42 protein-coding genes and 1 pseudogene are annotated in these 43,295 nt (G+C 64.0%); 21 read left to right on the top strand and 22 right to left on the bottom strand.

Annotated elements, in window-relative coordinates:
• Positions 1-237: 237 nt before the first annotated feature.
• The 4 genes from rpsA to Q0X85_RS05360 form a co-directional block, all read right to left on the bottom strand.
• The gene (gene rpsA, locus Q0X85_RS05345) at positions 238-2,109 is read right to left on the bottom strand and encodes a 30S ribosomal protein S1 (protein WP_366129371.1); all 1,872 of its coding nucleotides are present in this window, start codon (positions 2,107-2,109) and stop codon (positions 238-240) included.
• 45 nt (positions 2,110-2,154) lie between these two features.
• Positions 2,155-2,583, bottom strand: a complete 429-nt coding sequence (locus Q0X85_RS05350) for a pentapeptide repeat-containing protein (RefSeq protein ID WP_297770010.1) — start codon at positions 2,581-2,583, stop codon at positions 2,155-2,157.
• 61 nt (positions 2,584-2,644) lie between these two features.
• Positions 2,645-3,034 (bottom strand): DUF4168 domain-containing protein, encoded by a 390-nt coding sequence (locus tag Q0X85_RS05355; protein ID WP_297770012.1) that lies wholly within the window; start codon positions 3,032-3,034, stop codon positions 2,645-2,647.
• A 120-nt stretch (positions 3,035-3,154) separates the two neighbouring features.
• The gene (locus Q0X85_RS05360) at positions 3,155-3,763 is read right to left on the bottom strand and encodes a d(CMP) kinase (protein ID WP_297770014.1); all 609 of its coding nucleotides are present in this window, start codon (positions 3,761-3,763) and stop codon (positions 3,155-3,157) included.
• Between the two features lie 99 nt (positions 3,764-3,862).
• Between Q0X85_RS05360 and Q0X85_RS05365 the strand changes: the two genes are divergently transcribed.
• The 3 genes and pseudogenes from Q0X85_RS05365 (at position 3,863) to Q0X85_RS05375 (ending at position 5,529) form a co-directional block, all read left to right on the top strand.
• The gene (locus Q0X85_RS05365; protein WP_297770101.1) at positions 3,863-4,201 is read left to right on the top strand and encodes a DUF952 domain-containing protein; all 339 of its coding nucleotides are present in this window, start codon (positions 3,863-3,865) and stop codon (positions 4,199-4,201) included.
• Positions 4,198-5,256 (top strand): quinone-dependent dihydroorotate dehydrogenase, encoded by a 1,059-nt coding sequence (locus tag Q0X85_RS05370; RefSeq protein WP_297770016.1) that lies wholly within the window; start codon positions 4,198-4,200, stop codon positions 5,254-5,256. Before Q0X85_RS05365 ends, Q0X85_RS05370 begins: the two co-directional genes overlap by 4 nt.
• A pseudogene (locus Q0X85_RS05375) lies at positions 5,253-5,529 on the top strand (ArsC/Spx/MgsR family protein). The gene Q0X85_RS05370 and the pseudogene Q0X85_RS05375 overlap by 4 nt, the downstream one beginning before the upstream one ends.
• A gap of 98 nt (positions 5,530-5,627) precedes the next feature.
• Here Q0X85_RS05375 and Q0X85_RS05380 read toward each other — a convergent pair.
• The 5 genes from Q0X85_RS05380 to Q0X85_RS05400 form a co-directional block, all read right to left on the bottom strand.
• Positions 5,628-6,548, bottom strand: a complete 921-nt coding sequence (locus Q0X85_RS05380) for a DMT family transporter (RefSeq protein WP_297770018.1) — start codon at positions 6,546-6,548, stop codon at positions 5,628-5,630.
• 9 nt (positions 6,549-6,557) lie between these two features.
• On the bottom strand, positions 6,558-7,931 hold the full coding sequence (locus Q0X85_RS05385; RefSeq protein WP_297770020.1) for an L-serine ammonia-lyase: 1,374 nt from the start codon (positions 7,929-7,931) through the stop codon (positions 6,558-6,560).
• Between the two features lie 112 nt (positions 7,932-8,043).
• Entirely contained in the window at positions 8,044-8,742 is a 699-nt protein-coding gene (locus Q0X85_RS05390; RefSeq protein ID WP_297770022.1) for a glutathione S-transferase family protein, read from the bottom strand.
• 52 nt (positions 8,743-8,794) lie between these two features.
• The gene (locus Q0X85_RS05395) at positions 8,795-9,109 is read right to left on the bottom strand and encodes a DUF1244 domain-containing protein (protein WP_297770024.1); all 315 of its coding nucleotides are present in this window, start codon (positions 9,107-9,109) and stop codon (positions 8,795-8,797) included.
• Between the two features lie 59 nt (positions 9,110-9,168).
• A complete protein-coding gene (locus Q0X85_RS05400) occupies positions 9,169-9,930 on the bottom strand; it encodes an N-formylglutamate amidohydrolase (protein WP_297770025.1) in 762 nt (253 codons plus the stop codon).
• 107 nt (positions 9,931-10,037) lie between these two features.
• Between Q0X85_RS05400 and pyk the strand changes: the two genes are divergently transcribed.
• The 4 genes from pyk (at position 10,038) to rplT (ending at position 12,475) form a co-directional block, all read left to right on the top strand.
• A complete protein-coding gene (gene pyk / locus Q0X85_RS05405) occupies positions 10,038-11,483 on the top strand; it encodes a pyruvate kinase (protein WP_297770027.1) in 1,446 nt (481 codons plus the stop codon).
• Between the two features lie 42 nt (positions 11,484-11,525).
• Entirely contained in the window at positions 11,526-11,750 is a 225-nt protein-coding gene (locus Q0X85_RS05410; RefSeq protein ID WP_297770029.1) for a hypothetical protein, read from the top strand.
• A gap of 138 nt (positions 11,751-11,888) precedes the next feature.
• Positions 11,889-12,089, top strand: coding sequence for a 50S ribosomal protein L35 (gene rpmI, locus Q0X85_RS05415; RefSeq protein ID WP_297770031.1), 201 nt, complete (start codon positions 11,889-11,891; stop codon positions 12,087-12,089).
• 20 nt (positions 12,090-12,109) lie between these two features.
• Entirely contained in the window at positions 12,110-12,475 is a 366-nt protein-coding gene (gene rplT / locus Q0X85_RS05420; protein WP_297770033.1) for a 50S ribosomal protein L20, read from the top strand.
• Positions 12,476-12,538: 63 nt separating this feature from the next.
• Here rplT and Q0X85_RS05425 read toward each other — a convergent pair whose 3' ends face one another.
• Together Q0X85_RS05425 and Q0X85_RS05430 are read right to left on the bottom strand one after the other, a co-directional pair.
• The gene (locus Q0X85_RS05425) at positions 12,539-13,753 is read right to left on the bottom strand and encodes a class I SAM-dependent methyltransferase (protein WP_297770036.1); all 1,215 of its coding nucleotides are present in this window, start codon (positions 13,751-13,753) and stop codon (positions 12,539-12,541) included.
• Between the two features lie 52 nt (positions 13,754-13,805).
• Positions 13,806-15,749, bottom strand: coding sequence for an AsmA family protein (locus Q0X85_RS05430; RefSeq protein ID WP_297770037.1), 1,944 nt, complete (start codon positions 15,747-15,749; stop codon positions 13,806-13,808).
• A 109-nt stretch (positions 15,750-15,858) separates the two neighbouring features.
• Between Q0X85_RS05430 and rimO the strand changes: the two genes are divergently transcribed.
• Positions 15,859-17,232 (top strand): 30S ribosomal protein S12 methylthiotransferase RimO, encoded by a 1,374-nt coding sequence (gene rimO, locus Q0X85_RS05435; RefSeq protein WP_297770039.1) that lies wholly within the window; start codon positions 15,859-15,861, stop codon positions 17,230-17,232.
• Here rimO and Q0X85_RS05440 read toward each other — a convergent pair.
• A complete protein-coding gene (locus tag Q0X85_RS05440; protein WP_297770042.1) occupies positions 17,229-17,840 on the bottom strand; it encodes a hypothetical protein in 612 nt (203 codons plus the stop codon). The two genes, rimO and Q0X85_RS05440, sit on opposite strands and share 4 nt — an antisense overlap.
• 289 nt (positions 17,841-18,129) lie before the next feature.
• Between Q0X85_RS05440 and Q0X85_RS05445 the strand changes: the two genes are divergently transcribed.
• Complete coding sequence (locus tag Q0X85_RS05445; protein WP_297770044.1) at positions 18,130-18,516, top strand: DUF393 domain-containing protein; 387 nt, start codon at positions 18,130-18,132, stop codon at positions 18,514-18,516.
• 310 nt (positions 18,517-18,826) lie between these two features.
• Complete coding sequence (locus Q0X85_RS05450) at positions 18,827-19,423, top strand: outer membrane beta-barrel protein (RefSeq protein WP_297770046.1); 597 nt, start codon at positions 18,827-18,829, stop codon at positions 19,421-19,423.
• A gap of 72 nt (positions 19,424-19,495) precedes the next feature.
• Here the strand turns inward: Q0X85_RS05450 and hisG are convergent, their stop codons facing one another.
• The 3 genes from hisG to hisS are packed head-to-tail and all read right to left on the bottom strand — an operon-like array spanning position 19,496 to position 22,817.
• A complete protein-coding gene (gene hisG, locus Q0X85_RS05455) occupies positions 19,496-20,191 on the bottom strand; it encodes an ATP phosphoribosyltransferase (protein ID WP_297770049.1) in 696 nt (231 codons plus the stop codon).
• Positions 20,188-21,273 carry an ATP phosphoribosyltransferase regulatory subunit gene (locus Q0X85_RS05460; protein WP_297770051.1) on the bottom strand — a complete coding sequence of 362 codons (1,086 nt, stop codon included), beginning with the start codon at positions 21,271-21,273 and terminating at the stop codon, positions 20,188-20,190. Before Q0X85_RS05460 ends, hisG begins: the two co-directional genes overlap by 4 nt.
• A complete protein-coding gene (gene hisS / locus Q0X85_RS05465) occupies positions 21,273-22,817 on the bottom strand; it encodes a histidine--tRNA ligase (RefSeq protein ID WP_297770053.1) in 1,545 nt (514 codons plus the stop codon). The genes Q0X85_RS05460 and hisS overlap by 1 nt, the downstream gene beginning before the upstream one ends.
• 121 nt (positions 22,818-22,938) lie before the next feature.
• On the opposite strand from hisS, the gene Q0X85_RS05470 reads away from it, so the two are divergent.
• The gene (locus tag Q0X85_RS05470) at positions 22,939-23,133 is read left to right on the top strand and encodes a SlyX family protein (RefSeq protein ID WP_050662312.1); all 195 of its coding nucleotides are present in this window, start codon (positions 22,939-22,941) and stop codon (positions 23,131-23,133) included.
• A gap of 97 nt (positions 23,134-23,230) precedes the next feature.
• Here Q0X85_RS05470 and dnaE read toward each other — a convergent pair whose 3' ends face one another.
• Positions 23,231-26,731, bottom strand: a complete 3,501-nt coding sequence (dnaE, locus tag Q0X85_RS05475; protein WP_297770060.1) for a DNA polymerase III subunit alpha — start codon at positions 26,729-26,731, stop codon at positions 23,231-23,233.
• A 266-nt stretch (positions 26,732-26,997) separates the two neighbouring features.
• Between dnaE and Q0X85_RS05480 the strand changes: the two genes are divergently transcribed.
• Genes Q0X85_RS05480 through Q0X85_RS05495 form a run of 4 tightly spaced genes read left to right on the top strand, consistent with a single transcriptional unit; the run spans position 26,998 to position 31,661 of the window.
• Complete coding sequence (locus Q0X85_RS05480; RefSeq protein WP_297770062.1) at positions 26,998-28,515, top strand: ABC transporter ATP-binding protein; 1,518 nt, start codon at positions 26,998-27,000, stop codon at positions 28,513-28,515.
• A 48-nt stretch (positions 28,516-28,563) separates the two neighbouring features.
• On the top strand, positions 28,564-29,646 hold the full coding sequence (locus tag Q0X85_RS05485; protein WP_297770065.1) for an ABC transporter permease: 1,083 nt from the start codon (positions 28,564-28,566) through the stop codon (positions 29,644-29,646).
• Complete coding sequence (locus Q0X85_RS05490) at positions 29,646-30,566, top strand: ABC transporter permease (protein WP_297770067.1); 921 nt, start codon at positions 29,646-29,648, stop codon at positions 30,564-30,566. Before Q0X85_RS05485 ends, Q0X85_RS05490 begins: the two co-directional genes overlap by 1 nt.
• Positions 30,567-30,587: 21 nt before the next feature.
• Positions 30,588-31,661, top strand: a complete 1,074-nt coding sequence (locus Q0X85_RS05495; RefSeq protein ID WP_297770069.1) for a BMP family ABC transporter substrate-binding protein — start codon at positions 30,588-30,590, stop codon at positions 31,659-31,661.
• Between the two features lie 300 nt (positions 31,662-31,961).
• On the opposite strand, the gene Q0X85_RS05500 is transcribed toward Q0X85_RS05495, so the two are convergent.
• From Q0X85_RS05500 to Q0X85_RS05510, 3 genes are read right to left on the bottom strand one after another with little or no spacing between them, the layout of a single operon-like run.
• Positions 31,962-32,582 (bottom strand): methyltransferase domain-containing protein, encoded by a 621-nt coding sequence (locus tag Q0X85_RS05500; protein ID WP_297770070.1) that lies wholly within the window; start codon positions 32,580-32,582, stop codon positions 31,962-31,964.
• Between the two features lie 21 nt (positions 32,583-32,603).
• Positions 32,604-33,296, bottom strand: a complete 693-nt coding sequence (locus Q0X85_RS05505) for a phosphatidylcholine/phosphatidylserine synthase (protein ID WP_297770103.1) — start codon at positions 33,294-33,296, stop codon at positions 32,604-32,606.
• 59 nt (positions 33,297-33,355) lie between these two features.
• Positions 33,356-34,018 carry a phosphatidylserine decarboxylase gene (locus tag Q0X85_RS05510; RefSeq protein WP_297770073.1) on the bottom strand — a complete coding sequence of 221 codons (663 nt, stop codon included), beginning with the start codon at positions 34,016-34,018 and terminating at the stop codon, positions 33,356-33,358.
• A gap of 110 nt (positions 34,019-34,128) precedes the next feature.
• Here Q0X85_RS05510 and Q0X85_RS05515 point away from each other — a divergent pair, with 110 nt between their 5' ends.
• The 4 genes from Q0X85_RS05515 (at position 34,129) to Q0X85_RS05530 (ending at position 36,957) form a co-directional block, all read left to right on the top strand.
• The gene (locus Q0X85_RS05515) at positions 34,129-35,064 is read left to right on the top strand and encodes an aldo/keto reductase (protein ID WP_297770075.1); all 936 of its coding nucleotides are present in this window, start codon (positions 34,129-34,131) and stop codon (positions 35,062-35,064) included.
• Between the two features lie 4 nt (positions 35,065-35,068).
• Entirely contained in the window at positions 35,069-35,725 is a 657-nt protein-coding gene (locus tag Q0X85_RS05520) for a DUF938 domain-containing protein (protein ID WP_297770078.1), read from the top strand.
• A 71-nt stretch (positions 35,726-35,796) separates the two neighbouring features.
• Positions 35,797-36,138, top strand: coding sequence for a carboxymuconolactone decarboxylase family protein (locus Q0X85_RS05525; protein ID WP_297770081.1), 342 nt, complete (start codon positions 35,797-35,799; stop codon positions 36,136-36,138).
• 78 nt (positions 36,139-36,216) lie between these two features.
• A complete protein-coding gene (locus tag Q0X85_RS05530; RefSeq protein WP_297770084.1) occupies positions 36,217-36,957 on the top strand; it encodes a GH25 family lysozyme in 741 nt (246 codons plus the stop codon).
• Positions 36,958-36,987: 30 nt separating this feature from the next.
• On the opposite strand, the gene Q0X85_RS05535 is transcribed toward Q0X85_RS05530, so the two are convergent.
• Positions 36,988-39,495, bottom strand: a complete 2,508-nt coding sequence (locus tag Q0X85_RS05535; protein ID WP_297770087.1) for an FAD-dependent oxidoreductase — start codon at positions 39,493-39,495, stop codon at positions 36,988-36,990.
• 192 nt (positions 39,496-39,687) lie between these two features.
• On the opposite strand from Q0X85_RS05535, the gene panB reads away from it, so the two are divergent.
• Positions 39,688-40,512: a 3-methyl-2-oxobutanoate hydroxymethyltransferase gene (panB, locus tag Q0X85_RS05540; RefSeq protein ID WP_297770090.1), complete on the top strand. Its 825-nt coding sequence runs from the start codon at positions 39,688-39,690 to the stop codon at positions 40,510-40,512.
• Positions 40,512-41,360 carry a pantoate--beta-alanine ligase gene (gene panC / locus Q0X85_RS05545; protein WP_297770092.1) on the top strand — a complete coding sequence of 283 codons (849 nt, stop codon included), beginning with the start codon at positions 40,512-40,514 and terminating at the stop codon, positions 41,358-41,360. Before panB ends, panC begins: the two co-directional genes overlap by 1 nt.
• A gap of 82 nt (positions 41,361-41,442) precedes the next feature.
• Here the strand turns inward: panC and Q0X85_RS05550 are convergent, their stop codons facing one another.
• Both Q0X85_RS05550 and Q0X85_RS05555 read right to left on the bottom strand, forming a co-directional pair.
• Positions 41,443-42,723: an acetylornithine deacetylase/succinyl-diaminopimelate desuccinylase family protein gene (locus tag Q0X85_RS05550; protein ID WP_297770095.1), complete on the bottom strand. Its 1,281-nt coding sequence runs from the start codon at positions 42,721-42,723 to the stop codon at positions 41,443-41,445.
• Between the two features lie 91 nt (positions 42,724-42,814).
• Positions 42,815-43,295: nitronate monooxygenase (locus Q0X85_RS05555; RefSeq protein WP_297770098.1), on the bottom strand; the 481-nt coding region annotated here is incomplete at its 5' end.

Raw genomic sequence — 43,295 nt, forward strand, 5'->3', positions numbered from 1 at the left:
CAAGCCATTGAAAACGCGGGAGTGTTTGGCTGGCATAAAGTGCGATCCACAGAGGTTGCTGCGCCCACCCGGCGGTCAGGCACCGCGCGGCTTGTTTCTGACCCCCCAATGTCCGCTCAAGGCCAAATCGCCACGCCGCCGTGACCTTTCAGGAAGCAGCGCAAGCCGCCGCTCGAAACGACAAACGGCCCCGCCAATCTGACGGGGCCGTTCGCATTCCATCACAGCGACAGGCGCTTACTTGTCGCCTTTGAGGGCCGCGCCGAGGATATCGCCGAGCGACGCACCGGAATCGGACGAGCCATACTGTTCGACGGCTTCTTTCTCTTCCGCGATCTCGCGTGCCTTGATCGACAGACCCAGACGGCGGGTCTTGTTGTCGACGTTGGTCACACGTGCATCGACCTTGTCACCGACCGAGAACCGCTCGGGGCGCTGTTCGGCGCGGTCGCGGCTGAGATCAGAGCGGCGAATAAAGGACTTCATGCCCTCGTACTCGACCTCGATGCCGCCATCCTCGATCGCCGTCACTTCGACGGTGATGATCGAGCCGCGCTTCACGCCGCCCACGGCTTCGGCAAACTTGTCGCCGCCGAGCGCCTTGATCGAAAGCGAAATACGCTCTTTATCGGTGTCCACTTCGGAGACAACCGCCTGAACGACATCGCCTTTCTTGTAGTTCTGAATGGCGTCCTCGCCACGCTCGTCCCAGCTCAGATCGCTGAGGTGAACCATGCCGTCGATTTCGCCTTCGAGACCGATGAACAGACCGAATTCGGTGATGTTCTTGACCTCGCCTTCGACCTCGGTGCCCTCGGGGTGGGTTTCGGCAAAGACTTCCCACGGGTTGCGCATGGTCTGCTTGAGGCCAAGGGAAACGCGGCGCTTGGCGCTGTCGATTTCCAGAACCATGACTTCGACTTCCTGGCTGGTCGAGACGATCTTGCCGGGATGCACGTTCTTTTTGGTCCAGGACATTTCCGAGACGTGAACGAGACCTTCGACACCCGGCTCCAGCTCAACAAATGCGCCGTAATCGGTGATGTTGGTGACGCGGCCGGAATGTACCGATTCGAGCGGGTACTTGGCGCCGACCAGATCCCACGGATCGTCCTGCAACTGCTTCATGCCGAGGCTGATGCGGTGGGTTTCCTTGTTGATCTTGATGACCTGAACCTTGACGGTTTCGCCGATCGACAGGATCTCGGAGGGGTGGTTGACGCGGCGCCATGCCATGTCGGTCACGTGCAGCAGGCCGTCGACACCGCCCAGGTCCACAAAGGCCCCGTATTCGGTGATGTTCTTGACGACGCCGTCGACAGTCTGACCTTCGGTCAGGTTGCCAATGACCTCGGCACGCTGTTCGGCGCGGCTCTCTTCGAGAATGGCGCGGCGCGACACGACGATGTTGCCACGGCGGCGATCCATCTTGAGGATCTGGAACGGCTGCTTGAGGCCCATGAGCGGGCCTGCGTCGCGCACCGGGCGCACATCGACCTGAGAGCCGGGCAGGAAGGCCACGGCGCCGCCCAAGTCGACGGTAAAGCCACCCTTGACGCGGCCAAAGATCGCGCCTTCGACACGCTCTTCGTCTGCATAGGCTTTTTCGAGACGGTCCCATGCCTCTTCGCGGCGGGCCATCTCGCGGCTGATCACGGCTTCGCCGCGGGCGTTCTCTGCGGAGCGCAGGAAGACCTCGACCTCGTCGCCGACCGAAATGTCGGGCGTCTCGCCGGGATTTGCGAATTCCTTGAGATCGACGCGGCCTTCCATCTTGTAGCCGACGTCGATGATGGCTTGTCCCGCCTCGATGGCGATGACCTTGCCTTTGACAACTGTGCCCTCGTCGGGCGTGTCCATTTCGAAGCTTTCTTCAAGGAGGGCTTCGAATTCCTCCATCGATGTGTTCTGAGCCATGTGGTCTCTGGTTTCCTTTGAACGGTTTTCTGGCCGCGCGGTTGTCTCCGCCGGTCTTTGGGGGTTTCGTTGGTCAGGCGGGTCACAAAACAAAGAGGGCCGGTGGTGCCGACCCTGCTCGATCTCAATGCTTTGTGGCGGTTTCCGCCTTGTTGACGCGCCGCGTATAGCGGGCGCTGCGGCGTAAATCAAGCCTTTGACGCAGGGGCGGCGCGCAATCGTGCCAACCGGGGCTGCTCAGTTGCAATTGTCGCGCGACAGCGTGCCGTCGGGCATGACCGTGTTGCACAGGATCGCATCCTCAAAACGCGCGCCGGTGATATCGGCCCCCTTGAGGCGGGCGCCTGACAGATCCGCGCCGCGAAAATCCGCATCGCGCATCGAGGCGTCGACGAATGTTGCAGCCTTCAGCGACGCATTGCGAAACGCCGCCCGGTCCAGCCGTGCATCATCGAGTTGTGCGAGAAAAAGGTTGGTTTCGGAGAAATCGCTGTCTTCCATCTTCGCTCCGGTCAGGTTGGCCCCGATCAATGCCTGTCCGGAGAATTCGGCCTTGGTGAGATCGCATCCGGGGCATGAGCCTGTTCCGGCCAACTCGTTCTCATCGGACAGGGCCGGGGTGGCGAGGGTGAGTGCGCTCAGTATGACTGCGAAATGGTGTTTCAATGAATATCCCTCCGGCAATCCGCAGCCGGGGCCATGGTGGCCATGGCCCCGGTTTTGGGTGCTACTGCGATTCGCTGTCCATGGCTTGAACGCGCTTAACGATTCTCTCGTTCAGGGCTTGGTCCTCACTCGCGGCGCGGGCGATCTCGGTATACTTGTCGATCGTCATGCCATCGGTTTCTTCAATCACAGTGGTGATCTCGGCATTGGCCTCTTCGATGATGGCCGCCTGTTGATCCTCGGTCTCGGCACTCTGCATGCGCGGTGTGTATTTTTGGCGAACGCTGGCTACTTCCAGCAACGCTGTCGTGAAAATATCAAGCTCTTCTGCTGAATAGCTCTCGGCACTCTGCGCGGCGGCGCTTTGGGCGGTGATTGCGGCCATTGGCGCTGCGGCGAAGGCCAGGGCGATGGCGGTTGTCGTTGCCTTGAGTGTCGTTCGGACGGGCATGACGCCTCCTTTGGTTCAGGGTTTCGGGCTGAGAGAGAGATCTCGCATCCACGATCCAAAACTTAAGGGCCATTCCGCCATGCACAACCGCATGAGCGAAGTCTTGCCGGAAAAGTGGGACTAACCCTGTGCGGCGTCAACGATTGCAATCGCCTCGGCCACAGCGTCCTGGATGGTCATCGTCGAGGTGTCGAGCAGTTGCGCGTCCTCGGCCGGCTTCAACGGGGCCGCGGCACGGGCACTGTCGCGGGCGTCGCGTTGACGCAGGTCTTCCATCACCTCGTCAACCGTCACCGCGTGGCCGCCGTCGCTCAGTTCCTTGTGCCTGCGGCGCGCGCGCTCGACATCGCTTGCCGTTACAAACAGCTTCACTTCCGCATCCGGGCAGATCACTGTGCCGATATCGCGGCCATCGAGCACCGCGCCCCCTGCGCGCCGGGCAAAGGCGCGTTGGAAATCCAGAAGAGCCTGACGCACCTCCGGTATGGCTGCCACACGGCTGGCGGCCTGGCTCACATCCGGCGTGCGCAGGTCGTCTGCGGCGAGATCCTCGGCGCGCAGGCTTTGCGCCGCCTCGACCGGATCGAGGCCGGTCAGCATCCGCCGCCCGGTGGCGCGGTAGAGCAACCCGGTATCGAGATGAGAAAAGCCGAAATGCGCCGCTAGGGCGCGCCCTATGGTGCCCTTGCCCGCCGCTGCCGGACCGTCGATCGCGATGGTGAATGCCATGCCTGTCCCCGTATCAAATGGAGCATCTTGCTAGCCGATCCTCGAATGTGTCGCAAGCACCGCTTGACGGCGCGGCGCGGGCGCGGCATCACCCGGCCCATGCTGATCTACAAGATATTCCGTGGCCCCGAATGGGCCGATCTGCGCGCCAAGGGCGAAAGTGCCGGTGCGCCGGTCGATCTCGCCGATGGTTATGTGCATTTCTCGACCGCCGATCAGGCCGCCGAGACTGTCGCAAAGCATTTCTCGGGCGAGGACGGGCTGATGCTGTTGGCTATCGAGTCCGAGCGTCTGGGCGAGGCCCTGAAATGGGAGCCGTCGCGCGGTGGCGCGCTGTTTCCGCATCTCTACCGCGAATTGCGCCTGTCGGATGTGGCTTGGGCGCAGCCCTTGCCGTTGGTGGATGGCGTGCATCAGTTCCCGGCAGGTCTGGAATGACCATGCTGGAGCGGCTCGGCCTTGGCCTGCTGCATCGCTGTGACCCCGAAACCGCGCATGGCCTGGCTCTGCGAGCGCTGCGCATGGGGCTGACTCCGACGCCCGGCCCGGTCACGAGCACGCGGCTCAGGACCGATCTGGCGGGGATGTCGCTGCCCAACCCGGTGGGCCTTGCGGCAGGCTTTGACAAGAATGCCGAGGCGCTGGGCCCGCTGAGCCGCGCCGGGTTCGGGTTCATCGAGGTGGGGGCGGTCACGCCGCGCGCGCAGCCCGGCAACCCGCGCCCGCGGCTGTTTCGGCTGAGCGAGGACCGGGGCGTGATCAACCGCTTCGGCTTCAACAACGAAGGCATGGAGGCCGCCGCCGCGCGGCTGGCCAATCGCCCCCGCAACGCGGTGATCGGCCTCAACCTGGGGGCCAACAAGGACAGCGCCGACCGGGCCGAGGATTTTGCCCGGGTGCTGGCGCATTGCGGCGCGCATCTCGATTTCGCGACGGTCAATGTCAGCAGCCCCAACACCGAAAAGCTGCGCGATCTGCAAGGGGCCGAGGCGCTTATGGGTCTCTTGAAAGGGGTGATGGAGGCGCGCGACTGGCTGCCGCGCCCGATCCCGGTGTTCCTCAAGATTGCGCCGGATCTGAGCGATACCGAACTGTCGGAGATCGCCGATGTGGCGCGCGTGAGCGGGGTCAGCGGCATCATCGCCACCAACACCACGCTGGATCGCGACGGGCTGCGCAGTGACGCACGCGATCAGGCGGGCGGGCTGTCTGGCCAGCCGCTGTTCGAGAAATCGACGCGGGTGCTGGCGCGGCTGTCGCAGCTGACAGGCGGCGGGATGCCGCTCATTGGCGTGGGCGGTGTGGGCTCGGCTGAGGAGGCCTATGCCAAGATCCGCGCCGGAGCGCATGCGGTGCAGCTGTATTCGGCGCTGGTTTATGAGGGGCTGTCGCTCGTCTCGGACATCGCCAACGGCCTCGATGCGGCGCTGGAGCATGACGGCTTTGCCAGCGTGGCCGAGGCCGTGGGGACGCGGCGGGAGGACTGGCTGTGATCACCTATTGGCACAATCCGCGCTGTTCCAAATCGCGTGCGGGACTTGCGCTATTGAAAGAGCGCGGGGCCGAGGTGAGCGTGCGGCGCTATCTTGAGGATGCGCCCCGGCGAGGCGCGGTTCAAGGATCTGGGCCTGACACGCGACAGTGCGCCCGACACACTGATCGCGGCGATGGCCGAAAACCCGATCCTGATCGAGCGGCCCATCGGCCTGACCGAGACCGGGGCCGTGATCGGCCGTCCACCCGAAACCCTGCTCAAGCTGCTCTGAAAGATCGTCCAGCCGAGCCGCGAGGGCTGCCCCGGCGCGATCATCGGTTCGCACAAGACACGGCGACTTGGCTCATGTCGGTGCCTACACCGAAATACCTAGACAGGTGGAACGGGGCGGCGTGGCCGGCGTCCGATCTGACGCTCTCGCAGGAACACATAGAGCCCTGATGCAACGATCAGCGCGATGCCCGCGAAACTCATCGCATCGGGCAAGTCTCCGAAAATGTAGAACCCGAGGACCGTCGCGGCCACGATCTCGAGATATTGCAGGGGTGCAAGCAACGAGGCCGGTGCGAGCGACAAGGCGAAGCTCAGGCAGACATGGCTGAGCGTCGCCACGACGCCGAGGCCCACGAGAAACCACAGCACCGGCCCCGTGGGCCAGGCGGGATCGAGCGGCTCGACGCCGCTGCCGTCAAACGCCCAGAGGATCGGCGTGGCGAGGACCAGCGCGGCAAGACCGGTGTAGACCTGCAAGGTAATAGGGTGCATCCGCGTCGCCATGCGACGGGTCAGGATCATGTAGATCGCAAAACATCCTGCGGTGACGACCGGAAGCAGGGCAACCGCCCCGACATCCTGAAAACTCGGCCTGATGATCAAGAGCGCCCCCGCAAAGCCGACACCGCATGCGATATAGCGGCGCGGGCCGACCGGCTCGCCCAGAAGGAGACCGCCGAGAAGTGTCAGGATGAACGGTTCGACAAAGAAGATCGCGATCGCGTCAGCGATGGGCATGAACCTCAGCGCGGTGAAAAAGCAGCCGGTCGCGACAAGCAGCAGCACCGAGCGCACAAGGTGAAGCCCAAGTTCTGCGCGTGCGGGGCGGTGCAGCCAGCCGAACGTGAGCGCGAGCGGCAGCAAGAGCCCTGCCTGAAACAGGAAGCGTGTAGCCGCAACCTGTCCAACGGCGATGTCGCCACCTATGAGTTTGGCAAAACTGTCCTGAAGCGGGGCGAGCACGCAGAACCCCACCATCAAGAGAATGCCCAGTGACGCGCGCGCAGCCTGATCCATCCGGCGGATCTAGCAGTTGGGGATGTTGACCGCCAGCCCGCCGAGGGAGGTTTCCTTGTACTTCTCGCTCATGTCGGCGCCGGTCTGGCGCATCGTCTCGATACAGGCGTCGAGCGGCACGAGGTGGGTGCCATCGCCGCGCAGCGCCAGGGACGCCGCCGAGACGGCCTTGATCGCGCCCAGCCCGTTGCGCTCGATGCAGGGCACCTGCACGAGGCCGCGCACCGGATCGCAGGTCATGCCGAGGTGATGTTCGAGCGCGATCTCGGCCGCGTTCTCGATCTGCGCCGGCGTGCCGCCCAGTACCGCACAGAGCCCCGCCGCGCCCATCGCCGAGGCGCTGCCGACCTCGGCCTGACAGCCCGCCTCGGCGCCCGAGATGGAGGCGTTGAACTTGACCAGCCCGCCGATGGCCGCCGCCGTGAGCAGGAATTCCTCGATCTGGCCCTCATGCGCGCCGGGCACATGCTCCAGCCAATACTTGATCACCGCAGGCACCACGCCTGCCGCGCCATTGGTGGGCGCGGTCACTACCTGACCGCCGGCGGCGTTCTCTTCGTTGACGGCCATGGCGTAGGCGCTCATCCAGTCGTTGATTTTGTGCGGCGCGCTCAGGTTGGTGCCTCGCTCGGCGATCAGGGCATCGCGAATACCTTTGGCGCGGCGCTTGACGCCGAGACCGCCGGGCAGGGTGCCGTCGGTGGTCAGCCCGCGCTCGATACAGTCGTCCATCACCTGCCAGATCCGCGCCACGCCCGAGCGCAGGTTTTCCGGCCCGCCACGCGAGACTTCATTGGCGCGCTTCATCGCGGCGATGCTCTTGCCCGAGCGTTCGGACATGTCGAGCATTTCGACCGCGCTCTTGAACGGGTAGGGGACCGGATCGCCTTCGTCGGTATCGCGGCCCGCCGCCAGCTCACCCTCGGTCATGACGAAGCCGCCGCCGATGGAATAATAGGTCTCTTGCAGGATCACGTCGCCCTGCGCGTCTGTCGCCATCAGGATCATGCCATTCGCATGGCCCGGAAGATTGGGACCGAAGTCGAAGATCAGGTCTTCCTTTGGGTGGAACTTCAGCTCCGGCAGGTCTGGCGGCGTCACGCGGTGGGTCTCGCGAATTTGGGCCAGCACCTCTTCGGCGGCCTCGGCATCGTAGGTTTCGGGGCGAAACCCGGCGAGGCCGAGGATGGTCGCGCGGTCGCTTGCGTGCCCGACGCCGGTAAAGGCCAGCGAGCCGTGCAAAGACCCCCGCAGACCCGCGTATTGAAACGGCTCTGCGCGCAGCCGGTCGAGAAATCGTGCTGCGGCCACCATCGGCCCCATCGTGTGCGACGAGGACGGCCCGATGCCGACCTTGAACATATCGAAGACGGATAGAAACATGTGGCGCGCTCCATTGGGCCGCGGGTGGGTCGCAGGCGTTATCCCCGCATCCTCTTACAGCTACTTGTCCGAAAGCGACCGTTCAAGGGCGGCGCGCTGACATGTGACCGGATCAGAGCGCCGCGCCCTCGGGCGGATCGGCGGGCAGGGGGGCGGAAAAGGGCGCAGGTCCGAGCCCCTCGGCGCGAGCGGCGGCCTGCGCGCTGTCGCGTGTTTCCAGGCTCTGCGCCATGCTCTGCAAGCGCGGCCAGCGGGCAAGCCGGAACCAGCCGGTTTCCCCGGCCGGGTAGAGCGCCAGCCAGCGCAGCGCCGGGCCGAGATAGAGGCCGAGCATTGTAGGAGTGGCGCCGCTGAAGAGGTCGGGATGCGCATTTGCCGCCGCCTCCAGCGTGTCGAGATGGCGTGCGGCCTCACCCTGCATATGAGTGCGCAGCCGGGCCTGATCTGCGGTATCCGCACCTGCATATTGATCGATATAGAAGATCATCCGCATCGCCGGGTGCAGGGTATTGGACAGGAAAAACAGCCATTTGAGCAGCGCCCCGCGTGCGGGATCATCCGGGGCGGGGGCGAGCGCGCCGTGTCGGTCGGCCAGCCACAAAAGGATCGCGCCGGTCTCGAAGATCGGGCCATCGGGCGTTTCCAGCACCGGGATCAGCCCCGCCGGGTTGAGCGCCAGATAGGCGGGCGATTTCTGCGCCCGCGCGCGGCGGTCGACCAGCACGGTCGCGTAGGGCACACCCAGTTCCTCCAGCGCGAGGCGGATGATGAGCGAGGCGTTGTCGGGCGCGTAATGCAGGCGATAGGTCATGGCGCGACCCTAGCGGGGCCTGCGCGCGCGCCTTGCTGGAAAGCGACGCCGCTCAGCCCTTTTCGCCCACATTTTCGGCGAAGGCGGCGTCGAACGCGGCTTTCTTTTCGGCGTCGGCGTCGATCTGGTAGCGCGCCTTCCATTCGTCATAGGGCATGCCGTAAAATGTCTCGCGGGCTTCGGCCTTGGACATGTCGATGCCGCGCGCGTTGGCCGCCTCCTGATACCAACGGCTCAGGCAGTTGCGGCAAAAGCCTGCAAGGTTCATCAGGTCGATATTCTGTACATCGGTGCGCTTTTCCATCAGGTGCGCGCGCAGCGTGCGGAAGGCGGCGGCCTCGAGTTCGATCCGGGTCTGGTCGTCCATGGTCTTTCTCCTCTGTTTGACGCCAAGATGAGGCGCGGCGCGGCGTGGTGCAAGGCCCCTCAGACGCCGGCCTGTTCGGCCACCTCTTGTAGGATCGGTGCCAGCCGGGCCGCCCATCGGGCCTGTTGCTCGGGTGTTTCGATCAGGTCATTTCTCAGTTCAATGAGCACATTGGGCCGTTCATACGCGATGGCATGGCGCGCGATGGCGTCCCCCGGCAGATGGCCGCCATAGGGCTCATTCTCTCCGACGCAAAGATCGTTTTCCTGTCGCAGACGTGCCAGGAGGGGCTTGGCGAGACGCATGTCCGCGGCATAAAGCAGGCCGATATGCCAAGGGCGTGGCGGCCTGCCGCGCAGTTGCCGCGTGAAGCTGTGGACCGAGACGATCACCGTGTCGTCGCGCCGCGCCGCCAATTCCGCCAGTGCGGTGTGATAGGGACGATAGAGCCGGTTGAGGCGGCGTTCGATTTCGTCCGGATCGGCGCTGCGGTTGGCGGGAATGACGGTGCCGTCATAGAGCCGCATGACCAGCGTGGGGTCATCCTCGCCCCGGTTCGGGTCGATGACAAGCCGCGAGAAATTACTCAGGATGGCAGGCCCGTTCAGCGCCTCGGCCAATGCCGTGGCAAGGCCTGCCGCGCCGACATCATAGGCGATATGGCGGGCCATGTCCGCCTTGGCCACACCAAGAGTGCCGCCCGCCACGAAAGCGGGCACGGCGTTGCTGGCATGATCGCATGTCACCAGCCAGCGTTCGGGCCTTGAGGGCCCTTCGATCTGATAGGGGGTGTAATTCATCGGGTTGGTTTTTCCTGTCATCTTGCTTTAGGACAGTTGCGAGAGAATGTGAATTGCGCGATAAGACGGAGAGGGTGGATGTTAGCGTTAACATCGCAGCCCTCGGGAAGAGATGAAGGACAGATGAAATGAGACGCGACCGCAATGTCAAGATCGTGGCCACGCTTGGCCCTGCCTCGTCGGATTATGATACGATACGTGCCCTGCACGAGGCGGGCGCAGATGTGTTTCGTCTCAACATGAGCCACGGCACCCATGCCGACATCTCGGAGCGGCATCGCATCATTCGGCAGGTTGAGGCCGATCTTGACAGCCCGATCGCCATTCTGGGGGATCTGCAAGGGCCCAAGCTGCGTGTCGGGGCGTTTGTGAATGGCGAGGAAGAGTTGATCGAAGGCGCGGCCTTTCGGCTGGACCTCGATGAGACCGAGGGCGATGTGTCCCGGGTCTGTCTGCCGCACCCCGAAATTTTCGCGGCGCTGGAGCCGGGCGCGGATCTGCTGGTCAACGATGGCAAGATCCGGTTGCGGGTGCGTGAGTGCGGGCCCGAATTTGCCGATTGCGAGGTCATTGCCGGGGGCACGATTTCGAATCGCAAAGGTGTGAACGTGCCCGACGTGGTGCTGCCGCTTGCGGCCTTGTCGGAAAAGGACCTGGCGGACCTTGAGTTTGTCTGCGATCTGGGTGTCGACTGGCTGGCGCTCAGTTTTGTTCAGCGTCCCGAGGATGTGAATGAGGCCCGCGTGTTGGTGCGCGGGCGCGCCGCGATCATGTCGAAGATCGAGAAACCGGCAGCGGTGAAGTGCTTTGACGATATTCTGGAGGTCAGCGACGGGATCATGGTCGCCCGGGGCGATCTTGGCGTAGAACTGCCGGTGCAGAACGTGCCGCCCATCCAGAAGCGCCTGGTGCGCCGTTGCCGGGCGGTCGCCAAGCCGGTGATCGTGGCGACGCAAATGCTCGAATCGATGATCGAGTCGCCGATGCCGACCCGTGCCGAAGTCTCTGACGTGGCCACCGCGATCTACGAGGGGTCGGACGCGATCATGCTGTCGGCGGAATCGGCGGCCGGGGATTACCCGGTCGAGGCGGTGCAGACCATGGACAATGTCGCCCGCGAAGTCGAGAATGACCCGACCTACCGCGAAGTGATCGAGGCCAGCCGCCGCGCCGACCGCCAGAGTGTGGCCGATGGTATTGTTGCGGCTGCGCGCGAGATCGCCGAGACCGCCGATATCAAGGTGATCTGCTGCTATACCGAATCGGGCACAACGGCACTTTTGACAGCCAGAGAACGCCCGCGCGTGCCGATCATGGCGCTGACCAGCGTACTCGGGACCGCCCGGCGTCTGGCCCTCACATGGGGTGTAACCTGTGTCATGACCGGAGAGCTCACGCGGTTCAAGATGGCCGTCATCAACGCTGCCCGGGCCGCGCGCGCGCAGGGCTATGCCGAGGAAAACGACCAGATCGTTGTCACCGCCGGGGTGCCGTTCAATGTGCCCGGCACGACAAATATCCTGCGCGTGGCTCCGTGTCAGGAAAGTTTGATTTACGCCACCGATCCGGGGTAACCTGTCCCAGTTGTGTTTAACGGTCATTCCCGGAGGTATGTGATGGATCCTGATCTGGCGATGGCCATAGGCATGGTCTTGGGGGTGTTCTCCATCCCGTCGATCTTGTCGGCCTTTTCCGAATCACGGGCGCCACGTGTCGCAGCTTTGACGCTGATCGCGGCCGGGGGGCTCATTGTCTGGGCGATCAGCAATAAACCCGGCGGCTACAGCTTTAGCGAGCTGCCCGAGGTGCTGGTCCGGGTGATTGCGCGATACATCTCGTGACGGCTCTTGCACCGGGGTGCGAGGATGCCTCTTGAACAAGATCCGGATGACGCGTATACGGCGCGCTCATCCCGCAGGACCGGCCCGACGTGGCATGCCGAGCTCTGCGGTTACACCGACCAGATACAGGAGCCGGAAATGCCCAAGATGAAGACGAAATCGAGCTGCAAAAAGCGGTTCAAAGTGACGGCGACGGGCCGTGTTGTGGCCGCCCAGGCGGGCAAGAGCCACGGCATGATCAAGCGCACCAACAAATTCATCCGTAACGCGCGTGGCACCACCACGCTCAGCAAAGCCGACGAAGGTATCATCAAGCCGATGATGCCCTACGCACGCTAAGCCCCAGGAGGATTTGAGAGATGTCACGCGTCAAAGGTGGGGTTGTTACCCACGCCCGTCACAAGAAAGTCGTCAAGGCCGCCAAAGGCTACTATGGCCGCCGCAAGAACACCTTCAAGGTGGCCGCCCAGGCCGTCGACAAGGCCAACCAATACGCCACCCGCGACCGCAAGAACCGCAAGCGCAATTTCCGCGCGCTGTGGATCCAGCGGATCAACGCGGCTGTGCGCGCCCATGACGAATCGTTGACCTATTCGCGCTTCATCAACGGTCTGACCCTGGCCGGGGTTGAAGTCGATCGTAAGGTGCTCGCGGATCTCGCCGTGCACGAGCCCGCCGCGTTCGGCGCGATCGTGGAGCAGGCCAAGGGCGCTCTGGCCGCCTGAGCCGGTCGCCTGCGAGGGACAGAGAGATAAGCGCTGCCCGGATCACCCTCCGGGCGGCGTTTTTCATGCGCGCGTGGCGGACGCGCCGCGGAAAATACCGGAATAGAGCAGCAACCCGTGATCGCCCAGATCACGCTCGATCCGCGACCAGAGCGCGCCCATGCCGATGGGGTCGGTGCCGGTGGCGGTCGCGATCTCTTGCAGGCTGCGCCGCCCGTCTACCGCCGCAATCAGCCGTGCCGCCTCTTTCGGCAGGCTCAGCCGCGTGGTGACGCTGCCAAAGCTCAGCTTGGGGCTTTGACCCTGCGCCACGGCCCGCGCCAGATCGGCGGCGCGCAGCCCCTTGAGATGCGGGACCAGCGCGCGATTGCGCCCCGTGGCCGGGCCCCGCGCCTCAGTGCCGCGCACAGCATAGCCCACATGCGTCTTGATCGTGCCGCTCAGCTTTTCGGCCAGCGCCATGCGCTCGACCGGGCCCAGGTGGTCCGGCACATCGGTGATCCGTGCGAGATCATAAAGCACCGGCAAGGTGAAGCCAGACAGGTGCCAGCCCGTCGCCTCCAGCATGTCGTTGAGCGCGGTCACGTCAAAGGCCCGGTCCTGCGAGTGCAGCAGCAGGTCATAGAACCCCGCATCGCTGTCCTTGTGATCGCCCAGATTCACATTGGCCTTGAACGGATGCCCCTCGGGCAGGCCAGCCACGATCTTGCGCGCCGCCCTCAGCCGCGCCTCGGGCGCCATCCCCACGAAGAGCGCGCCGAACGCTTCCTGTAGCGGATAGACACCTGATCGGCCATAGGGCGCATAGACCATGAAGCCCATGCCGCCACCGGGGGCCAGCGCTGCCAGCAGCGCACGAAATCCCTCGGCCGGGTCGGGCAGGTGATGCAGCACGCCGCAACAGTCGATATAGTCGAACTCGCCATACTCGGCGGCCGCCAGAAGGCTGCCGGTGACAAAGCGGATGCCGCGCAGCCCGCGCATCCGCGCCCGCTCCTCGGCAATCGCGCGCGAGGCGGTCGAGAGGTCCAGATAGGTGATCTCCGCCAGCCGCCCCGCATCCTGCATCTGGTGCGCCAGTTGAATAAGCGCATCGCCGGTGCCGCCGCCCGCCACCAGCACGCGCAGCGGCTTTGACCAGTCGCGCGCGCCGCCAAAGACGAAATGATCCACCTCCAGCACATGCGAGGGCGACCCGGTGATCAGCCGCGTTTTCTCATCCGCCGGGTCACGCGCCGGGTAAGGATAGGCCTCGTATTGCGCCCTGATCTCGCTCACCGCCGCGCCCCCTGTTTCTTTTTGGCAAAAATACTCAAATCCGACGCCCGCCTCAGTCGAAGAGCTTGCGCAGCGCGTCCTTCGCCTTGTCCTCGATCTTGTCCTTGACCGCATCCTCCAGGCTCTGGCCCTCCTGCGGCGTCACTTCGAGCCGCTTCTGCACCTCGCGCTCCAGCCGCTCCTCGGCCTTCTGCTCCAGTTCCTCACGCTCGGCCTTGAGGTTGAGATCGAGCGCCTTTTCCAGATCTGGCTTGATGCGGGGGCTGGCCCAGGGGCCCTCGATCCGCACCGGAATGGCGAGGCCACGGGAATTGTCCCCCTCCAGCAGCACCGGCGTGAACAGATAGTCGATATCGCGCGCGCCCAGCCCCACGCGGCCCGTCCCTTCGGCCCGCGCCAGCGGCAGCTTCATCGTCAGATCGCGATTGTAGAGATTGCCCTGATCCATGGTGAAACTGGCGCTCATTGTGTCAAACACCGTGGTCCCCCCCGACACGTCGCCCGCCCGCATCAGCCGGTCGAGATCAATCCCCGAGATCACCCCGCGCCCGGTGCGCACGCTGCCCTTGCCCGAGAGCGAATTCATGATCGCATGTACCGATTGGCCGACGCCCAGAAACTCCACCTCGCCGCTCGCCGAGGCCGCAAAACGGGTGATGTCCATGGCATCGCTGAGGAAGCGTTCGAGGTTGAGGCCCTCGGCCTTCATGGTGCCGCCCACCGACAGGCCCGAGCGGTTGTTGGCGACGAACTCGCCGGTGATCAGCCCGTCATAGCCGCGCATTTCGCGCAAGGAAAAGACCGCGCGCGACCGGTCCAGCGTCATCAGCGTGCGGGTTGTGCCCAGCTTCAGATCGCCCAGGTCGATGCTGTCGGCGACCAGCGCCACCTCGCCATTGGCCAGCGCCAGACCGCTGGCGTCGATGGGCGCGCGCGACCAGCCGGTGTCACCGCCCGCGCCCGCCTCATTGCCGTCCGCCCCGGCCAGCTTTGACAGATCAAGCGCACCGGCATTGAGCTGTGCATTGATACGCGGCACATCGCCCGCAAGCTCGATATCCGCCGCCCCCGAGAGCGCATTACCCCCCAGATCGAGCGTCATGTCGCGCAACGAAAGCCGCATCTCTTGCGTCAGCGTCACATCCGCCCCGCCCCTGACGCCCGCGCCAAAGCCCTGCGGCAGGTCCACCGCGCCCAGATCCAGCGCCGCGACAAAGGCGCTCGTGTCGGACATGTCGATATCGAACCGCCCCTGCATCTGCGGCTGAACACCTGCGCGCCCGTCAAAGCCGAGGCGCCCGCCGGGCCCCTCGATATTGGCCACCACATCCGTCACCGCCCCGTCGAGGAACGCGCCGACCTGCTCCAGATGGCCCGACACCGTCACCGGATCGCCCGCCTGCCGCAGCACCACGTCAAACGTCGCCCGGCCATCGTAGTCGGGCCAGCGCAGGTCGAAATCCATGTCGCGGATCGCCTGTGTCTCGCCAGTGCCATGATCGGTATAGGTCAGATAGGCACCTTGGATCAGCGCCCGGTCCAGCGTCAGCGACAGCCGGTTCGCGGTGGCGGGCGTGCCGCCCTCGGACTGGCCGGAGGGGGCCACGCCCTCGACCCCCAACTCCCAGTTCACCCGTCCGTCGGCGGCCCGTTCCAGCCGGATCTGCGGCCCCACCGCCTCCAGCCCGGTGATCCGGATATCGCCGCCGAAGAGCGCCGCAGGCTCCACCCCGATCTTGAGGCTGTCGGCGGTGAACATCGGCCCGGCCTCGGACCAGTCGGCATTGGCGACCTCGACCGCCCCGGTCGCAACCCCCAGAACCGGGTAAAAGCTGATCCGCGTGTCGCCCGACATGGTGACCTGACGGCCCGTCGCCTTGGTGATCTGCTCGGCGGCGATCTTGGCGATCCGGTCGCCCGGCAGGAAAAACAGCGCGCCCAGCACGATCGCCAGCATCACAACCACCAGCCCGATCAGCCGAAACACCCACCGCATGGCACATCCCCTCTTGCAACGCCTCGGCCCAACTCTAGGCGTGCAGCGCAGGCAGGGGCAACCGCTTTTGCCCCTTCCCGCGGGACCGGGCAAAGGCTATATCGCAGCCATGTCACAGAACCCGCCCAGCCTTCGCCCCGACCTCGCCCCGCGCGCCCGCCTGACCGAGACACCCCGCAGCGGCCAGCCGACCATCGGCATGGTCTCACTGGGCTGTCCCAAGGCGCTGGTGGACAGCGAGCGTATCCTCACCCGGCTGCGCGCCGAGGGCTACGGCATCTCGCCCGATTATACCGGCGCGGATGCGGTGATCGTGAACACCTGCGGCTTTCTCGACAGCGCCAAGGCCGAAAGCCTCGAGGCCATCGGCGAGGCATTGGCCGAAAATGGCCGGGTGATCGTCACGGGCTGTCTCGGGGCCGAGCCCGATTACATCACCGGGGTGCATCCCCGCGTCCTCGCCGTCACCGGGCCGCATCAATACGAGCAGGTGCTCGATGCCGTGCATGCCGCCGTGCCGCCCTCGCCCGATCCGTTCATTGACCTGCTGCCCGCCTCGGGCGTAAGCCTGACACCGCGCCATTACAGCTATCTCAAGATTTCCGAGGGCTGTAATCACAAGTGCAAATTCTGCATCATCCCCGACATGCGCGGGCGTCTTGCCAGCCGTCCGGCCCATGCGGTGATCCGCGAGGCCGAAAAGCTGGTCGAAAGCGGCGTGCGCGAACTCTTGGTGATCTCTCAGGACACCTCCGCCTATGGCGTCGATATCAAGCACGCCGAGGCGAACGGCCACCGCGCTCATATCACCGATCTGGCGCGCGATCTGGGGTCACTCGGCGCATGGGTCCGGCTGCATTACGTCTACCCCTATCCGCATGTGCGCGAGTTGATCCCGCTGATGGCGGAAGGGCTGGTGCTGCCCTATCTCGACATTCCCTTCCAGCACGCCCATCCCGACACGCTCAAACGCATGGCCCGGCCGGCCGCCGCCGCGCGCACCCTCGATGAAATCGCCGCATGGCGCGCGATCTGCCCCGACATCGCCCTGCGCTCCACCTTCATCGTCGGCTATCCCGGCGAAACCGAGGCGGAATTCCAGACGCTTCTGGATTGGCTGGATGAGGCGCAGCTCGACCGGGTGGGGTGCTTTCAATATGAGAATGTCGCGGGGGCCCGCTCCAACGCCCTGCCGGATCACGTCGCCCAAGAGGTCAAACAGGACCGCTGGGACCGGTTCATGGCCAAGGCACAGGCGATCTCCGAGGCGAAACTCGCCGCGAAGGTGGGCCAGCATCTCGACGTGATCGTCGACGATATCGACGCCGACGGCATCGCCACCTGCCGCACCAAGGCCGACGCCCCGGAGATCGACGGGAACCTGTTTATTGACGAGGGAACGAGTGCGCTCTCGGTCGGCGACATCGTCACCGTCGAGGTGGACGAGGCGGGGGAGTACGATTTGTGGGGTAAGATTTACTAAGGTTTTACGCCCTGACCATTTACTGGCTTAATGTCGTCGCGCGCACGATCAATTAGCATTTCGTAAAATTGCGTATCTTTGCTTATATCTTTTGGCTCAACACTCATGATGACTTGAATTGACGAACGCTCGTCAAAAGACAAACCTTCAATAAACTCATTTAATTTCAGAATTTCCTCGCTGTCGAATGATGCAAATTTCACTTTACCAGTAGCAGTGCCGCCAATCTTGACCAGACGTGCATCTGATCCCCAAGAATCTGCCAACTCGTTAAATTTCTCATATGCCCCGCTAGAGACCGACATATTGGCCACTGACACCGAAAGCGTATCGGCACCGTCTGATAACACCATCAGTGAATCTAAAACTTGATCGGTCCTGTGGTCTAACCCTCGCGCTACTGCATCAAGGATTTTATCTTCGGCTTCGACTATTCTCTTCTCAATGGTGTTACGCGCAGTCTCAGCTTTTTGGAACTCCAAGTCCGATTTTCCAGTTATCCTGGCCTCGGCTGTTTCTATTCCTGCAGATACCATATACTGATTGGCAGCTATCGCAGCCACCAATAAACCAATTAGAACAAGGATATCTCCCAGCTTCAGGTTCATCAACCATCCAGTCAAAACAAGAGTATAGTTATGGTTCCCACCACGATAAAGATCGTGGCGAACACAATTGCAACTTGCAAGCCTATTCGACTGAAAATGATCATGATGACCTCCTACGCGGAAGTAATATAACACGCCCGTAAGTTAACACTCTGTAACCAAACTGCGCAAATTCGCGATGGGGTGTGATCCACGCCTTCGCGGATATGTCGGGGTGCCATGATGACGCAGTATGCGCGGTCTTTCCGCAATCTCCTCCTACTCTAACTGTAGTAGCGAGGAGACCCGCATGACCACCGAAACCGATGTGCTCTACAATGCCCGCTGCCCGGTCTGTCGGGCCGAGATCGACCATTACCGCGGCTACGCCGAGGCGCGGGGCCTGCCGGTGGCGTTTCACGATCTCAACACCCGCGATCTGGCCGATTGGGGGATCGGGGCCGATGCGGCCGCCCGGCGTTTGCATGTGCGGCAGGGCGGGCGCATTCTGTCGGGGGTGGATGCCTTCATCGCCCTCTGGCGGGCGCTGCCGCGCTATCGGTGGATCGCGCGGATCGTGGCCCTGCCGGGGCTGCGGCAGGCCGCGCATCTGATCTACGAGCGCCTCCTGGCCCCACGGCTTTATGCCCGGCACCTGGCGCGTGAACGCCGCAAGGACGCGCGCACATCGCCTTGAGCGAGATGTTTCAAGCCTGCGCAGGCCGATACTTTGACCCGCGTCAAAATGTTGTTTGGCGTTCAAGACGGCATATTGAATTTTCTACGCAGGGTTGCGCATTTTCAACACGCGCTTGCGATTATCCGCCGATTTTCGAGGCTTTTCAGCATGTCTGTGCCACTCAAAGGAGTGTGACCCCGGCCCCGTTGTGTCACCCTTGTCGGAGTGGATACCAAGACCGATATGCACGGTAACGGTAGCAACCGTGGCTGCCCCGGCATTTTCTTTCCCCGGCCGGGGCAATCGAACAGAGTGAAAGGAAGAGAACATGTTGAAGACAACAACAGCACTCGCAACTGGAGCGGCCCTGCTGGCGAGCCCCGCTCTTGCAGGCAATATCGAAGAGCCGGCGCCCGAACCGGTGGTCGAGGCGCCCGTGGTGCCTGTCGCCCCCGCGAGTCCGAACTGGACCGGCTTTTATGGGGGTGGTCAGATCGGCTGGGCCTGGGTCGATACCGACCTTGCCGGCGTTGATGGCGATGACCTCATCGGCGGTGTCAATCTCGGGTATGACTTTGATCTGGGCAACAATTGGGTCGTTGGCGCCGGTGCTGATTACGACTTTGCCGATATCAGCCTGTCGGGTGCCAATGCCAGCGTCGAGAACGTGTTTCGGGCCAAGCTGCGCGGCGGCTACAAGATCGGGCAGGGCCTCGCCTATGGCACCACCGGCTATGCCTGGGCAGATACCGATAACATCGGAGACGACGATGGCTGGTTCATTGGCGGTGGCTACGAGCATATGATCACCGAGAACATCTCGCTTGGCGGCGAGCTGCTGTATCACCAGTTCGATGACTTCGGCACAGCGAATACCGATGTCGAAGCAACCACCCTTCAGACGCGGGCGACATTCCGCTTTTGATCTTGGGTGCGACACATGCGAGGGGCGGTCCAGCCGGGCCGCCCTTTTTGCATGAGCACATGCCTGCACATCTCAGTCGAGCCGAAGTCTGTCCTTGAGCGCCCGCAGCGTGTGCCGGTCGGCATCCTCCATCGCGGCTACGCGTGACTTGAAGAGCGTCGCCTGAGATTTCAGCATCAGCCCGTCTTCCAATGTTTTCAGATGGTTGGCGCGCAGCGTGTCGCCGGTCGAGGTGATATCGGCAATCGCCTCGGCGGTCTCGTTCTTGACGGTGCCCTCGGTCGCGCCCTGACTGTCGACCAGCTGATAATCGGCCACCCCGTTCTCGCGCAGGAAATCGCGCACGAGGCGGTGATATTTCGTGGCAATGCGCAAGCGAAATCCGTGCTTTAGCCGGAACGCGGCGGCGGCGGCGTCAAGGTCGTCGAGATGGCTGACATCTACCCAACAGCGCGGCACCGCCAGCACCAGATCGGCCTGCCCGAAGCCCAGTTCGGCCAGTTCGCCGACCTTGTTTTCCCATTGACCAAGTTTTTCGCGCACCAGATCGGTGCCGGTCACGCCCAGATGAATGCGCCCGGCGGCCAGTTCGCGTGGGATTTCTCCGGCCGACAGCAGGATAAGCTCAACATTGTCGATGCCCTGGACAAAGCCCGCATATTCGCGCTCTGATCCGGCGCGGCCCAGTTCGATGCCGTGCTTGCCGAACCAGTCAAAGGTCTTTTCCATCAGCCGCCCCTTGGACGGCACCCCCAGTTTCAGGGTCATGTCGCACCCCCAAGGCTCAGCGCCAGACCGGGGCGGATCACCCCGCCCACGGCCGGAATCTCGCGCCCTTGCCCCAGTTGCCGGGTCAGCGCGTCATAGCGCCCGCCGGTCGCCACGGGGGGCAGGTCGGGGCGCCTTTCTGCATAGAACCCAAAGACAAAGCCGTCGTAATATTCCATCTGCGTGCGCCCGTAGCTGGCCTCGAAATCCAGTTTGGTGATGTCCAGCCCGCGCGCCGTCAGCGCCTCCAGCCGTTTGGCCAGACGGTCCACCGCGCCCTGAATCGCGGGCAGGTCCACGGCGATGTCGCGCAGCCGTTCCAGCGCGTTGTCGCTGGTTTCGCGCACCGCCAGCACGGCATCGAGCAGTTCGACCTCGGCGGCGGAGATCGGGGCGGTCTGCGCATCCTCGCGCAATGCGTTGATCCGGCTTGATATTTCATCCGGGCCGCGCAGTCCGATCATCGGCTCGGCCCCGGCCATCGGCTCTGCGGCGGCGAGGAGCGCCGCGCGCTGCTCGGGCACCGGGGATTTGCCCGAGAACCGGTCGATCAGCGCGCGAAACCGGCGGGGCCGCCAAATATGCCGCCTGAGCGCGGCCTTGCGCCGCTCGGTCGTGCGCAACCCCTCGACCGCAGCCATGAGGATGCCGATATCACCGGTTGCGGCGCGCAGGCCAAGCGGGCGCAGGATATTGAAAAACATCGAGAAAACTTCGGCATCCGCCGCTTCGGGCGCGGCGCGCTCGAAGATCTCGAATCCCACTTGCGTGTATTCATTGGCGCGGGCGGCATCCTCTTCCTGACGGCGAAACACCTCGCCGGAATAGGTGTAGCGCGCGGGTTCGGCGCCGTGCTCCATATGCATCTGCACCACCGGCACGGTGAAATCCGGGCGCAGCATCTGCTCGCCGCGCAGGGCGTCCGAGGTCACGTAGGCGCGGGCGCGGATATCCTCGCCATAGAGATCAAGCAGCACCTCGGCGGGTTGCAGGACAGAGGTTTCAACGGGCAGAGCGCCCGCCGCCTCGAAGAGGCTACGCAGGCGCGCGGCCTCGGCGCGGATTGCGGCACGGTCCGGCATCAGCTTTGCCCCGTCAGGATGTCGCGGACTTTTTCGACCAGTTGATCGCGCGGCACCTCGTATTGGCTGGGGCGTTCCTTCCATTCCTCAAGCGTGGCATTCTCGGCGATCTGCGCGCCGAGGATTAGATCCTTGATCTGCACCACGCCGCGCGCCTGTTCGTCGCCGCCCTCGATGATCGCTACCGGGCTGCCGCGCCGGTCGGCGTATTTCATTTGGTTGCCGAAGTTCTTGGGGTTGCCGAGATAGACCTCGGCGCGGATGCCCGCTTGCCGGAGTTCGCCCACCATTGCCTGATAATCGGCCATGCGGTCGCGATCCATCACGGTGACGACCACGGGCCCCTGCGCCTCGCCCCCGATGCGGCCCTTTTCGCGCAGGGCGGCGAGGAGGCGATCGACGCCGATGGAGACGCCCACGGCGGGCACCTGCTGCCCGGTGAAGCGCGCCACGAGGTCGTCATAACGGCCCCCGCCCGCAACGCTGCCGAACTGGCGCGGGCGGCCCTTTTCGTCAAGGATTTCAAAGGTCAGTTCGGCCTCGAAGACCGGGCCGGTATAGTAGCCGAGGCCGCGCACGACGGAGGGGTCGATGACGATACGGTCATGGCCGTAGCCTTGGGCAGCCAGAAGATCGGCGATCTGTTCGAGTTCGGCAACGCCTTCCTCGCCTTGGGGAGAGTCTTCAACGAGATTGCGTAAGTTCGCTACAGTTTGGGAATTGTCGTCGGCTTTTGCCCCTAGGAACTTTACCAAACTTTCGACGGCTACCGGCGGCATCTTCAATCCGGGAATGAATGCTCCCGATGCATCTTTCCTGCCGTCAGTAAGTAACTCGGCAACACCTTCAACACCGACCTTATCAAACTTGTCGAGAGTTCGCATGATGTCGTCAGTTATTTCATAAACCCTTTGCTGCCCAACCTTCATCGCTCTTTCAATCACGGCAGGATCGCCTTCCTGCTGATCGGGAGCGAATGCGCGATCCATTACCTTGTCGATGATCCCGTTCAAAACCTTTCGGTTGTTCACCCGCACCACGTAGTCGCCGCGCGGGATGCCGACCTCTTCCAGCGCATCGGCCAGCATGGCGCAGATCTCGGCATCCGCCGCCATCGACGCCGTGCCCACCGTATCCGCATCGCATTGGTAGAATTGCCGAAACCGTCCCGGCCCCGGCTTTTCATTGCGCCAGACCGGGCCCATGGCGTAGCGCCGGTAGGGCGTCGGCAGATCGTTGCGGTGTTGGGCGTAGACGCGGGCCAGCGGCGCGGTCAGGTCATAGCGCAGCGCCAGCCATTTCTCGTCTTCGTCCTGCCAGGCAAAGACCCCGTCGTTGGGGCGATCCACGTCGGGCAGGAACTTGCCCAAAGCCTCGACCGTCTCCACTGCGCTGCTCTCCAGCGCGTCGAACCCGTAGCGATGATAGACCCCGGCGATGGCGTTCAGCATCGCGGCGCGCTCGGTCACATCCGCGCCGAAATAATCGCGGAACCCCTTGGGCGTTTCGGCCTTGGGGCGGGGCTGTTTCTTGGGCTTGGCCATGGGTGTCGTCCTTGCGGCGGCTGTCGTGGCGCGGTCTAGCCGAAGGGCCGCGCGGGGGCAAGGCGGGCTCGATGATTGCTCGATGATTGACCGCGCCCGCCCGCGCGCGTAAGGCGATGCGATGACCGATCTGGAAGAGAAACTCGCCCATCTCATGCGCAGCGTCGATGACCTGTCGGATGTCATCGCGCGGCAGGACCGCGAGATCGACTGGCTGCGCGGGCGCGTCCAGATGCTGCTGGAGCGTGAGGCGGCCCGGCGCGAGGACAATGAGGGCAGCGTGTTCCTCGGCGACGAGCGCCCGCCGCATTATTGACACGGACGTGTAAAGGCCCGTGTCACCCCGGACTTGATCCGGGGTCTCTTGGGGCGCAGAGATCCCGGGTCAGGCCCGGGATGACGTGAGGCGTGTTTCAGATTTCCTCGACCATCACCACGCCACTCAGGCTCTTGATCGCGCCCTTGATCTGGGGGGTAACGGGGTATTCCACGCCGCTATCCACCTCGATCTCGCCGGGAAGGCCCTGACCCATCAGGCAGAAATGAATCGGGCCGGGCTGAGCGCCCTTTGCCGATCTAGCCGCATTCTGGAGCACCGTCGCGATGGAGCCGATGGCCCCGGGCTGATCCACGAAGATGCGCAGGCCGACCGCAGCCGCGCCCGCAACCATCCCGTCAATCGGTTGGACGCCCCGGCACAGCAGTTTCAACTGATCGCTCTCCATCGTGGCCTCGGCGGTGATCACCACTTGTGCACCGGTCTCCAGAAAATCGCGTGATTTCTCAAGCACATCGGAAAAGATCGTGACCTCGTAGCCGCCGGTGGTGTCGGAAAGTTGCGCAAAGGCAAAGCGATTGCCGCGCGCCGATTTACGCTCCTGCCGCCCGGCGACGACGCCCGCCATCGTGGCCAGAAACGGCCCCTGTTCGGCGCGGGCGGTCACTTCGTCCAGTGTCTTGACCTCCTGCCGCTTGAGCACGGTCATGTAGTCATCGAGCGGATGACCGGAGAGGTAAAAGCCCACGGCCTTGAATTCCTCGGTCAGGCGTTCGGCGGGCAGCCAGTCCTCGACCGGCACGAGGCGCGGCTCGGGCAAGTCGTCACCCGCTTCACCAAAAAGCGAGACTTGACTGGAATTCTTCTGTTCCTGGATGGCGGCGGAATAATTCATCAGGGCCTCGATGCTCTCGAACACCCGGCGGCGGTTGCGGTCGAGCGCGTCAAATGCCCCGGCGCGTGCCAGCATTTCCAAGGGGCGTTTGCCGACCCGCTTGAGATCAACGCGCTGTGCCACGTCGTAGAGCGTAACAAACGGCCGGTCGCCGCGCCCCTTGGTGATCAGCTTCATCGCTTCGACACCGACGTTCTTGAGCGCACCGAGCGCGTAGTGCAGCGTGCCTTGGCGGACCACGAACGTGGCCTCAGAGCGGTTCACGCAGGGCCCGGCCCAGTCAAGCGCCAGCCCTTTTTTGACCTCTTGGAAATAGACCGCCAGCTTGTCGGTGAGGTGAATATCGCAATTCATCACACCGGCCATGAATTCCACCGGGTGATTGGCCTTCAGCCATGCGGTCTGATAGCTGACCACCGCATAGGCGGCGGCGTGGGATTTGTTGAAGCCGTAATTGGCGAACTTGTCCAGAAGGTTCCACACCTCCAGCGCCTTGGCGTCGTCGACGCCGTTTGCCTTGGCCCCGGCGATGAATTTCGGGCGCTCGGCGTCCATCGCCTCCTGGATCTTCTTGCCCATGGCGCGGCGCAGCAGGTCGGCACCGCCCAAGGAATAGCCCGCCATCTCCTGCGCGATCTGCATCACCTGTTCCTGATAGACGATGATGCCCTGCGTCTCGTCGAGGATATGATCGACCGACGCGTGCAGGTCGTCGCGTTCGCTCAGCCCGTTCTTGACCTCGCAATATTTCGGGATGTTCTCCATCGGGCCGGGCCGGTAGAGCGCGACGAGGGCCACGATATCCTCGATGCAGGTGGGTTTCATCCGCTTGAGCGCGTCCATCATGCCCGAGCTTTCCACCTGGAACACGGCGACGGTGCGCGCTCGGGCGTAAAGCTCGTAGGTCTTTTCGTCGTCGAGCGGGATTTGCCCGATGTCGTTCTCGGCCCCCGGGAACGGCTCGTAGATGGTGCTGCCATCGGCGGCGATATGCAGGTCGCGCCCCTCGTTGTGGATCTGTTGAATCGCGTTCTGGATCACGGTCAGAGTTTTCAGGCCCAGAAAGTCGAACTTCACGAGCCCCGCCTGTTCGACCCATTTCATGTTGAACTGCGTGGCGGGCATGTCAGAGCGTGGGTCTTGGTAAAGCGGCACCAGCTCATCCAGTGGCCGGTCACCGATCACCACCCCCGCGGCATGGGTCGAGGCGTTGCGCAACAGCCCTTCGACCTTCATGCCGTAATTCAGCAGCCGGTCTACCACCTCCTCGGATTTCGCGGCCTCGCGCAGCCGCTCTTCCTGCGTCAGCGCCTGTGAGATGCTGACCGGTTTGACGCCCTCGACCGGGATCATCTTGGACAGGCGATCCACCTGCCCATAGGGCATTTGCAGCACCCGGCCGATATCGCGTACCGCGGCCTTGGAGAGCAGGGCACCGAAGGTGATGATCTGCCCGACCCGGTCGCGGCCGTATTTCTCCTGCACATACTGGATCACCTCCTCGCGGCGATCCATGCAGAAGTCGATATCGAAGTCGGGCATCGACACCCGCTCGGGGTTGAGAAACCGCTCGAATAGCAGCGAGTAGCGCAGCGGGTCGAGATCGGTGATGGTGAGCGCATAGGCCACGAGGCTACCGGCCCCTGACCCACGCCCCGGCCCCACCGGGATATCCTGCTCCTTGGCCCATTTGATGAAATCGGCGACGATCAGGAAATAGCCGGGAAAGCCCATCCCCTCGATGATGCCCAGCTCGAAATCGAGCCGTTTTTCATAGTCCTCGACCGGGGCGGCGTGGGGGATGACGGCAAGCCGCGCCTCAAGCCCGGCGCGTGCCTGACGGCGCAATTCGTCGACCTCGTCATCGGCAAAACGCGGCAGGATCGGGTCGCGCCGGTAGCAGCCGAAGGCACAGCGCTTGGCGATCTCGACAGTGTTTTCCAGCGCCTCGGGCAGATCGGCGAAGAGCGCGACCATCTCTTCCTGCGATTTGAAGTAATGCTGCGGCGTCAGGCGGCGGCGCGGCTCGCTCTGATCGACATAGGCCCCGTCGGCCACGCAGAGGAGCGCATCATGCGCCTCGTACATGTCGGATTTGGGGAAATAGACATCGTTGGTGGCCACCAGCGGCAGGTCCATCGCATAGGCCATCTCGACAAAGCCGCGCTCGGTCAGCCGCTCGGATTCGGGTGCGCCGCTGTCGCCTGGATGACGCTGCAACTCGACATAGAGCCGGTCGCCGAACGCCTTTGCCAGCCGCCCCATCAACGCCTCGGCTGCCGGGCGCTGTCCGCCCTGCAAGAGCCGCCCCACCGGCCCGTCGGGCCCGCCGGTCAGGCAGATTACACCTTCGGCGTGGGCGGCCAGCTCCTCGACCGTGACATGCGCCAATTGCCCGTCGCCCCGCAGGTAGAGGCAGGAATTGAGCTTCATCAGGTTTTCGTAGCCACGCTCGTTCTGCGCCAGCAGGACCACCGGCGCGGGCGGCTTGATCCGCTCTCCGGGGCTTGTGGCGACATATTCGAGATCCACCTGACAGCCCATGATCGGCTGCACGCCCGCCGCCTGCGCCGAGACGGAAAACTCAAGCGCGGCGAACATGTTGCCCGAGTCGGTGACGGCCACGGCGGGCATGCCCGCCGCCTCGCACAGACCTGGCAGCTTCTTGAGCCGCACCGCCCCTTCGAGCAGGGAATATTCGGTGTGGACACGCAGGTGAATGAATCGGGGATTGGCGCTCATGGAACTACCCTAGCTTTGAGGCCGGGAAAGCGAAAGGTGCCGCTTCCATTCCGGGCGGTTTTGGTGCGGCCTTGTCGGGCGTGAGGCATAGCCGTTTCAGCCATGTGCCTTGGCGAGTGCGGCGTTAGTGCCAAAAACACGCGCAATCTGTGACTGTTGAACCGCTCGGATTTCTTATGAAGGCCGCAAGCCATTGCCGTCGGCACCGCCACTGCGCTACTGAAGAGGGTGAAAGCACCTGCCGCCCGCCATCAGGGGACAACCGCGTGACGACGCCGCTGCTCAGTATTTCGGGCCTGACCAAGGCCTATCCCGGTGTTGTCGCCAATGACGCCGTGTCCTTCGATATCATCGAGGGCGAGGTGCATGCGCTGTTGGGCGAGAACGGCGCGGGCAAATCGACGCTGGTCAAGATGATTTACGGCCTCGTGAAGCCCGATAGCGGCGCGATGACCCTGCATGGCGCGCCCTACACCCCGCCCGACCCGCATGCGGCGCGCAAGGCGGGCGTGGCGATGGTGTTTCAGCATTTCTCGCTGTTCGAGGCGATGAGCGTGGCCGAGAACGTGGCCCTCGGCATGGAAGAGCCGCCGCGCCTGCGCGACCTCGCCACCCGGATCAGGGAGGTGTCGGAGACCTATGGCCTGCCGCTCGATCCCGGGCGCATCGTCGGCGATCTGTCGGCGGGTGAGCGGCAGCGGGTCGAGATCATCCGCTGCCTGTTGCAGGAGCCGCGCCTGTTGATCATGGACGAGCCCACATCGGTGCTGACCCCGCAGGAGGTGGAGATCCTGTTCCAGACCCTGCGCAAGCTGAGCGCCGAGGGCGTTGCGATCCTCTATATCTCTCACAAGCTGGAAGAGATCCGCAGCCTGTGCGATCAGGCAACGATCCTGCGGCAGGGGCGTAACGTTGGCACCTGCCTGCCGCGCGAGACCTCGGCGCGCGAAATGGCCGAAATGATGGTTGGCAGCAGTTTTGCCGCGCCGGAACGCGCGCCTCGGGCGCCGGGGGAGGTGGCGCTTGAAATCACCGGGCTGTCGGTCGCCTCGCCCTCGGCCTTCGGCACCGCGCTCAAGGATATTCATCTGAGCGTGCAGGCGGGCGAGATATTGGGCCTTGGGGGTGTGGCGGGCAACGGGCAGGACGAGTTGCTGGCGGCTCTGTCGGGGGAATTGCCGAGCGACGCAGAGGCGATCCGGCTGCATGGCACGGCCGTAGGCCGGTTTGGTCCGACCGCGCGGCGCGGGCTGGGTCTGCTGGCCGCGCCCGAGGAACGGCTGGGCCATGCCGCCGCCCCGGATATGAGCCTGACGGAAAATGCCTTTCTGACCGGGGCGCAGCGCGAGAACCTGACCGCGCGCGGCTTTATCCGTTGGGGGGCGGCGCGGGCGTTTGCGCGTGCCATCATCGAGCGGTTCGATGTGCGCACGCCGGGGCCCGATGTGGCGGCGCGGGCGCTGTCGGGCGGTAACTTGCAGAAATTCGTGATCGGGCGCGAGGTGCTGCAACGGCCGCGCGTGCTGGTGGTCAATCAGCCGACATGGGGCGTCGATGCCGCCGCCGCCGCCGCGATCCGGCAGGCGCTGCTCGATCTGGCGGCCAATGGGGCCGCGATCCTCTGCATCAGTCAGGATCTCGACGAGTTGATGGAAATCTCGGACCGGTTCGGCGCGCTCAACGAGGGGCGGCTGTCGGAGATCCGGCCCGCGCAGGACCTGAATGTGGAAGAAATCGGCCTGATGATGGGCGGCGCGCATGGCATGGAGGTGGCGCATGTCTGAGCCGTCGGATTTGAGTATTTTTGCCATAAAGAACCCCCGGGGCGCTCCATGTTGAAGCTGGAAAAGCGCCCGCAGCCCTCGCGCCTCTGGACATGGGTGACGCCCCTTCTGGCGGTGGTGATCACCATGCTGGCGGGGGGTGCGCTCTTTGCCGCGCTCGGCAAGGACCCGGTCGAGGCGATCGCCACGATCTTCTGGCAGCCGCTATTCGGTGAGTTCGCGTTTTATTACCGCCCGCAGCTTTTGATCAAGGGCGCGCCGCTGATCCTGATTGCCATCGGCCTCAGCCTCGGGTTTCGGGCGGGGATCTGGAATATCGGGGCCGAGGGGCAGTATATTGTCGGTGCGCTCACGGGCGCGGGGGTGGGGCTTGCGTTTTACCCCACTGAAAGCGTTCTGATCTTTCCGCTGATGGTGCTGGCCGGGGCGCTTGGCGGTTGGGGATGGGCGATGATCCCGGCGGTGTTGAAGCTGCGCTTTGGCACCAATGAAATTCTGGTGTCGTTGATGCTGGTCTATGTGGCAGAGCAGTTGCTCGCGGCGATGGCGCTCGGGCCGATGAAGAACCCCGAGGGCATGGGGTTTCCCGGCTCGCGCAACCTGCGGCAATACGAGAGCGCGCATAATGCCGAACTGATCACAGGCACCGGCATGCATTGGGGCGTTGTGGCGGCGTTCATCGCGGTGATCTTTGCCTATGTGCTGCTGACGCGGCATAGCCTTGGCTATCACATTCGTCTGACCGGGCAGGCCCCGCGCGCCGCACGGTTCGCCGGGGTGCGCCCGGCGCGGCTGGTGCTGGTGTGCCTTGGCACCGCCGGGGCACTGGCGGGGCTGGCGGGGATGTTCGAGGTGTCCGGCCCGGCTGGGCAGGTGAGCATTGATTTCAACGTGGGCTATGGGTTCACCGCGATCATCGTGGCCTTTCTCGGGCGCTTGCATCCCCTGGGCATTTTGCTGGCGGGGCTTTTGATGGCGCTGACCTATATCGGCGGTGAGATCGCGCAATCCAACATGGGGCTGCCCGCCGCCGCGATTCAGCTCTTTCAGGGCATGCTGCTGTTTTTCCTGCTGGCGGTGGATGTGCTGACGAACTACCGCATCCGACTGGCTAGGCGGGAGGTGGCGTGATGGATATGGGATCAATCAGCCCCGAACTGCTGCTCGCCTCGCTGATGGTCGCGGCGACGCCGATCCTGCTGGCCGCCCTGGGCGAATTGGTGGTGGAGCGCGCGGGCGTGCTCAATCTCGGGGTCGAGGGGATGATGATCACCGGGGCGATCTGCGGCTTTGCGGTGGCGGTCAATTCCGGCTCGCCTGCCTTCGGCTTTGTCGCGGCGGCGGGGGGCGGCGCGGTGCTGGCGCTCTTGTTCGCGGCTCTCACGCAAGTGGCGCTCGCCAATCAGGTGGCGAGCGGTCTGGCACTGACGCTCTTTGGCCTCGGCCTGTCGTCGCTGCTGGGGCAGGGCTATGTGGGGATCAAGCCGCCGCCCGTGGCCAGGCTTGATATCCCCCTGCTTGGCGATATTCCGTTCCTGGGCCGGGTGCTCTTTTCGCATGATCTGATGGTGTATTTCGGCCTCGCGCTGGTGGGGCTGATCTGGTGGATGCTCAAGTACAGCCGCGCCGGGCTGATCCTGCGCGCGGTGGGCGAGAACCATGATGCGGCCCATGCGCTTGGCTACAAGGTGGTGCGCATTAGGGTTGCGGCGATCCTTTTCGGCGGGGCCTGCGCCGGGTTGGGCGGAGCCTATATCAGCCTTATTCGCGTGCCCCAATGGACCGAAGGCATGACGGCGGGTGCCGGGTGGATCGCGCTCGCGCTCGTGGTCTTTGCCTCGTGGAAGGCGGGCCGGGTTCTGCTCGGGGCGTGGCTCTTTGGTGGGGTCACGGTGTTGCAGCTCAACCTGCAAGCGGCGGGCTTTGCCATCCCGGTCGAATATCTTTCCATGTCGCCCTACTTGATCACCATCCTCGTGCTGGTCATCATGGCAGGCGACAAATCCCGCGCGCCCGCCTCATTGGGCCGCATCTTTCACGCCTCGCAATAAGACCATGACAGGGAGACACGCATGAAACTCACGCATCTTTTGACCTCGGCCGCGCTCGCGCTTGGCCTTGCGACCGGGGCCGTGGCGCAGGACACGACCAAGGTCGGCTTTATCTATGTCGGCCCGATCGGCGATGGTGGCTGGACTTATGAGCATGACAAGGGACGCCTGGCCATCGAGGAACACTTTGGCGATCAGGTCGAGACCGTCTATCAGGAAAGCGTGCCCGAGGGCGCCGATGCCGAACGTGCGATCACGCAGATGGCGTTGCAGGGTGCGGACCTGATCTTTACAACCTCCTTTGGCTTCATGGAGCCGACGGTGGCTGTGGCCGAGAAGTTCCCGAATGTGAAATTCGAGCATGCCACCGGCTACAAGACCCTGCCCAATCTCTCGACCTATTCGGCGCGGTTCTACGAGGGGCGCGCGGTGCAGGGGCATATCGCGGGCAAGATGACCAAGTCGAACATCGTCGGCTATATCGCCTCGTTCCCGATCCCCGAGGTCATTCGCGGCATCAACGCCGCCTATCTTCATGCCAAGAAGGTCAACCCCGAGATCGAGTTCAAGATCATCTGGGCCTATACGTGGTTCGATCCGGCGAAGGAGGCGGATGCCGCGACTGCGCTGATCGAGCAGGGCGCGGACGTGATCCTGCAACATACCGATTCGACCGCGCCGCAGGCGGCGGCGGAAAAGGCCGGCGATGTCATCACCTTCGGGCAAGCCTCGGACATGGCGGAATACAAGCCACTGCCGCGGGTCAGTTCGATCATCGACAACTGGGCACCCTATTACATCGCGCGCACGCAGGCGGTGATGGATGGCACATGGGAGAGCCAGCAGGTCTGGCAGGGCATCGACAAGGGCATGGTCAAGATCGGCGAGATCACCGATGCGGTGCCTGCGGACGTGCGGGACGAGGCGCTCGCGCTCAAGCAGGCGATGGCGGAGGGCGAGTATCACCCGTTCACCGGCCCGATCAACCGTCAGGACGGCAGCGCATGGCTGGCCGAGGGCGAGGTCGCGGATGACGGCACGCTTCTGGGGATGGATTTCTACGTGGAAGGGATCAGCGGGCAAATCCCGAACTGAACCCGCTGGTCTTGTGAAGCGTTGGCCGTGCCGGGTTCGGCGCGGCCTTTCTTTGTCAGGTGACGATGGTTGTGATGCGATCAAGCAGGCGATCGGCACAACGAATTATTCGGAGCGGACCTCGGATGCTTGGCATCGGCGCGGAATCGAGGCCATAGGCCGCCGCGCCATCGCATGTTCGCCCCCCGGGCAGGCGATTTTTCCAAGTTAGCGCGCCGATCAGGGATTTGCGGGACAGCAGACATAAAGCGCATTGAAACACAGCCGGATCGCCTGCCCGCGGACATGCGAGGGCGCGGCTCAATTCACCCGCTTTTCCAGCACCAGAAAGGTCATCATCCCCATCGGCGGCAGGTCGCGGCGGGTGACCATGTGCAGGCGCGGGTCTTGCAGGACGGTGTCGATCTCGAAATCCGAATGCCAGCCCAAGACCCGCTCCAGCGGCGCGGCGGCGCGGGCGAGACCGGCCCAGACCCCGCGTTCGTGCCGAAAATGGTTGGTGATCACCACCTGCCCGCCGGGGCGCAGCACGCGGGCGATTTCGGTCATCACCTGTTCGGGTTCGGGCACCACCGAAAGGACGTGCATCGCCGCGACCGTGTCAAAACTGGCATCGGGGAAATCGAGGTCGCGCGCATCCATCTGGTGCAGCGCCTCGACATGGGTGAGGCCGCGCTGCGCGACCCGTCTTCGTGCCTTGCGCAGCATGTCCTCGCTGTAGTCGAAGCCTGTGACCTGAAGGCTGGGATCGTAGGTGTCGAGCGACAGCCCGGTGCCGACGCCCACCTCGAGCACGCGCCCGCCGCGCGTGTTGATATGGCGCACCGCCTCGCGCCGCCCGGCATGGGTGATCCGGCCAAAGGTCGCGTCATAGACAGGCGCCCATCGGGCGTAGGAGTTCTTTACCGCGTCAAGTTCCATCGCTCACCTCGTTTTCACCTCTCAGTCAGATCGGTCCTTTGGATACCAGATCAAGGCCGCCCAGATCACGACCGCGACATAGGCCAGACACATCACGATCAGCGCGGCCCAGGTAAAGAGCACGAGCGCGGCGGCCACACAGGCAAAGCCCAATAGGAAGAACTTGACGTTCTCGCGCGAGATCTTGGTGCGTTTGAACGACCAGACCGGCACCGGCGAGATCATCAGCAGGCCGACGCCCGCCATGTAGATCCCGACAAGGATCGCAGGCGGGTGCGGCATGCCCGGCACGGCAAAGGTCACGAACATCGGCAGCATCGCCAAAAGCGCGCCTGCGGGCGAGGGAAGACCTTCAAAATAGGCCCCTGAGCCACCCTTGGCACCTTCTTCCTTGGCGCTGACGTTGAAGCGCGCCAGCCGCATCACGCAGCAGACCGCGAAGAACAGCACCGCGATCCAGCCCGCGTGACGCGCGTCCTGCAAGCCCCAGTAATAGATCACCAGCGGGGCCGCGACGCCGAAATTGAGGAAGTCCGCCAGAGAATCGAGCTCGGCCCCCATGGCGCTGCTGCTGCGCAAGAGCCGCGCCAGACGTCCGTCGAGCCCATCGAGCACGCCCGCGATCAGAAGAAGCTGCACCGCGCGCACGTAATCGCCCTGGACCCCAAGCCTGATCGCCGTGACACCCGCGCAGATCGCCGCCACGGTCAGCATGTTGGGCAGAAGCTGCGCCAGCGTGACCTCTTTGCGGGGAGTATTGCGCGGGGGTTTTGTCACGTCTCAAGCTCCGCCATTACCGTTTCGCCTGCGACCATGGTCTGCCCCACGCGCACCTGCGGCACCACGCCATCGGGCAGGTAGACATCGAGCCGTGATCCGAATCGGATCAGCCCGAAGCGCTCGCCGCGCGACAGCGCGCCGCCCTTGTCCACGAAACAGACGATGCGCCGCGCCACCAGCCCGGCGATCTGCACCACCGGCAACAGGCGGCCACCCTCCATCTCGATCACGATGCCGTTGCGTTCGTTATCGGCACTCGCCTTGTCGAGCGAGGCGTTGAGAAACTTGCCCGGGCGATACGCGACGGCACGGACCTTGCCCGCCACCGGGGCGCGGTTCACGTGACAGTTGAAGACGCTCATGAACACGCTCACCCGGGTCAGCGGCGTGTCGGGCAGGCCCAATTCGGCGGGCGGCACCGCAGGCTCGATCAGCGACACGATCCCGTCTGCCGGGCTGACGATCAGGCCGGGGCGCTGCGGAGTCACGCGCTCGGGATCGCGGAAGAAATAATAGCACCATACGGTGAGGCCGACGCCCACCCATCCCAGCACATCCCAGAGCATGAACAGGACCAGCGTGATCGCGGCAAAGATCGCCACGAACTTGCGCCCCTCGGGGTGCATCGGCTTGATGAAGGTCTCGTGCATCTTCATGCGGGCGGGCTCCTTGGGGCGCATTCACTCCGCATCCGCCTATGACTCTTGCCCGCAAGATGCAAGGTGGCACCTTTTCTTCACCGGGCGCACATGCCACTGTTCGGACCATGAGCACACAGATCACTTCCCCCGACGGAACCCCGGCCAGCCGGTTTGCCTTTGGCACCATGCAATTCGGCGATGCGGCGGATGAGGGCGCGTCGCGCGCCATGTTCGACGATTGTCTCGCTGCGGGGATCACCCATTTCGACACCGCACATCTTTATACCGATGGCGCGTCCGAAACCCTGCTGGGCCAGTTTGCAGCACCGCATCGCGACCGGCTGGTGATCGCCACCAAGGCGGGCTACTCGGGGGGCGCCGGGGCCGACAATATCCGTGCGCAGTTCGATCTTTCGCGCTGGCGGCTCGGGATGGATCATGTCGATATTCTGTATTTGCACCGATTTGATCCCGACACCCCGCTTGAGGAAACGCTGGAATGTTTCGCGGAGCTGAAATCGCGCGGTCAGATCAGCCATGTGGGCCTGTCGAATTTCGCGGCCTGGCAGGTGATGAAGGCGGCCTGTATCGCGGCGCGGTTTGATCTGGCAATCTCGATCCTGCAACCGATGTACAGCCTTGTCAAACGGCAGGCCGAGGTGGAAATCCTGCCGATGGCGGCCTCTGAGGGCATGGTCGTGGCCGGGTATTCGCCGCTGGCGGGCGGTCTGCTCACCGGCAAGTATGCGCGCGGCGAGACCGGGCGGCTGACGGGCAATGAACGCTATGCGGTCCGCTACGGTCAGGACTGGATGCGCGAGGCAGCGGTGGCATTGGTCGAAATCGCGGCAGAGCTTGGCACCGATCCGGCGACGCTTGCCGTCGCATGGGCCGCAAACCATCCCGCCGGGCCGGTGCCGCTCATCTCGGGCCGGTCGGCGACGCAGATCGCGCCGTCGCTGGCTGCCATTGAGTTCGACATGGAGGATGCGCTCTATGCGCGGCTTGCAGCACTCACCCCGGCGCCGCCCCCGGCCACTGATCGCACGGAAGAGGGCTGAGATCATGTCGCGCCGGAGCCTGCCGCCAACGGCCTCGATCGCGCATCCCGGGGACGGGGCAAAGCTTCATGCGCCTTCGGCGGAACGCAACTGTGAGGCCATAGCCGCCGCGCTTGCTGACATCGCTCCGTCCGATGGTCGGGCGCTCGAGATTGCCAGCGGTACGGGGCAGCATGCGGTTGCGTTTGCGACGGTGACCCCGGGCCTCATCTGGCAACCGACTGAGATCGATCCGGCGCGTCGTGCCAGCATCGACGCTTATGCGGCCGAGGCTGATCTGCCGAATTTGCGCCCGTCCATGGCGCTCGATGCGACTGAGGCAGGGTGGAGCGTACAGCAGTCCGGTCAGGCGCTGATCGTGCTGATCAACCTCTTGCATCTCATCAGCACGCCCGAGGCCCGCAGGATTGTCACCGAGGCGGCGCAAGCTCTTGCCCGGGGCGGGCGCTTTGCGATCTACGGTCCCTTTCTGCGCGACGGGCAGGCCACGTCCGAGGGTGACGCGCGGTTTCACGCGAGCCTGATGGCGCAGGACCCGGCCATCGGCTACAAGGATCTGGCCGAGGTGGAGGGGTGGCTGGTTGCAGAGGGATTGACTGTAAACAGCCCTCGAGAAATGCCCGCCAACAACCTCTTTCTGGTGGCCGAACACCGCGGCTGATCTGGATCAAGGCCAAGCCGCGCCGGGGATGGTTTCTGCAACTGCAAATGCAGTCACAGAAAGGCCCTGACATGAGCTGGTCCAAGACCATTGACACCACACGCCAGGATTTGCGCCGCCTCAACGCGCTCATCCCCGATACCGCCCGCGCCTTTGGCGGGCTTGGCAAGGCCGTCAAGGAAGGCGGCATGCTCGACTTCAAGACCAAGGAATTCGTGGCGCTCGGTATCGCGGTGGCGACCAAATGCGAGCCCTGCATCGCCCTGCACATGGAGGCGCTGATCCGCGCCCGGGCGACCCGCGAAGAGGTCGGCGATGTGCTCGCGATGTCGATCCAGATGGGCGGCGGCCCGGCGATGATGTATGCCGCCAAGGCGATCGCCTGCTATGACGAACTGGCGGAAAATGCCTGACCTGAACGAAATCGGCTGACTGCGGTGACGCATCCGGTCTAAGGTCGGGGCGCGGGTATCCGATCCGGGGAGGCATTGATGCTGCGTGTGGTTCTGTTCTGCTTCGGGCTGATGATGGCCGCTCCGGGCCTCGCGGCAGACCGGTTCGGTGATTACGATCCGGTGGATTTCGGGCCGCGCGGCCCGGGCAATTATCCGGTGCATGGCATCGACGTGGCGCGGTTCCAGGATGACATCGACTGGCGGCGGGTGAAACTTTCGGGCGTGGCGTTCGCCTATATCAAGGCGACCGAGGGCGGTGACCTCAAGGACCTGAAATTTGACCGCAACTGGCAGCTGGCGGCGCGCCACGGTGTGCCGCGCGGCGCCTATCACTTCTATTATTTCTGCACGGCACCGGAGGTGCAGGCGCGGTGGTTCATCCAGAACGTGCCGCGCCGGGGCAAGGCGTTGCCGCCCGTGCTCGATATGGAGTGGAACCCGTTTTCGCCCACCTGCGTGGTGCGCCCGCCGGGGGCGGAGGTGCGGCGGCAGGCCGAGATTTTCCTTGATATCGTCGAGCGCCATTACGGTCAGCGCCCGATCATCTACACCACGCCGGAATTCTATGCGCAGACCGGCATCGGACAGGTGCGGGCGGAGTTCTGGCTGCGCTCTGTCGCGAGAACACCTGATAAGGTCTACCCCGGTCACCCTTGGGTGTTCTGGCAATATACCGGCACCGGGATCGTGCCGGGGGTCGAGGGGGGCGTCGATATCAACGTGTTTCGCGGGTCGGAGGGCGCGTGGCGCAGATGGTTGCGCCAGCACGAAAAATGAGGGGGCACCCAAAGGCGCCCCCTGCTGGTTTCACCCATCCTTGCGGATGGTCTCGTTCTTCGGGTCATAGGGGCTGTCGCAGGTCACGGTCGCGTCCCAGAGCCGGTCGAGCATCTTGACCTTGAGCGTTGTGCCCTCGACCGCCATTTCGGGTTTGACGTAGCCCATGCCGATGGACTTGCCGAAGGCCACCGAATAGCCGCCCGAGGTCAGGCGACCGACGCGGGTGCCATCCTCGGTATAGAGCACTTCGCGGCCCCACGGGTCGGCATCCTCGGGCCCGTCGATGAGCAGCGTGCAGCATTTCACCCGCACCCCGGTCTCAACCAGCTTGTCCTTGCCGCGGAAGTCCTTGTCGAGATCAACAAAGCGGGGCAGGTCGGCCTCGAGCGGGGTGGCGTCGCGCCCCAACTCGTTGCCGAAAGCGCGATAGGATTTCTCCTGCCGCAGCCAGTTTTGCGCGCGCGCGCCCACCAGCTTCATCCCATGCTTTTCGCCCGCTTTTTCGAGCAGGTCGAAGAGGTAGTTCTGCATCTCGATCGGGTGGTGCAATTCCCAGCCCAGCTCGCCGGTATAGGCGACGCGGATCGCGTTGACCGGGCACATACCCAGTTCGATCTGCCGTGCCGACAGCCAGGGGAACCGCTTGTTGGACAGCGCCGTTGCCGGGTCGGCGTCCTTGATGACCTCCCCCAGAACGTCGCGCGATTTCGGACCGGCGATGGCGAAGACGCCGTGCTGCGTGGTCACGTCCTGGATCTCGATATAGCCGAAATCCGGGGCCATATCCTCGGCCGCCTTGCGCATGTAGTCGGCGTCGTATTCCGTCCAGCCGCCGGAGGAGACGAGGTAATACTCGTGCTCCTTGAGGCGCACGATGGTGTATTCGGTGCGGGTGGTGCCGTGATCTGTGAGCGCATAGGTCAGGTTGATGCGGCCAACCTTGGGCAGCTTGTTGCAGGTAAACCAGTCGAGGAAGGCGGTTGCCCCCGGCCCCTTGACCACGTGCTTGGTAAAGGCCGTGGCGTCGATCAGGCCGACGCCCTCGCGGATCGCCTTGGCCTCGTCCACGGCATGTTGCCACCAGCCGCCGCGGCGGAAGCTGCGGGCGTCGTGGTCGAAGGTGTCCGGTGCGTCGAGAGGCCCGAAATAGTTGGGCCGCTCCCAGCCATTGACCCAGCCGAATTGTGCGCCGCGCGCCTTTTGCCGGTCATAGGCCGGGGCGGTCCGCAGCGGACGGGCGGCGGGGCGCTCTTCATCTGGGTGGTGGAGGATATAGACGTGGTCATAGGCCTCCTCGTTCTTGCGTGCGGCGAACTCGGTGGTCATCCAGTTCGAGGAATAGCGTTTGGGATCGAGGCTCGCCATGTCGATCTCGGCCTCGCCGTCGACCATCAGTTGCGCGAGGTAATAGCCGGTGCCGCCTGCTGCGGTGATGCCGAAGCTGAAGCCCTCGGCCAGCCACATGTTGCGCAGGCCCGGCGCGGGGCCGACCAGCGGGTTGCCGTCGGGCGTGTAGCAGATCGGGCCGTTGAAATCGTCCTTGAGCCCCGATTCCTCGCAGGACGGGATGCGATGGATCATCGCCATGTATTGCTCTTCGATCCGTTCCAGGTCGAGCGGGAAGAGATCGGCGCGGAAGCTGTCGGGCACGCCATATTCAAAGCACGCGGGGGCGTTCTTCTCATAAACCCCGAGAATCCAGCCGCCACGCTCTTCGCGCACATAGCTCTGCGCGTCGGCGTCGCGCACGACCGGGTGCTCCTGCCCGCCACCTGCGCGGTAGTCCATCAGCGCAGGGTCCTTGTCCATCACGATGAACTGGTGCTCGACCGGGATCGCGGGGATCTTGATGCCCAGCTTCTTGGCGGTGGTCTGCGCGTGGTTGCCCGAAGCTGTCACGACATGCTCGGCGGTGATCACGATCTGCTCGTCCGAGGGCACGAGGTTGCCGCCCTTTTCGACCATCTTGGTGCAGGTCACTTCCCAATGGGTGCCATTCCAGTGGAACGCATCGGCCTGCCATTTGCGCTCGATCATCACGCCCCGCTGCCGCGCGCCCTTGGCCATCGCCTGCGTCACGTCGGCGGGGTTAATGTAGCCGTCCTCGGTGTGATAGATCGCGCCCTTGAGGTCGGAGGTCTCGATCAGCGGCCAGCGGTCCTTGATCTGCTCCGGGGTCAGCCATTCATAGGCGACGCCGCAGGTCTCGGCGGTCGAGGCGTAGAGCATGTATTCGTCCATGCGCGCGTCGGTTTGCGCCATGCGCAGGTTGCCGACCACGGCGAACCCGGCGTTGAGCCCGGTCTCTTCCTCGAGCTCCTTGTAGAAATCGACCGAATACTTGTGGATATGGGTCGTGGCGTAGGACATGTTGAAGAGCGGCAGGAGCCCCGCCGCATGCCATGTGGAGCCAGAGGTCAGCTCGTCGCGTTCCAGCAGCATGACGTCGTCCCAGCCGGCTTTGGCCAGATGATAGGCGATGGAGGTGCCGACGGCACCGCCGCCGACGACGAGGGCTTTGACCTGAGTTTTCATGGCATGCGACTCCCTTGGGGTATGCAGTGTTTGGGCGATGTTTATCAATCCTGCCAAATCACGCGAAGCTCAGCCGACGCAACGCTGCACGAAAGCGACCTGCATCCGTTTTGAGGGTGGAAACTGAACGGTGGATTTTCGTTTCGGCCCTTGATACCCTACGCCGCAACGCAGAATTGACCGGATGACACCATGAGCGCCACTTCCCACAAGACCGCCCCGCTGCCCGACGATATCCGGGCCATGAAGGGCGGCACGCCTATTGTCAGCCTCACGGCCTATACGACGCCAATGGCACAGATGATGGATGCACATTGCGATGTCGTGCTGGTGGGCGACAGCGTCGGCATGGTCCTGCACGGGCTGCCATCGACCCTTGGCGTGACGCTAGACATGATGATCCTGCACGGGCGCGCCGTCGCGCGTGGGTTGTCCCGCGCCATGCTGGTGATCGACATGCCCTTTGGATCCTATGAGGAGAGCCCCCAACAGGCCTTTCGCAACGCGTCGCGGGTGATGTCCGAAACCGGTGCGGCGGCGGTCAAGCTCGAAGGCGGGCGGCACATGGCCGAGACCATCGGGTTTCTGGTGGCGCGCGGTATCCCCGTGATGGCGCATATCGGCCTCACGCCGCAGTCGATCAACACGCTTGGCGGCTACAAGGTGCAGGGGCGGGGCGATGCGGCCGAGGCGCTCCTGGCAGATGCCCGCGCGGTCAGCGATGCCGGGGCGTTCTCGGTCGTGCTCGAAAAGGTAACGGCGACTCTCGCGGACCGGATCACTGCGGAAATTCCAATTCCAACGATTGGAATCGGGGCATCGAATGGTTGCGACGGTCAGGTTCTTGTCGTCGATGACATGCTCGGCCTCTTTACCGCGTTCAAGCCCAAATTCGTCAAGCGTTACGGCACATTGGGCGCAGATGGTGAGGCTGCCATCAAGGCCTATGCAGAAGACGTCCGCGCCCGCACGTTCCCGGCGCCAGAGCATACCTTCTCTGACAAGGCGTCCGGTTAATGACGGCGCCTATTCTGCGCGACCTGAGCGCTCTTCGGTCTGCGACCCGCCCATGGATACGTGCCGGCGAGACAATCGGTGTCGTGCCCACGATGGGGGCACTGCATGACGGGCATCTGTCGCTCGTGGCTGCGGCCAAAGCGCGTTGTGATCGGGTGATCGTCACCATTTTCGTCAATCCGAGGCAGTTCAACAATCCCGAGGACCTGAAGAATTACCCTAGGACCGAGCAAGAGGATGCGCGCAAGCTGGAGCGCTATGCGGTCGATGCCCTTTGGGTTCCGGATGGCGATCAGATGTATCCGCCGCACTTCGCCACGACGGTTTCGGTCGCGGGCCTGACGGATGTCATGGAAGGCGCGCATCGAAAGGGGCACTTTGACGGTGTGGCCACGGTTGTGACCAAACTCTTCACGCAGACGGGGGCAACCGACGCGTTCTTCGGAGAGAAAGATTTTCAGCAATTGATGGTCGTGCGGCGCATGGCCTGCGATCTGGACATTCCCGTCACGGTGCATGGCTGCCCCACGATCCGCGAGATCGATGGCCTCGCCATGTCGTCACGCAACCTGCTCTTGTCGGACCGTGCCCGCACCAGGGCCCCGGTGCTTCATGAAACGATGGAGCGCGTGGCTGAGGGGCTGCGGGACGGCAGACCCTTTGATGCCCTCAAGGCAGAGGCGATCGCGCGGCTCACGCGGGCAGGTTTTACGGGAGTCGACTACCTTGACCTGCGGGCGCAGGATGATCTCTTGTCATTGAATGCACCAACGCGCCCGGCCCGACTTTTTGCCGCAGCATGGCTTGCCGGGGTGCGACTCATCGACAATATAGCGATCGAGACCTGAGCGTCTTCATCGTTCCAAAAATACTCAGATTGTCAGCATTTGTCATGCGCGATCCCTCATGAGTATTTGAAGAACAGTGAAATCAGCCGCCCAACAAGGCATCGAGGGTGAGCGCCATGACCTGCGCTGATTGTAACATGTCGCCAACGCCCACGTATTCATCCGGTTTATGCGCCAGATCGAGAATGCCGGGGCCATAGGCGATGCAGTTTTTCAGCCGGCCGATCCGGTCGATATGTTTCTGGTCATAAGTGCCGGGGCTGACCACGTAATCGGCCTCGTGGCCAAAGACCTCGGCCACCGCCTGCGCAACGGCCCCGACCACCGGCGCGTCGCGCTCGGTCATGGTGGGCAGGACGCGGTGCAATTCGCGGATCGTATAGTCGAATCCGGGCCGCCCGTCGCGCACCGCCTCGAGCACGCTGCGCACCTCGTTCTCGACCGCGCCGATATCCTCTTCGATCAGGAACCGCCGGTCGATCACCATGCGGCAGCGGTCCGGCACGCAAGGCGAGGGCAGGCCGGTATAATCGGCGTCCTGCTCCGGCTCGCCGCCATGGATGGAGTTGATGTTGAGCGTCGATTGCCGCGCGCCCTCGGGGACCACCGGCATCTCGGTGCGCCGGGCCGCGAGCGCGGGGAAGAGCCGGGTCTCCATCGCCTCGATCACCGCGCCCATGTGGCGGATCGCGCAATCGCCCAGGAACGGCATCGAGCCATGGGCGATCTCGCCATGGGTCTCGATCTCGGCCCACCAGACGCCGCGATGGCCCAGACAGATGCGGTCCTTGCCCAGGGGTTCGGGGATGATGACGTGACTGACACGGTCGGGGCTGAAATATCCCTTCTCCGCCAGATAGGCCACGCCACCGAAACCGCCCGATTCCTCATCCGCCGTGCCGCTGATCTCGATGGCTCCGGCATAGTCGGGACAGATGGCGATGAACGCCTCCACCGCGACAATGCTCGCCGCCAGCCCGCCCTTCATGTCGCAGGAGCCGCGCCCGTAGATGCGGCCCTCACGCAATTCACCGCCGAAGGGCTCTACGGTCCAGCCATGGCCCACTTCGACCACGTCGATATGGCTGTTGAAATGCACGCAAGCGCCGGGGCGCGTGCCCTCGCGCCGGGCGACGATGTTCCAGCGCGGATGCCGGTCGCTGTCACCGGGTGCGCCATGGGCGCGGATCATTTCGGTTGCGAACCCCGCCTTTGTCAGCCGCCGGTCGAGATAGTCGCAGATGTCGCGATAGTTCTCGCCCGGCGGGTTCAGCGTCGGGATGCGGATCAGGTCTTGCGTCAGCGCCACCAGATCCGCCTCGCGCGCCGCGATCTCGTTTGTCAGCCGGTGCCTTAGGGTCATCCCATCGTCCATTCAGCTAAGATTGCACCGCCATGCACGATTGACATGACAGGCGGATTCTTCTTGGCAAAAATACCCAACTCCCGCGCCCTCAATCCAGCCCCGGCGCGCGGAGCAACAGCGCCTCGGCCTGCCGCACCATGCTCTCGATGATCTCGGACACGGGCGGGCGGTCGTGGATCAGCCCTGTCGCCTCGCCGACGAATGTATTGGCGCGCGCGGGGTCGCCCTCGGTCCAGCCCGCCGCCCAGTCAGCCTGTGCGGCCGGGTCGGCGCGCAATCCATCCGGATCCTCGTGCCAGCGGTCCGTGATCGGATTGCGTAGCACCCGCGCGGTGTAGCGGCCGGGCCAGCGCAGGCCCCGCGCGGCATCCATCACGGTGGAGCGGATGGTCTGATCCCCGGTGGCGGCAATCGCGGCCTCGGTCATCGCCTCGCTCACCTGCGCCTCGTCCGAGGCCCAGAGGCGCGAGCCGATCAGCACGCCATCGGCGCCCAGCATGAGGGCCGCCGCCAGCCCGCGGCCATCGGCGATGCCGCCCGCCGCCAGGAGCAGCACCTCGGGCGCGTGG

Origin of the sequence: uncultured Roseovarius sp. (assembly GCF_947259555.1) — a bacterium.
GTDB lineage: Bacteria > Pseudomonadota > Alphaproteobacteria > Rhodobacterales > Rhodobacteraceae > Roseovarius.

Bases quoted from the DNA above. Each gene is read 5' to 3' on its own strand.
- Q0X85_RS05355 (WP_297770012.1), bottom strand. From the start codon at position 3,034: ATGCCCGTCCGAACGACACTCAAGGCAACGACAACCGCCATCGCCCTG.
- Q0X85_RS05360 (WP_297770014.1), bottom strand. From the start codon at position 3,763: ATGGCATTCACCATCGCGATCGACGGTCCGGCAGCGGCGGGCAAGGGC.
- Q0X85_RS05365 (WP_297770101.1), top strand. From the start codon at position 3,863: ATGCTGATCTACAAGATATTCCGTGGCCCCGAATGGGCCGATCTGCGC.
- Q0X85_RS05370 (WP_297770016.1), top strand. From the start codon at position 4,198: ATGACCATGCTGGAGCGGCTCGGCCTTGGCCTGCTGCATCGCTGTGAC.
- Q0X85_RS05380 (WP_297770018.1), bottom strand. From the start codon at position 6,548: ATGGATCAGGCTGCGCGCGCGTCACTGGGCATTCTCTTGATGGTGGGG.
- Q0X85_RS05385 (WP_297770020.1), bottom strand. From the start codon at position 7,931: ATGTTTCTATCCGTCTTCGATATGTTCAAGGTCGGCATCGGGCCGTCC.
- Q0X85_RS05390 (WP_297770022.1), bottom strand. From the start codon at position 8,742: ATGACCTATCGCCTGCATTACGCGCCCGACAACGCCTCGCTCATCATC.
- Q0X85_RS05395 (WP_297770024.1), bottom strand. From the start codon at position 9,109: ATGGACGACCAGACCCGGATCGAACTCGAGGCCGCCGCCTTCCGCACG.
- Q0X85_RS05400 (WP_297770025.1), bottom strand. From the start codon at position 9,930: ATGACAGGAAAAACCAACCCGATGAATTACACCCCCTATCAGATCGAA.
- pyk (WP_297770027.1), top strand. From the start codon at position 10,038: ATGAGACGCGACCGCAATGTCAAGATCGTGGCCACGCTTGGCCCTGCC.
- Q0X85_RS05410 (WP_297770029.1), top strand. From the start codon at position 11,526: ATGGATCCTGATCTGGCGATGGCCATAGGCATGGTCTTGGGGGTGTTC.
- rpmI (WP_297770031.1), top strand. From the start codon at position 11,889: ATGCCCAAGATGAAGACGAAATCGAGCTGCAAAAAGCGGTTCAAAGTG.
- rplT (WP_297770033.1), top strand. From the start codon at position 12,110: ATGTCACGCGTCAAAGGTGGGGTTGTTACCCACGCCCGTCACAAGAAA.
- Q0X85_RS05430 (WP_297770037.1), bottom strand. From the start codon at position 15,749: ATGCGGTGGGTGTTTCGGCTGATCGGGCTGGTGGTTGTGATGCTGGCG.
- rimO (WP_297770039.1), top strand. From the start codon at position 15,859: ATGTCACAGAACCCGCCCAGCCTTCGCCCCGACCTCGCCCCGCGCGCC.
- Q0X85_RS05440 (WP_297770042.1), bottom strand. From the start codon at position 17,840: ATGAACCTGAAGCTGGGAGATATCCTTGTTCTAATTGGTTTATTGGTG.
- Q0X85_RS05445 (WP_297770044.1), top strand. From the start codon at position 18,130: ATGACCACCGAAACCGATGTGCTCTACAATGCCCGCTGCCCGGTCTGT.
- Q0X85_RS05450 (WP_297770046.1), top strand. From the start codon at position 18,827: ATGTTGAAGACAACAACAGCACTCGCAACTGGAGCGGCCCTGCTGGCG.
- hisG (WP_297770049.1), bottom strand. From the start codon at position 20,191: ATGACCCTGAAACTGGGGGTGCCGTCCAAGGGGCGGCTGATGGAAAAG.
- Q0X85_RS05460 (WP_297770051.1), bottom strand. From the start codon at position 21,273: ATGCCGGACCGTGCCGCAATCCGCGCCGAGGCCGCGCGCCTGCGTAGC.
- hisS (WP_297770053.1), bottom strand. From the start codon at position 22,817: ATGGCCAAGCCCAAGAAACAGCCCCGCCCCAAGGCCGAAACGCCCAAG.
- Q0X85_RS05470 (WP_050662312.1), top strand. From the start codon at position 22,939: ATGACCGATCTGGAAGAGAAACTCGCCCATCTCATGCGCAGCGTCGAT.
- dnaE (WP_297770060.1), bottom strand. From the start codon at position 26,731: ATGAGCGCCAATCCCCGATTCATTCACCTGCGTGTCCACACCGAATAT.
- Q0X85_RS05485 (WP_297770065.1), top strand. From the start codon at position 28,564: ATGTTGAAGCTGGAAAAGCGCCCGCAGCCCTCGCGCCTCTGGACATGG.
- Q0X85_RS05490 (WP_297770067.1), top strand. From the start codon at position 29,646: ATGGATATGGGATCAATCAGCCCCGAACTGCTGCTCGCCTCGCTGATG.
- Q0X85_RS05495 (WP_297770069.1), top strand. From the start codon at position 30,588: ATGAAACTCACGCATCTTTTGACCTCGGCCGCGCTCGCGCTTGGCCTT.
- Q0X85_RS05500 (WP_297770070.1), bottom strand. From the start codon at position 32,582: ATGGAACTTGACGCGGTAAAGAACTCCTACGCCCGATGGGCGCCTGTC.
- Q0X85_RS05505 (WP_297770103.1), bottom strand. From the start codon at position 33,296: ATGCTGACCGTGGCGGCGATCTGCGCGGGTGTCACGGCGATCAGGCTT.
- Q0X85_RS05510 (WP_297770073.1), bottom strand. From the start codon at position 34,018: ATGAAGATGCACGAGACCTTCATCAAGCCGATGCACCCCGAGGGGCGC.
- Q0X85_RS05515 (WP_297770075.1), top strand. From the start codon at position 34,129: ATGAGCACACAGATCACTTCCCCCGACGGAACCCCGGCCAGCCGGTTT.
- Q0X85_RS05520 (WP_297770078.1), top strand. From the start codon at position 35,069: ATGTCGCGCCGGAGCCTGCCGCCAACGGCCTCGATCGCGCATCCCGGG.
- Q0X85_RS05525 (WP_297770081.1), top strand. From the start codon at position 35,797: ATGAGCTGGTCCAAGACCATTGACACCACACGCCAGGATTTGCGCCGC.
- Q0X85_RS05530 (WP_297770084.1), top strand. From the start codon at position 36,217: ATGCTGCGTGTGGTTCTGTTCTGCTTCGGGCTGATGATGGCCGCTCCG.
- Q0X85_RS05535 (WP_297770087.1), bottom strand. From the start codon at position 39,495: ATGAAAACTCAGGTCAAAGCCCTCGTCGTCGGCGGCGGTGCCGTCGGC.
- panB (WP_297770090.1), top strand. From the start codon at position 39,688: ATGAGCGCCACTTCCCACAAGACCGCCCCGCTGCCCGACGATATCCGG.
- panC (WP_297770092.1), top strand. From the start codon at position 40,512: ATGACGGCGCCTATTCTGCGCGACCTGAGCGCTCTTCGGTCTGCGACC.
- Q0X85_RS05550 (WP_297770095.1), bottom strand. From the start codon at position 42,723: ATGACCCTAAGGCACCGGCTGACAAACGAGATCGCGGCGCGCGAGGCG.